This window comes from Stenotrophomonas sp. GD03819 (assembly GCF_029841665.1).
In the GTDB taxonomy this organism is placed as follows: Bacteria; Pseudomonadota; Gammaproteobacteria; order Xanthomonadales; family Xanthomonadaceae; genus Stenotrophomonas; species Stenotrophomonas geniculata.
Genome location: NZ_JAOCEW010000018.1, coordinates 1 through 53857 on the forward strand (window position 1 = coordinate 1; position 53857 = coordinate 53857).

The following is a 53857-nucleotide window of genomic DNA, read 5'->3' on the forward strand; positions in this document are numbered from 1 at the left end:
TTCGGCCACCAGCGCCAGCCAGCGCTCGATGGCGCGGCGGTCGCGTGCGGCCAGCAGCTTCGGTGCGCGCGCACGCAGCGTGGCCAGGTCGGCCTCGCGGATCGCGCGGCGCACCTCCAGCAGTGTGCCGGGGTGCAGGCTGAACTCGCTCAGGCCCAGCGCCAGCAGCAGTGGCGTCATCCGAGCATCACCGGCCATCTCACCGCAGACCGCCACCGGGATGCGATGCCGCGCACCGGTCTCGATCACCATCTGCAGCAGCCGCAGCACGGCCGGATGCAGTGGCGAATACAGCTCGCCCAGTGCCTCGTTGTTGCGGTCGGCGGCCAGCAGGTACTGCACCAGGTCGTTGGTGCCGATCGACAGGAAGTCGACCAGGTCGATGAAGCTCTCCAGTGCCAACGCCGCAGCGGGCACCTCGATCATCGCCCCCAGTGGCACATGGTCGGACACCATGTGACCTTCGCCACGCAGCTGTTCGGTCAGCTTGAGCATGCGCCGGCGCACCGCCAGCAGTTCCTCGCGGGTGCTGACCATCGGCACCAGCACGCGCAGCTTGCCGTAGGCCGAGGCCCGCAGGATCGCGCGCAGCTGGGTGTCGGCCACCTTCGGCCGTGCCAGCGACAGGCGCACGCCGCGCAGTCCCAAGGCCGGGTTCTCTTCATTGCTCAGGGTCAGGCCGGTACGGTCGGCCTTGTCCGCGCCCAGATCGAGCGTGCGGATGGTGACCGGTCGCCCGCTCATGCCCAATGCGGCATCGCGGTAGGTCTGGAACTGTTCTTCTTCGTCCGGCAGCTCGTTCCGCTGCAGGAACAGGAATTCGGTGCGGTACAGGCCCAGTCCCTGCGCGCCCAGCGCATGTGCCTGGGTGACGTCCTCCAGCGATTCGGCATTGGCCAGCAGCGCGATGTCGACCTGGTCGCGGGTACGGCTGGGCTTGCTGCGCAGGCGGCCGAGCTCGCGCTGCTCGCGCGCATGCTCTTTCAGGCGCGCGCGGTAGTCGCGCAGGTTGTCGGCCTGCGGGTTGGCGGTGATGCTGCCGTCGGCGCCATCGATGATCAGCACGTCGCCATCGGCGATGCGGCTGAGCAGCTGCGGCACGTTGACGATCAGGGGCAGGTGCAGGCTGCGCGCCAGGATGGCGCTGTGCGACAGCGCGCTGCCGGCGGCGGTGACGATGCCGACCACGCCCTGCGCCTGCAGTTGCGCCAGCTCGGACGGGGCGATGTTGTCGCAGACCAGGATCTCCCCGGCCAGGCCCTTCATCACCGGCGGCCGTTCGGGCTGCAGGAAGGCGTGGATGCGGCCGATCACATGGTCCAGGTCGTCCATGCGGCTCTTCAGATAGGCATCGTCCATGCCATCGAAGACCTTGGCCAGGCGGTCACGCTGCAGGCGCAGTGCATAGCCGGCGCTGTAGGGGCCGCTGCGGATCAGTTCGTCCAGCCCGAACAACAGCTCGGGATCGTCCAGCAGCAGGGCATGCAGGTCGAGGAACTCGCCCACTTCCTGGTTCAAGGCGCCATGCAGGCGCTGGCGCAGCTCGTGCATTTCCGTGCGCGCGGCATCCACCGCCCGGTGCAGGCGGGCCAGTTCGGCCTCGATCTGATGGGCGGCGATGCGCTGCTCGGCCACTTCCAGCGCATGCGGCAGGCGCACCCGTGCCCGGCCCATCGCCGCGCCACGGGCAGCACCGTGCCCGGCCAGCAGCTGTACCGGCCGCTGGCTGGAAGGGACCTGGGCGGCACGCGCGCGTGGCACGCTCAGCTGTCCTCGTCGAAGCGGCGTTCGAACAGGCCGACCACCGCTTCCATCGCGGCGGCTTCGTCCTCGCCGTTGATGCGCACCGTGACCGGGGTGCCCTGGCCGGCGGCCAGCAGCATCACGCCCATGATGCTCTTGGCGTTGATCTCACGGCCCTTGGCGGCCATGGTCACGTTGCAGCGGAACGGCGCCAGGGTCTGCACCAGCTTGGCGGTGGCCCGGGCATGCAGGCCCAAGCGGTTGCTCACGGTGAGTTCTCGTTCAAGCATCGTCGACTATCGCTCCATTACGGGTACCCGCCGCGGCTGTGGCGGGCAGTTGATCCAGTCCCTGTTCCGGATAATTCATCACCCGCAGCAACATCGGCAGGCTCAGCGCCGACACCCGGCGAACCGGGGTCCCCAGACGGGCCAGCTGCCCGGCAAGGTTGGCGGGGCTGGCGCCGTACAGGTCGGTCAGGATCAGCACACCTTCACCGCCATCGACCCGCCGCAGAGCGGCCGAGGCAAGCGGGAGAAGAGCATCCAGGTCTGCGTCGAACGGTACTTCGAAAGCTTCGGTTTTCAGCGGCAACTGCCGCAGGAGCCGGGTCGCCACGTCAAGCAGGGCGGTCCCGACCCCGGGATGTGTTACGAGGAGAATGCCACAGGTCATTACTGCACGTTAACAGGTCAAGGTGAATTGGCGATAGCAGCAGGAGAGGGGCACTGTGTCCCGTATTCAGTGTTGCCAGGGTCAGAGCCCTTTTCCCCTGGAAAAGGGATCCGACCCCATGCGTTTTTCGATGCCTGACCGGGACTCATCCACGCATGGCGTGGATCGTGTCGACCAAGGTCGACACCCACCAACAGCACACGGAATCTGTCAGAGGCGGGGCGGTGTGGGTAGGCAGGACCGTTGGCGCCATGGATGGCGCCATCGAGCCCCCAGGGAGGGGTTCACGGCGTGTCCTGCCTGCCCACATCGCCCCGCCATCCCACGGAATGCCGCTTTTGCTTTTGCTGTTGCTGTTGCCGGCCAGCGGCCGGCACTACCGGCGGGTGCCGGGCGCAGCCCGGCCGACCCCCTCAATCCTGTTCGCGGTGGTACGTCGCCACGTCTTCCCAGCCCATCTCGCGGGCATGCCGGGCCAGGCGCTCGGCCAGGAACACCGACCGGTGCTTGCCGCCGGTGCAGCCGAACGCCACGGTCACGTAGCTGCGGGTGCCATCCCCCAGCTTCGGCAGCCAGGTATCGAGGAAATCCATCAGCTGGGCCAGGTAGCGCTGCACGTCCGGCTGCGCTTCCAGGTAGTCACGCACGCCAGGCTCACGGCCGCTGAGCGCGCGCAGGTCCGGGTCCCAGTGTGGATTGGGCAGCACCCGCGCGTCGAACACGAAGTCCGCCTCGGCCGGCACGCCGCGCTTGTAGGCAAACGATTCGAACAGCAGCGACAGGCCGGTGGCATGGTCCATCGTGAACTCGGTGATGATCCGCCGCCGCAGCTGATGCACGTTGAGGTTGCTGGTATCGATCACCGCATCGGCCTCGCGGCGCAGCGGTGCGGTCAGCTCGCGCTCGCGGGCGATCGCTTCGGGCAGCGACAGGCCCAGCTGGCTCAGCGGATGGCGACGGCGGGTGTCGGCATAGCGCTTGAGCACCGTTTCATCGCTGGCCTCGAAGAACAGCACCTTCACTTCCACGCCGGCGTCGGTGGCCAGCTGCCGCCAGTCGCCCAGCTGGCTCAGGTCGGCCTGGCCGCGCACGTCGATGCCCACCGCCAGCCGACGCGGCGCGCTGCCGTCGTGGTTGGCCAGCAGGCTGCGCACGAAGTCAGGCAGCAGGTGGATCGGCAGGTTGTCCGAGCAGTAGTAGTCCTGGTCCTCGAAGGTCTTCAGGGCGACGGATTTACCCGAGCCGGACAGGCCGCTGACGATGATCAGGGTCGGGGCGGAGGGGGTTGCGGTGCTCATGGACAGGCTCTTCGAAGGGCAGGGGAATCAGGGCGTTCGCCGTTCCAGCAGGTTGCTGTGGCGGGCGATGAACATCGCCGCCGGGTCGATGCCCTTGGTACGCAGGATATGCAGGCGGGTGGCGGCTTCGGTCAGCACGGCCAGGTTACGGCCAGGCATCACCGGCAGGGTGATCAGCGGAACATCCAGGTCCAGCACATGGCGGGTGCCCGAGTCGCCGGTCAGGCGCTCGTAGCCATGCGGGGTGGGTTCGGTCATCGGCTTGGTCAGGTGGACGATCAGCCGAAGGTACTTGTTCTTCTTTACAGCTGTGTCGCCGAACATCTCGCGCACGTTCAGTACGCCCAGGCCGCGCACTTCCAGCAGGTCCTGCAGCAGCTCGGGGCAGGTGCCGTCGAGTACGTCGGGCGCGATCTGGGTGAATTCGGGGGCATCGTCGGCGACCAGGCGATGGCCACGGCTGAGCAGTTCCAGCGCCAGCTCGCTCTTGCCCGATCCGGCCTCGCCGGTGATCAGCACGCCGATCGAGTAGATCTCCATGAACACACCATGCAGGATCACCCGCGGCGCCAGCGTACGCGCCAGGTGGTAGGACAGGTGGTTGAGCAGTTCGTGGCCGCGCTTGGGCGACAGCCACAGCGGCGTGCCGGATTCATCCGCGGCGGCACGCAGGTCTTCCGGGCACGCCTGGTTGCGGGTCAGCACCAGCGCCAGCGGGTGCGACTGCATGATCTTTTCGATGGTCTCCCAACGCTGGCGCGGTTCCAGCGCATCCAGCCAGGACAGTTCCTCGGTGCCCAGGATCTGCACCTTGTTGGGATAGATGGCGTTGAGGTAGCCGGCCAGCGAGGGGCGCCGCGAGACCGTGTTGCCGGCCTCCAGCTCGCGCTTCTCGCCGGACTTGCCGGCAGCCCAGCGCAGCCCCAGCCGCTCGCGCTGCTGTTCGAACAGTTCACGGGCGGTGATGCTGGTATTCATGCGGCGCTCGCAGGTGGGGTCATGTCCAGCGCCTCGCGCAGGGCCCGGGCATCGCCCGCTTCGCGCAGGGCCTGGCGGATGTCCGGCGCGGAGAACAGCTCGGCCAGCTCGGACAGCAGCATCAGGTGCTGGTGGGTGTAGTGGGCGGGGACGGCCATGGCGAACACCAGGTCCACCGGCTCGTCGCCACCGAAGTCGACCGGGGTGGCCAACCGCAGCAGGGCGCCGCGGGGGCGGTCCAGGGTTGGCGCGCGGCCGTGGGGAATGGCGATGCCGTGACCGATCACGGTGCTGCCCAGCGCTTCGCGCTGGCACAGGTTCAGATAGATCTGTTCGGCGTTGGCCTGGCGGCAGGCCAGCAACCCGGCGGCGGCCTGCAGGACGCTGTCGCGGTCGGTGGCCGTGCAGAGCTGGGTCTGCACGGCCGCCAGGAGGTCAGTCAGGGGCATGTCTGCGGGGAACGGTGGCGATCAGCCACCATTGTCGCCCACCGGCAGCGGCGCGTGCTGCTGTTTTTTCTCCTTGTGCTTGATCACCAGGCGGTCAAGCTTGTCCGCAAGCAGGTCGATCGCGGCATACATGGTCTGGGCATTGGCCTCGGCGTGCAGGGTCTGGCCGGGAATGTTGAGGCTGGCGTCGACGTGGTGTTCGGTCTTCTGCAGCTTGAGGGTCACCCGCGCTTCGCAGTGCTGGTCGAAGTGTTTGCCGATCCGGGCCAGCTTCTCCTCTACATAGGACTGCAGGGCCGGGGTGACTTCGACATCTTTGCCAAACGTTTCGATGCGCATCGGGTTTCTCCTGTGTTCGGATGTGCCAATGAACCTCTCCGCCGGGCGCGGCGGCGCGTCAAGCGATTCTGACCCTTTCGTGCGAGGCGGAAATGTTCATGGCTTCACGATACTTCGCCACGGTGCGCCGCGCTACTGGAATTCCCGATGATTTGAGCAGGTCAGCCAGCTTGGCGTCAGAAAGCGGCTTGCGCGGGTTCTCGTCGTCGATCAGGCGCCGGATCATCGCCTGGATGGCGGTGCTGGACGCCTCGCCACCGCCCTCGGTATCGATGCCGGAGGCAAAGAAGGCGCGCAGCGGCAGGGTGCCTCGCGGGGTACGCACGTGCTTGCGGGCGATCGCGCGCGAGACCGTGGATTCGTGCAGGCCGAGCTCGGCGGCGATCTCGCGCAGGGTCAGTGGACGCAGCGCCTGCTCACCGAATTCAAGGAAGCCGGCCTGCTGCAGGATCAGGCTGCGCACGACGCGCAGCAGGGTTTCGCCACGCTGCTGCAGCCCTTTCAGCAGCCAGCGCGCTTCCTGCAGCTGGGCACGCAGGTAGCCGGCATCGGCGTCGCCACAGCGTCGGATCAGCTGTTCGTAGCCGCGGTGGATCACCACCTTCGGCCCGGCATGCGCGGCCAGCGCCGCGCGCCACACGCCGTTCTGCCGCCACACCACCACGTCCGGCACCACATAGGTGTCCTGCGACAGCGGTGCGATCTGCGTGCCCGGGCGCGGGTCCAGCGAGCGCAGCAGCGCCACGGCAGTCTCGACCTCGTCCAGCGGCTGCTTCAACTCATGGGCAAGCCCGGCGACGCCGCTGCGCGGCAACCGTTCCAAGGGGCCTGCGGCAATCTGCCGCGCCAGGATCAGGCCGGGCGTGTCGCCGGCTAGCACATCCAGCTGCAGCAGCAGGCATTCGCCCAGCGTGCGTGCAGCCACACCCACCGGATCGAAGCGCTGGATGCGATGCAGCACGGCGAGGATCTCGTCCTCGTCGGCGTGGATCGCCGGCAACAGGGTTTCAGCGATGGTCGCCAGCGGCTCGCGCAGGTACCCGTCGTCGTCCAATGCATCGATCAGTGCCGCGCCGATGCTGCGATCACGCGAGGACAGATGCGACAGATGCAGCTGCCACAGCAGATGGTCGGCCAGTGTTTCGGTTTCGGCTACGCGCTCGGCAGCGCTGCCGTTGTCGTCGTCATCGTCGAAGCTGCCACCGCTGCCGGTCGCGCTCCAGTCCAGTTCGGCCGGTGCCCAATCGTCACCGGCATCGGTGCGTTCTGCGGGGGCATCACTGTCGTTGCCATCGCCGGCTTCGTTGGCGGTACTGCTGCTGTCACTGCTGTCGGCCCAGTCCAGCAGTGGATTGCTTTCCACCGCCTGCGCGATTTCCAGCTCCAGCTCGGTGGTGGACATCTGCAGCAGCTTGATCGCCTGCTGCAACTGGGGCGTGAGCACCAGTTGCTGTCCCAACGATGTCTGCAGCCGAGTCTTCATGCCTGTGCCGAAAGGAAGGAAAGGGACCCGGCGACCGCAGTCACAGCTTGAAGGAATCCCCAAGGTAGACCCGACGCACGTCGGCATTGTCCAGGATCGCCTCCGGCGAACCCTGGGCCAGCACGCTGCCCTCGGCGAGGATATACGCGCGGTCGCAGATACCCAAGGTCTCGCGCACATTGTGGTCGGTGATCAACACGCCGATGCCACGCTGCTTGAGATGGGTGACGATGCGCTGGATCTCGCCGACCGAAATCGGGTCGACACCGGCGAACGGTTCGTCGAGCAGGATCAGGCGCGGCTGCGCGGCCAGGGCGCGGGCGATCTCGCAGCGGCGACGTTCGCCACCGGACAGGCTGGCACCGAGCTGGTCAGCGACGTGGCCCAGCTGCAGTTCGTCGAGCAGGCTGTTCAATTCGCGTTCGCGGCCCTTCGAATCGAGGTCCTCGCGCAGTTCCAGCACCAGGCGGATGTTGTCGGCCACGGTCAGCTTGCGGAACACCGACGGTTCCTGCGGCAGATAGCCCACGCCCTGCTTGGCGCGGGTGTACATCGGGTCACCGGTGATGTCCTTGCCATCGAGCACGATGCTGCCAGCGTCAGCCGCAACCAGGCCGACGATCATGTAGAAACAGGTGGTCTTGCCGGCGCCGTTGGGGCCGAGCAGGCCGACCACTTCACCGGCGTCGAGGGTCAGCCCGAAGTCCTTGACCACTTCGCGCTGCTTGTACTTCTTGCGCAGGCCCTTGGCGACGAGCATTACTTCCTGCTCCCGGCCGGCTGCGCCGGCGTGGTGGCCTTGGGCTGTGCCGCAGGCGCGGCCGGGGTCTTGTTCTTCGGCGGGATGACGGTGCGCACGCGGCTGCCGTCACCACCGGAGTTCATCTCGCCGGTGCGGGTGTTGTAGACCATGCGCTGGCCGGCATTGGTGCCGCGGGCGCTGGTGACCTTGTAGTTGCCGGTCAGGGTGATGATCTCGGTCTTGATGTCGTAATCGATGCGATCAGCCAGCGCGTCCATCCAGGTGCCGTCATCGAGCTGCTGCTTCATCTTGGCCTGCTTGCCGGTGAACACCACGCGCACGGCCTCGCCGTCCTTGAGGTAGATCTCGGCCTCGGACGAGCGCAGGTCCAGCGTGCCCTGGGTGATGATCACGCCCTGCGACAGCACGGTCTTGCCGTCGCCGGTGAGCATGCCCGACTGGGCGCCGGAATCGATGTGCATGTCTTCGTTGCGGTCGGTGGACTTGGCGAAGGCGGCGCTGGGGACAAGAAGACCGAGCGCGAGTACGGCGGCAAAGGGAATCTTCATCGGGGTCCGTTCTACCGGTGAGGGCCTCCCGGGCGGGCCGGGGGCGGGCGGATGGGGCTGCCGGCCCTGCGCCTGTCCGGAGACGTCGCAGGCTGGCGGCGGAATCAGTGCTTGGGCGTGTAGCGGCCCTTGGACTGGCTGAGGAAATGATACGTGTTGTTCTTCGAATCCACTTCGAAGCCGACGCCGGACTGTTCCATGCCCGGGCGGGTCATGGTCACCAGGGCGTCGGTGCGGGCGCGGTTTTCCTTCGGGAACACGTCCAGATGATCGGTGCGGAAGGTGGTCGGCACCGTGCCCGGGCCGGCCGGGCTGTCGCCGGCGACATTGCCGCGCAGCTTCATCTCGTCGCCCTTGGCACTGAGCCAGCCGGTCTCGGCACGCAGGGTCCAGTGCTTGCCATCCTTGTCCGGCATCTCGAACAGCGGCGTGGCGATGTTGATGGTCTGGTCACCGCGCTGGCGCTCCAGCAGCGGCGCACGCAGGGTGGTCGATTCCTTGCCGTGCTCATCCAGGGCGACGATCTGGAAGTCATGCAGGATGTAATCCACGCCGACTTCCTGGCCACCCTTGGCTGGCCCCTTGTCGCGGTTGCGCAGCGCCGCCCAACTGCTCAGCAGGGCGGCCAGCAGCAGGCCGATGCCGAGCACGGTGCGCCAGTTCAGGGTGGGCAGGTTCATGCGCCGAACCTCGCCAGCACGGCGTCCACGTGGCCCTGGGCGGCCAGCAGGATGTCGCACAGCTCACGTGCGGCGCCCAGCCCGCCCTCGGCACGGGTCTGCCAGTGCACGCGCTCGGCGATCCACGGATGGGCGTTGGCCGGGGCCACCGCCAGGCCGACCGCACCCAGTGGCGCCAGGTCGGGCAGGTCATCGCCCATGAACGCCACCTGTTCCAGGCCGATGCCGTGCTGCGCGCACAGCGCCTGCACGCTGGCCAGCTTGTCGCCCACGGCGATCTGGGTGTCGATGCCGAGGTCGGCGCCGCGCTTGAGCGCGGACTGGCTGTTGCGCGCGGTGATCAGCACGGGGTGGATACCGTGCTGCTGCAGCAGTTTCAGGCCCAGGCCATCCTGCACGAAGTACGCCTTGCTCTCGTTGCCGTCCTTGTCGTAGTACAGCCGACCGTCGGTGAGGGTGCCGTCCACGTCGAAGCAGGCCAGGCGGATACGGGCCGCGGCGGCATGCAGGTGGGCGGGGAAGGCGGGCAGGGGGGACCAGGGCATCAGGGCGGCAGGCTCGTTGGGGGCAGGTGCGGCGTTACAGACTGAATGGGGTTGATGGACTGTCGGTTAAACCACCCGGGCCCGCAACAGGTCATGAATGTTCAGGGCGCCGACCGCGCGGCCCTGGCCATCGACCACGATCAGGCCATTGATTTTCTGGGTTTCCATCTGCTGGGCCGCCTCGACCGCGAGCTGGTCAGCACCGATGGTGCGCGGGTTACGGGTCATCACATCGGCGATCTTTGCGGTGCGCACGTCCAGCGCGCTGTCCAGCGCACGGCGCAGGTCACCGTCGGTGAACAGGCCGATCAGCACGCCGTCGGCATCGACCACGGCGGTCATGCCCAACCGTTTGCGGCTCATTTCCATCAGCGCTTCGCTGAGGCTGGCGTCGGCGCCCACGCTGGGCAGGTCCTCGCCGGTGTGCATCACGTCGGTGATGTGCAGCAACAGGCGGCGGCCGAGGCTGCCGGCGGGATGCGAGCGGGCGAAGTCATCGGCGGTGAAGCCGCGTGCGTCGAGCAGGGCCACAGCCAGCGCATCGCCCATCGCCAGCGAGGCGGTGGTGCTGGAGGTGGGCGCCAACGCCAGCGGGCAGGCCTCGGCCGGCACGCTCACATCCAGATGGATGTCGGCAGCGGTGGCCAGGCTGGACTGTGGGCGCCCGGTCATGGAAATCAGCATGTTGCCCTGGCGCTTGAGCACCGGCAGCAGCATCAACACCTCGTCGGACTCGCCCGAATAGGACAGGGCCAGCACCACGTCGTCCTCGGTGATCATGCCCAGGTCGCCGTGGCCGGCTTCACCGGGATGCACGTAGAACGCCGGCGTACCGGTGGACGCCAGGGTGGCGGCGATCTTGCGGGCGATATGCCCGGACTTGCCCATGCCGGTGGCGACCACCCGCCCGCGGCTGGCCAGGATCGCCTGGCAGGCCTGCTGGAAGGCCTCGCCAAGGCGGTCGGCCACGGCATCCAGCGCCTGCCGCTCGATCTCGAAGACGCGGCGGCCGCTGGCGACCAGGCCGGCAGGGTCGACGGAACGGGGGGGCAACAGGGATTCGGCCATGCGGACGCCACGCAGCGGAAGTAGAATGGACGCACATTTTATTAGGAAAGCCCGTTGGACGCCGACACCATCCGCAATCTGATCGAAACCGGCCTGCCTGGCGCCCGCGCCGACGTGCAGGGCGACGATGGCGTGCATTTCGAAGCGACCGTGGTCTGCGAGGCCTTCGCCGGCAAGATGCCGCTGGCCCGCCACCGCATGGTGTATGCCACGCTGGGCGACCTGATGGGCGGCGCGATCCACGCGCTGGCGCTGAAAACCGTGACCCCGGCCGAAGCCGGCTGAACCGCAGAAGATCCCGAATACATGGCCAAGATCGTTGTGACCGGCGGCGCTGCGCTGCACGGTGAAGTGAGCATCTCCGGCGCCAAGAACGCCGTCCTCCCCATTCTCTGCGCGACCCTGCTGGCCGATGCGCCGGTGGAGATCACCAACGTGCCGCACCTGCACGACGTGGTCACCACGGTGAAGCTGCTGGGCGAGCTGGGCGCCAAGGTCACCATCGACCAGGGCACGCTGTCGCGCGGCAGCGCGATCGTGGTCGACCCGCGCTCGGTCAACCAGCACGTGGCACCGTACGAGCTGGTCAAGACCATGCGCGCTTCGATCCTGGTGCTGGGCCCGCTGCTGGCCCGCTTCGGCGCGGCCGAAGTGTCGCTGCCCGGCGGCTGCGCGATCGGTTCGCGTCCGGTCGACCAGCACATCAAGGGCCTGCAGGCGCTGGGTGCCGAGATCGTGGTCGAGAACGGCTTCATCAAGGCCACCGCCAAGCGCCTGAAGGGCGGCCATTTCACCTTCGACATGGTCAGCGTCACCGGCACCGAGAACGTGCTGATGGGTGCGGTGCTGGCTGAAGGCACCACCATCCTCGACAACTGCGCGATGGAACCGGAAGTGACCGATCTGGCGCACTGCCTGATCGCGCTGGGCGCGAAGATCGAAGGCCTGGGCACCGCCCGCCTGGTGATCGAAGGCGTCGAGCGCCTGTCCGGTGGCCGCCATGAAGTGCTGCCCGACCGCATCGAGACCGGCACCTTCCTGGTCGCCGCAGCGATGACCGGTGGCAAGGTCACGGTCAACCGTGCGCGCCCGAACACCATGGACGCGGTGCTGTCCAAGCTGGTCGAGGCCGGTGCGAAGATCGAGACCACCGACGACACCATCACCCTGGACATGCAGGGCAAGCGGCCGAAGGCGGTGAACCTGACCACCGCGCCGTACCCGGCATTCCCGACCGACATGCAGGCGCAGTTCATGGCGCTCAACTGCGTGGCCGACGGCGTGGGCGTGATCAACGAAACGATCTTCGAGAACCGTTTCATGCACGTCAACGAACTGCTGCGCCTGGGCGCGGACATCCAGGTCGAAGGCCACACCGCCATCGTGCGTGGCAGCGAGCACCTGAGCGGTGCACCGGTGATGGCCACCGACCTGCGTGCGTCGGCGTCGCTGATCCTGGCCGGCCTGATGGCCAGCGGCGACACCACCATCGACCGCATCTACCACCTTGACCGTGGCTACGAGAACATCGAAGAGAAGCTGTCTTCGCTCGGTGCCACCATCCGGCGCGTGCCATGATCCTGCGCGGGAAATTCAGCCCGCGTCGCAAGGCGCTGCTTGCGCTGGTGCTGATCGTGCTGGCGTGGCTGGGCTATGCCTGGTACGCCAACATCGCCATCACCCGGGGCATCGAGCAGAAGGACATGGACTGGAACGGCGACGGTACGGTCACGCGTGACGAGATCATCGAGTCGTTCTATGCGGTTGCGGTGAACGACAGCCAGGACGGCAACCGCCATTGCCGCACCTTCGTCTGGCGCAGCACCGGCGAGCAGATCCGCGTGGACTGCCGCACCGAGTTCAAGGCGGCCGAAGACAAACCGGCCGAAGCGAAGAAATAAGAAAACGCCCGCGAAAGCGGGCGTTTCTTTTTGGGATACACCCATCCGCGCCATGCGTGGATGACGTGGATCTCCGGTCAGTTCATCGCCTTGATGGTCAGGTCCAGCGCATCGCGGCCGCTCTCACGCTGCAGCATGCGCGCCGGCACCGGAAACTCCGGCACGATCCACGCGATCAGTTCCTTGTTGCCGTCGGCACGCGAGACCTTGGTGGCCTCGTAGCTCTTGCCGCCCACGGTGATCGACTCCTTGCCGATCACGCGGTACGTCATGTTCTTGATGCGGCCTTCGTCGACCATGCGATAGGTCAGCGGCTTGCCGGCGGCCAGGTCACGGGCGATCGCCAGGTTGATCAGCAGCGCGTCCATGTCGCCCGCCTTCAGCGCGATGGGGCCCGCACGGTCCGGCTTGATGTCGCCGGTCCAGGTGGCCTGGTTGCTGGTCCAGTTGTAGTTGGCCTGCACGTTGCGCTTCTTCACCAGCAGCGCCGAACGGTCCTGGCTGCTGAGCGGGCGCAGCTGGCCACGGACTTCCTCGAACACCGTGCTCTGGCTGAGGTCGGCCAGCTGGTTCTTCACCTGCAGGCTGTAGCGCCACTTGTTGCTGCCTTCGCTGGCCAGGGTCATGGTGCCGTTGGCCTGCATGCCCATGTAGCTGGCCAGGTAATCCGCCTTGAACGGTTCCAGGGCCATGGCCGGCAGGCTGGCCACGGTCAGGGCAGCGGCTGCGATCCAGGTGAGGGGGCGGGTCAGGGTGTTCATGCTCAGACTCCTTGGTATTCGATCAGGCGCAGATCGACGCGATCTTCGCCGTCTTCGCGTTGCAGGATGCGCACCGGGGTGGGGACACCGTTGGCGATCCAGAGAATGGTTTCGTTTCTGCCGCCGTTGGTCCGGTAGACCCGCAGCGCGTTGTAGGACAGGTCGCCGACCTCGACGTTCTCGGTCTGCGGCGCGGCCTGGTAGTCGTGTTCGCGGACCTTGCCCATGTCCACGTAGCGATAGTGCATGGCGGCGCCCGGGCGGGCATCGCGCATGATCGCCAGATTGATCAGCAGCGCGCTCTGGTCGCCCGCCTGCAGCGGGATCGGCTGCGCGCGTTCCTTCTTGACGTCACCGGTCCATTGCGCGGTGCCGGCCTGCCAGTTGTAGGTACCGACCGCCTTCTTGCCCAGGAACAGGCCCTTGCGCACCGTGCTCTGGCTGAGCGGCGCATACACGCCGCTGCGCTCCTCGAACACTGTGCTCTGTTCGATGTTCAGGCCCAGCACGCTGGCAAAGCCGCGGCGGCCGACCACCTGCATGTCCACCCGCCACTGGCTGCCGCCGGTGTGGGTGACCTGCATGCTGGCATCGCCCGCTTCCTTGCCCTTGTAGAAGGCCTGGTAGGTGGCACTGAACGGCTGCAGCGGCGGTGGTTCCCAGGCCAGTGCCGGTGGCATCGGTACGGCCGGCGCCTCGGCAGGTGGCTGCGCTGCGGGCACCGGTGCCGGCGGGGTGGCAGGCGCCGGTGCCTGTCCCCAGCCCACGCCGGGGAACACGGCAAGCGACAGCAGCAATGAAGTGGACAGCAGGGTCGTGGTCTTCATGGAGGACAGGGACCGCAGGAGGGGGCAGGATGCCAGTCCCGCAGTCAGCGGGGCGTGTGCAAGGGCGTTACCGGTTCAGGTTTCCGGCGGAATCTAGGGCCAAGGGGCTAAACAGGGGGTGACCGTCCAGCCAGGGCTGACCCTCCCGTTCAGCCAGGCGGCCCTCGCACAACAGCTGCAGGGTGGCGATCAGCAGCGGATGCTCCACCGCCAGCACGCGCTCGGCCAGGCTGTGCGCGTCATCACCTGGCTGCACCGGTACACGTACCTGCGCCAGCACGGCTCCGGCATCCAGCTCCGGCACCACCAGGTGCACGCTGGCGCCGTGCTCGGCATCGCCGGCCTGCAGCGCCCGGGCATGGGTGTCCAGGCCCTTGTGCAGCGGTAGCAGCGACGGATGGATATTGACCAGCCGGCCATCGAAGCGCTGCACGAAGGCCGGACCAAGGATGCGCATGTAGCCTGCACAGACGATCCAGTCCGGCTGTACTGCGGCAAGCGCATCGCCGAGCGCCTGCTCGTAGCTGGCGCGGTCACTGAAGGACTTCGGTGCGTGTGCCCAGCGCAGGGTCGGTGCGACGCGCTGCAGGGCCTCCGCGGCGGGGCGGTCGGAAAACACGCCGACCACCTCGGCCGGCAGGCGGCCGCTGCCGATCGCGTCGAGGATGGCCTGCAGGTTGCTGCCGCGGCCCGAGGCGAGCACGGCGATGCGGGTTGGGGCGGTCATTGCAGGGAACTCCGGCGGATCAGTGGCCACGTCAGCAGGCTGCCGACGGTCGCCATCAGCATGTCGGCATGCGCATCCCACATGTCACCCTGCTGGCCGTTGTAGGCCTCGGCGGCATCCGGCGACAGCGCCAGCGCGATGGCCCACTCGAACCATTCGTAGACCAGGCTGGCACACATCACCGTCATCACCGCCAGGGTGAAGGCCTGGCCCAGGCGCAGCGCGGGCCACGCATGGCGCGCCAGCTGCAGCAGCGCGGGAGTGAAGCAGACGCCGAACAGGAAGTGGATGAGGCGGTCGAAGTGATTGCGCTGCCAGCCGAAGGCCGCATTCGGCGACCAGCCGGTCAGCGCCTGCGCCCAAGCATCGTAGGGCACGTTGGAATACAGCCAGCGCGCCGCCACGCAGTGCAGCGCGATGAAGCCACAGATGGCGATGAAGGCGCCGTTGCCCAGCCAGCCGCCGCGACGGTCGACCCACAGCAGCGCGGCCAGCCCGATCACGGTCAGGGTGCTGTGCAGGGCCTGTTCGGTAGGCCACAGCGGGTGGACCCAGCTGATGACGAACACCGCCAGTACGGTGGCAAAGGCCAGCTTCTTGGGGCCCGAGAAGCGGTGGGTGGTGGGCGAAGTGGACGTCGGGAGGGCAGGCGCGGACATGGGAAATCGATCAGGACAGGACGGGGCGTCTGCCGGCAGGTTCAGACACTGAGGTGGTCGCCGCGGTCGAACAGCGCGGCCATTTCAGGCTTGGACAGGAACACCCAGGCATAGGCGGCCAAGGCCATGCCCAGCGGGCCTGCCAGTACGCCCAGCCAGGCTGCGCGCTGGCACCAGGCCAGCCCCGTGCGATGTGACAGCTGGCGCGCGGTGTGCAGCTGCACGAACCCCAGCACGGCGGCCAGCCCGGCGATCGACGCATAGATCGTGGTCAGCATCCAGGCATCGTCCAGCCCGCGTGACTGGGCCACCCAGCCGCTGAGGCCGAGGAACGCCACTGTGGCGACCCAATGGAAGCCGGCCAACGCGTAGAACAGCACTTTCAGCGTCTGCAGATGGCTGGTCAGCTGCAGCTGCGCCAGGGTCTGATGTGGCAGCGGCGGCGGATTGCCGGAGGCAGTCATGCGGTCGTGGCGGGAAGGTCGAAGGCGGCCTTGACCTGCGGGCGCAGCAGGGTGATCAGGCTGAACACCCCCAGTGCGGTGCCGATCGGCGTGAACAGGCAGGCCAAGCCGGCCACGATCAGGCACAGCAGGTAGCGGCGGCGACGGGTCAGGCAGCGGCCGGCGTAGGCCACGAACGCGCCCAGGGTCACGCCACCGAACACGATGACGCAGCCGACGATGGTGAACATCCAGCCGAACAGGCGTTCCTCGGCCGGCGATGACGGCTGGCCGCCGGAATTCATCGGCAGGTTGCCGGTGAGCGCGGTGATGCCCAGCACGATGTGGATGATGAAGATCAGCGAGAACAGCGCGATCAGGGCGCCGACCACGTAGTGCGCGATGGCCAGCATGCGCAGGTGATCGGCATCCTGCGCGCTGAACACCGGTACCGTCGCCAGCGGCGGCGGCACGGGGGCGGGCGACAAGGGGGGCGTTGCGTCCATGCGGGCTCCTGGGTTGCCGGGATCAGCCGATGTGGACGCGCTCGGCGCCTTCGGCGGTGACCACCTGGCCGATGGTCCAGTGCTCCAGGCCCTGCGCCTTGACCGCGTCGGACACTGCAGCCACCTGGTCCGGCGCCACGATCAGCACGAAGCCGATGCCGCAGTTGAAGGTGCGCCACATTTCACTGTCGGCCACGGCGCCTTCCTTCTGCAGCCACTGGAACACCGGCGGCAGGGTCCACGACGAGGCCCGGATGTCCAGGCCCAGGCCTTCGGGCACCACACGGATGATGTTCTCGGTCAGGCCGCCACCGGTGATGTGGGCCATGCCGTGGATGGCTTCGCCGTGCGACTTCAGCAGCGACAGGATCGGCTTGACGTACAGGCGGGTCGGCGCCATCAGCGCATCGACCAGCTTCACGCCGCCTTCCAGCTCCAGATCGGCCGGGCGACCGGCGCGGTCGTAGATGCGGCGCACCAGTGAGTAACCGTTGGAGTGCGGGCCGGACGAGGCGATGCCGATCAGCACGTCGCCGGCGGCCACGCTGGCGCCGTCCTTCAGCTCGCTCTTCTCGACCGCAGCGACCGTGAAGCCGGCCAGGTCGTACTCGCCCGGGGCATACATGTCGGGCATTTCAGCGGTTTCGCCGCCGATCAGCGCACAGCCGGCCTCGGTGCAGCCGTTGGCGATGCCGCCCACGACCGCCGCGGCGGTGTCGATGTCCAGCTTGCCGGTAGCGAAGTAGTCCAGGAAGAACAGCGGTTCGGCACCCTGCACCAGCACGTCGTTCACGCACATGGCGACCAGGTCGATGCCGATCGTATCGTGGCGGTTCAGCTGGTGGGCCAGCTTCAGCTTGGTGCCCACGCCGTCGGTACCGGACACCAGCACCGGCTCGCGGTACTTGTTGGACAGGTCGAACAGGGCGCCGAAGCCACCCAGGCCACCCATCACTTCCGGGCGGAAGCTGCGCTTGACCAGGGGCTTGATCCGCTCGACCAGCGCGTTGCCGGCGTCGATGTCGACACCCGCGTCACGATAGGTGAGGGGGGAGGGGGCGGAAGACGGGGTGTTGGTCACGGGCGTCGGCGCTGGCAGGGGTTGAACGGGCGATTTTAACAGGCCGCATTGGCGCAAAGGCCGTATTCGGGCAACAATTCCCCCGGATACGTCGAGCCAATGGATGTCCTGATGCGCCGCAGCCTGATTCTGACCCTGCTCCTTGCGCTGAGCCTGCCGGTGGCCACGATGGCCCAGAGCGGCCTGCGCACCGAGGGTGATGTTGCCACCGCCACTGGCGCGTACGAGGCCGAAGTGCCCGTCAACAGCCAAGCCGAAGCCGACCGCAACGGCGCCCTGGCCCGCGCCTTGAGCGTTGTACTGGGCAAATTGTCCGGCGATCGCAGCGTGATGTCGCGCCCTGGCGTGGCGCAGGCGCTGCGCAATGCCAAGGATTACGTGGCCAGCTACGACTACAAGCAGGACCAGAGCGTGAGCGCCAGTGGCGCCCCCAGCTTCCGTACCCTGCTGGTAGCCCGCTTCCGCGAGGACGATGTCGATTCGCTGGTGTCGGCGCTGGGCCTGCCGCTGTGGCCGCAGCCGCGCCCGAAGCCGGTGCTGTGGCTGGCCGTCGACGACGGCAGTGGTCCGCGCCTGGTCAGCGTGCAGCAGGCCAACGCCGCCCGGCCGTTGCTGAACCGCGCCATCGAGCGCGGCTACAAGCTGGGCCTGCCCAGCGGTGGTGCTGCCGAACAGGCACTGGCCGGTGCCATCTGGCGCCAGGACAGTGCCGCCGTGGCCCGCGCCTCTTCGCGCTACTCGCCGCCGATGCAGCTGATCGGCAAGCTGTACCGCGCCAACGGTGGCTGGCAGGCGGACTGGGTGTTCGTCGACAACGGCCGTGAGCTGAACAAGTGGACCAGCAAGGACGCCAACGCCATGCGTGCGATGGCCGCCGGTGCCGATGGTGCCGCCGATGCGCTGGTCAAGCGTTATGCCAAGGCCGGCGCCGCCGTCGGCCAGGCCGGCAGCTACCGGGTGGTGGTCACCGGCATCAACAGCGCCGACGACTACCTGCGCCTGGCTGCCGGCCTGCGCGAGGTACCGGTGGTGCGCAACGTCACCCCGCTGCACGCTTCGGCCGGCCAGCTGGAGCTGAGCCTGGAGATGACCACCGGCCTGGCCGGCTTCAACCGCATGCTGGGCGACAACGGCGTGCTGGTGCCGAGCGCACCGCTGCCGGCCCTGCCGACGCCGATCGATGACACCACCGGTACTCCGGTGGCCGCCCCGGTCAGCAACGAGTACCGCCTGCGATGACTCTGACCCCGGAAGCGGAAATCGCGCAGTTCCTGCGCCGCCTGAAGTACATCCTGTTCGCCGGCCTGGTCGGCTGGGTGGTGTGGCTGCTGGCGCCGATCCTGACTCCCTTCGTGCTGGCGCTGGCGCTGGCCTGGCTGGGCGATCCACTGGTGGACCGCATCGAGGCCACCGGCCGCTCGCGCATGACCGGCGTGGTGCTGGTGTTCGCCGCGATGGTGCTGGTGATCGTGGCGCTGCTGCTGGTGCTGGTGCCGATGATCGAGCGCCAGATCACCACCCTGATCGCGGTCGCGCCGCAGGCACAGGCGTGGTTGATGGAAAAGGGCATTCCCTGGTTCGAGCAGAAGACCGGCCTGGAAGTGATGCAGTGGCTGGATCCGGACCGCCTGATCGAATGGGTGCGCAGCCACTGGCAGCAGGCCGGCGGCTTCGCCACCACGTTCATGGGCTACGTCTCGCGCTCGGGCTTCGCGATGGTGACCTGGGTGGTCAACATCCTGCTGCTGCCGATCCTGGCGTTCTACTTCCTGCGTGACTGGGACAAGCTGGTCGAGCGGGTCGCGTCGGTGATTCCGCGCAACCAGATCGGCACCATCAGCGCGCTGGCGCGCGAATCCAACGAGGTGCTGGGCGCGTTCATCCGCGGCCAGTTCCTGGTGATGCTGGCGCTGGGCGTGATCTATGCCGGTGGCCTGTCGCTGGTTGGCCTGAAGCTGGGCCTGCTGATCGGCCTGATTGCCGGCCTCATCAGCTTCATCCCTTACCTGGGCGCGACCACCGGCATCCTGATGGCGATCATCGCCGCACTGGTGCAGGCGCAGGGCTTCGACCTGAAGCTGCTGATCCTGGTCGGCGTGGTGTTCACCGTGGGCCAGCTGCTGGAAAGCTACGTGCTGACCCCGCGCATCGTCGGCGACAAGATCGGCCTGCACCCGGTGGCGGTGATCTTCGCGGTGATGGCCGGCGGCCAGCTGTTCGGCTTCCTCGGCATGCTGCTGGCGCTGCCGGTGGCGGCGGTGACCAACGTGCTGCTGCGCTACGCGCACCAGCGCTACCGCCAGAGCGAGCTGTACGTGGGCGAGAAGCCGGCGATCGTGCTTGATGGCGTGGTCGATGCCCCCCATATCATCATTCCGAACGACAAGGGCCCCGACCTGAAGTGATGGGTGTGCCGCAACTGCCGCTGGCCCTGCATTACCCGCGGGACCAGCGCCTGGAGACCTTCATCGGCGCGCCGGATGGCGCGCTGGCGCAGCTGCGCGCGATCGCGGTGGGCGCCAGCCACGATTGGGTCTACCTGGAAGGGGCGGCGGGCACCGGCAAGACCCATCAGGCGCTGGCGATGTGTTCCAGCGCCGAGCAGGCCGGCCGCCTGCCGACCTACGTGCCGCTGGCCAGTGCGGCCGGCCGCGTGCGTGCGGCGCTGGATGGGCTGGAGGTGCGCGAGCTGGTGGCGCTGGACGGCCTGGACGAGGTCGCCGGCAACCGCGAAGACGAGATCGCGCTGTTCGATTTCCACAACCGCGCGCGCGCTGCGGGCGTGACCGTGTTGTACACGGCGCAGAAGGCGCCGGAAGAACTGGGGCTGGTACTGCCCGACCTGCGTTCGCGCCTGGGCCAGTGCGTGCGCGTGCTGCTGCAGCCGTTGGATGAGGAAGGTCGCGCGGCGGTGCTGCGTGAGCGTGCACTGCGGCGTGGGCTGGCGATCGACGAGGCGGCCATCGAGTGGCTGCTGTCGCACACCGGGCGCGAGCTGGGTGGATTGATCACGCTGCTGGACTGGCTGGACCGCGAGTCACTGGCGGCGAAGCGGCGGATCACCGTGCCGTTCCTGCGCCAGGTGCTGGAAGAAGGCCGGCCTCGTTACTGAGGGTGGGGTTTGTTTGCAGGGCTGCGCCCTGCACCCGCCGAAGCCGAAGCAACATCAACGTCAACGTCAAAAGCGGGCTATCCGTGGGATGGCGGGGCGCTGTGGGTTTGCGGGGACGCCGTGAACCCATCCATGGGGGCTTGGTCGCCGCTTGCTCGTGTGCGCAATCCTGCGCACACGGCAAGACCGGGGTTGGGCGTCCTGCCCAACCCGCCCGAGGCATGCCTCGGGCCCATGCGGCTCACACCCCGCAAACCCACAGCGCCCCGCCTTCGACAGGTTCCCGCGATCTGCCGGGACTGCGTACTGCACTGCTGACTGCTGTTGGTGGGTGACGACCGTTGGCCGTCACCAGAGCGAGCGCAGCGAAGCGATCCGCTTTTGATTTTCTTTTTCTTTTCCGTGGCTGGACGCGCACGGAAACTGTCAGAGGCCGGTCGGGGTGGGCTGCGCAGGGGCGTGAGCCGCATGGATGCGGCGACCGAGCTTACATGGACGTACTTGCAGCGTCCCCTGCGCAGCCCACCCCGCCCGGCCAAGCAAGGCTTCTGCTCTCAAAACGTCCAGCCACGAGGGGCTCAGCCGTTCGCCGCCAACTCAACATCCAGCGCGCGCAGGCGATCCACGGTACCCACATCGGTCCAACGCCCGCGATGGTGCTGCCCCGTCATCAACCCCTGCGCCATGAAATGCTTCTGCAGCGGCACCACCGAGAACTTCGGCGGAACACGCTCGCTACCCGGCGCATCGCCGATCACCGTGCGCCAGTCGGCCACGATGGAGGGGCGATACACGCCGATGCCCGCGTAGGTCAGGCACGGCCCTTGGCGGTCGTGGTGCAGCAGGCCCTGCGCGTCCAGCCGGTAGTCGCCGTCCGGGTGCTGCGCGGGATTGTCGACCAGCACCAGGTGCGCCTGGCCCTGTGGTTCGCGCGGCAGCGTGGCGAAATCGAAATCAGTCCAGATGTCGCCGTTCACCACCAGGAACGGGGCGTCGCCCAGCACCGGCAGCCCGTTGAGGATGCCGCCGCCGGTTTCCAGCGGGGTCTGCCCTTCGTAAAGGAAATGCAGGCGCAGGCCCCATTGGCTGCCATCACCCAGCGTCGCTGGGAACTGCTCGGCCAGCCACGCGGTGTTGACCACTACCTCGCGCACACCGAGCGCCGCCAGGCGCTCCAGGTGCCAGACGATCAGTGGCTTGCCGGCTACTTCCAGCAGCGGCTTGGGCGTGTGCAGGGTCAGCGGGCGCATGCGCTCGCCGAGGCCGGCGGCAAAGACCAGCGCCTTCATCGGGCCACGCGCATCGGTGCGGCCAGTTCGGCAAGCGCCGGTTTGATGCGGTCGTCCAGCAGCTGCTGCAGCGGTGCCAGTTCGCGGTAACGCGGCAGCACTTCATCCAGGTAGTTGATGAAGCGCGGTGCGTCGTCCAGGTAATGGCCCTTGTTGTCGCGGTAGCGCAGGCGGCAGAACAGGCCGAGGATCTTCACGTGGCGCTGGATGCCCATCCAGTCGGCATCGCGCAGGAAGGTGGCGCGGTCGGGCACCGGCAGGCCGGCGTCGTGCGCGCGCTCGTGGTACTGCGCCAGCCACTCGTCCACGCGCTGCAGCGGCCAGCTCAGGAAGGCGTCCTTGAACAGGCTCACCGCGTCGTAGGCGATCGGGCCGCGCACCAGGTCCTGGAAATCCAGCACGGCGGGGCCGTCGTCGACCGGCATCAGGTTGCGCGGCATGTAGTCGCGATGGGTCATCAGCTGGGCCTGGCCCAGCGCGTTGTCCATCAGGCGGCGATGCACCAGCTGCAGGCCTTCGATCTCGCCGCAGTCCAGCTCCAGGTTCAGGTGGCGCTGCAGGAACCATTCGTCGAACAGGCCGGCATCACGCTGCAGCAGCGCTTCGCCGAACTGGCCGAAGTCGGCCGGCACCGGAATCGCCTGCAGGCGCAGCAGCTGTTCGATCGAACGGCCGAACCATTCATCGGCGTTGCGCTCGTCGAGGATCTTCGCCAGGGTCGGGCCGCCGAGATCTTCCAGCAGCAGGAAGCCGGCCTCCAGATCCTGTGCCAGCAGCGCGGGCACACGCAGGCCGTTGTCGTGCAGCAGGCCGCGCATGCGCAGCCACGGCCGCGGATCTTCCAGCCCCGGCGGGGCATCCATCACGATGTGGCTGCCACCGGTGCTGGTGGTGCGCCAGTAGCTGCGCATGCCGGCATCAACCGAGGCGCGTTCGACCACCGCGCTGGCATCATCGAGCTGGGTACGGGCCCACCGCAGGCGCTGCGCGCTGCGCTGGGGATCGGAGGCGGGTTCGGTCATGCAGGCATATCCGGGCGCGCCGGGCGCGCCAACGTCGGGAACAGGAAGGGAAGGGGATGCGGGCTCAGCGGCGGCCGCTGAACAGGCGCAGGACGGCCAGCACGGCCACCGCGCCCACCACCGCACCGAGGAAACCGGCCGGCTCACCGGGGGCGTACCAGCCCATGTACTGGCCAAACCAGCCGGCCAGCAGCGCACCGAGGATGCCCAGCACGATGGTCAGCAGGCAGCCCATGCGGTTGTTGCCGGGCATGAAGAAACGCCCGAGCAGGCCGACGAAGAAGCCGACCAGGATGATGTAGAGCCAGCTGCTGCTGCCGAACAGACCATTCATGCGCGCGATTTCCAGCAAGGGTGGACGCAGCCTAGCAAGGCCAGACTGCGTCCGTCACGGTGTGACGTAATCAGCAGCAGCCGTGGTCGCCGTGGCGGGTGCCACTGTCGGCAGCCACCGGCGAACCGCTGGTCTCGCCGCGCAGGCTGGCCGCGTAGTGCTCGCTGATCACCTTGGACACGCAGGCGGTGACCTTCTTGCCCATCGGGATGTGCAGGAACTCGTTCGGGCCGTGCGCGTTGGAGTGCGGGCCAAGCACGCCGGTGATCATGAACTGGGCGCCCGGGAACTTCTCACCCAGCATGCCCATGAACGGGATCGAGCCGCCTTCGCCCATGTACATCGCCGGCTTGCCGAAGAAGGCCTGGCTGGCGTCGTCGATGGCCTGGGTCAGCCACGGCGCCATGGCCGGGGCGTTCCAGCCGGTGGAGGCCTTTTCCAGATCCAGGGTGACCTGCGCGCCGTTCGGCGGATCGCGCAGCAGCGCTTCCTTCAGCAGCTCACCGCAGGTCTTGCCATCGGCGGTCGGCGGCAGGCGCAGCGACAGCTTCACCGAGGTCTGCGGGCGCAGCACGTTGCCGGCCGATTCCAATGCCGGCATGCCACCGACGCCGGTGACCGACAGCGCCGGGCGCCAGGTGCGGTTGAGCACCAGCTCGGTCAGGTCCTCGTTCATCGGACGCAGGCCGTCGACCATCGGGAACTTCTCGAAGATTTCGGTATCGACCACTTCGGCGGCGCGCTTGGCCTGTTCCTGGCGCTCGGCCGGAATTTCAACGTTCATGCCGTCGATCAGGATGCGGCCGGTGTCCTGGTCCTCGATGCGCGACAGCAGCTGGCGCAGCAGGCGGAAGCTGGACGGCACCACGCCGGAGGCATCGCCGGAATGCACGCCTTCGTTGAGCACCTTCACGGTGAAGTTGCCGCCGGTCAGGCCGCGCAGCGAGGTGGTGCACCACAGCTGGTCGTAGTTGGCGCAGCCCGAATCCAGGCAGACCACCAGCGACGGCTTGCCGATGCGGTCGGCCAGGTGGTCTACGTAGGCTGGCAGGTCGTAGCTGCCCGATTCTTCACAGGCTTCGATCAGCACCACGCAGCGGGCGTGCGGCAGGCCCTGGGCCTGCAGCGCCAGTACGGCGGCCAGCGAGCCGAAGATGGCGTAACCGTCGTCGGCGCCGCCGCGGCCATACAGCTTGTCGCCGCGCAGGACCGGGGTCCACGGGCCGAGGTCGTCGTCCCAGCCGGTCATTTCCGGCTGCTTGTCCAGGTGGCCGTAGAGCAGGATGGTGTCGTCGCCGGTTTCGGCGCCGGTAGCCGGAATTTCCAGGAAGATCAGCGGGGTACGGCCTTCCAGGCGCACCACTTCAACCTTCAGGCCGGGCAGCTGCTGGGCCTTGGCCCAGTTCTCCATCAGCGTGACCGCCTGTTCCATGTAGCCGTTCTGCACCCAATTGGCGTCGAACATCGGCGACTTGTTGGGAATGCGGATGTAGTCGACCAACTGCGGGACGATCTCGCTGTCCCACTTGTCATTGACGAATTGGCCGAGCTTGGCGCTGTCCATCTGAAACTCCGATTGCATGGGCTGTGATCGCGACATTCTACGCCTGTGCCGTGGGTAGGGTTTTTCCTACATCACGTCGGGTATTTGGCTGGCTTTTAGAAATCCAGGAAACCGATAGGCTGTGTGCATGTGGTGACGGACACTGTTCCTACCGACGGGATTGCCGGTCGGGACGGTCAGAACCACAAGGAGATACACGTCGTGCCTTGGAGTGTCGTGTTGAGGGCACTGGTGCTGGTCGTGTGGATCGCAGGGGCGCATGCCGCCGAACCGATCGACATCAACCGCGCCGATGCCCAGGCGCTGCAGCAGGGATTGACGATGGTCGGAGCCGCCAAGGCCGAGGCGATCGTCGAGCACCGGCGCAGACACGGCCCGTTTCATCGCGTCGAGGACCTGGCGCAGGTGAAGGGGATAGGGAAAGCAATCGTCGAACGGAATCGACAGCGGATCACCGTACGCAACAGGTTGTTGCCGGCGGATCCGGTACCCGGATCGGTACCGGTGCGAACCGTACCGAGGCGCTGACAGCAGGAATCGTCGGAACCGGCAGGAGGCTGGTTCACCGGTCACGGACAGGAAGGCCGTGACCACCGACCGCCGCAGGACGCGGCACCACTCACCAGGATGGTGGCATCACAGACCTGTGGAAGGGGCTGAGATACAAACAGGACAGACGCGGCCGCGTGCAGGATGCAACGCTACCCCCACAGCGCAGGATGCGAGGGGGCGGCAGCAGGCCGACAAGGACGTAACGATTGCCCGGTACGACACATGGCTGTGTCGCCGGGCAGTTTCATTTCCGGCGCCTGGTTTTGCCGCGGCCACCACGGGCCGATGGTGTACGGTGGCCGCTCTGCATGGAAAGGACCCCCGCTGGATGCTTCCGCACCGCCCCACGACCCTGATGCTCGCCCTTGCACTGGCCCTGCCGCTGCTGGCCCATGCCGCTGCGCCGACGCCGGCCGCCAAGCCTGCAGCTGCCGCTGTGGCCACCGCCGAGGTACGCGGACCGACCGACCTCAAGCCGGGCGAATACCTGTGGCATCCGGAAATCTCGCCGACCGGCCCGATCGTGCTGGTGGTCAGCCTTGATGAGCAGCGCGCCTATGTCTACCGCAACGGTATCGCCATCGGCCTGACCACGATCAGCTCGGGCAAGGCCGGGCACGAGACGCCGACCGGTGTGTTCACCATCCTGCAGAAGGACAAGGACCACAAGTCCAACCTCTACAACAGCGCGCCGATGCCGTACATGCAGCGGCTGACCTGGGACGGCATCGCCCTGCATGGCGGCAGCCTGCCCGGGCATCCGGCCTCGCACGGCTGCGTGCGCCTGCCGCAGGCCTTCGCGCAGAAGCTGTTCAGTGAAACCCAGCGCGGCGATACCGTGGTCGTGGCCGATGCCAAGAGCTCGCCGATGACCCTGGCCTATCCGTCGGTGCTGGCGCCGGTGAACGCGCGCGGCCAGGCCCTGCCGGAGACCGAGGGCGGAGCCCCGGCACAGGCCTGGTGGGACGACGCCGCGGCGCCGGCCGGGCAGGTCGGCATCCTGGTCAGCCTGCACGACCAGCGCCTGTACGTGCTGCGCGACGGCGTGATGATTGGCGAGTCGCCGCTGAAGGCCGACGCCTTGCCGGCCTTCCAGGGCACCACGCTGTTCGTGATGGGGCAGGGTTACAGCGACACCCCCAGCCCGCTGGACGTGAACCAGCGGCTGCACCAGTGGACGGCCTATCCGTTGCTGGGCCAGGACCGTGCCCAGGCCACGCCGGACCTGCTGGCCACGCCCTCGCTGCCGATGGCGCTGCCGACCGATTTCGCTCGCCAGCTGTACCAGGTGCTGGTGCCGGGCACGACCCTGCTGGTCACCTCGCTGCCGGCGGTCCGCCCAAGCCCGGCTGAATCCGGAATGCAGCCGGTCTTGGAATCCGAGCCGCCAGGGTCCACCCTCAAGGGCAACTGAGTCCCCTCGTTGTGCCCATGACTGCATCCCGCCTGTGCCGGCTGGCCGCGTTCGGCCTGCTGGCGACCTCGGCCAGCGCCCCGGCGCTGGCACAGACGCCCGCCCTCGCCACCTCTGCCGATGATCTGGCTGCCCTGCTGTCGCGCAGTGCGCCCAAGGCCGACCGCCACGTGCTGCAGCTGGCGGCGCACGCCATGCGCTGTGCGTTGCAGCGGCCGGAACTGGGCATCAAGGGTGATCGCCTCAGCGTGATCGATTACTCGCGCCCGTCCACCGAGCCGCGGCTGTGGGTGTTCGACCTGGCCCATCAGCGCCTGTTGTTCGAGGAATGGGTGGCGCATGGCCGCAACAGCGGCGAGAACCGCACCGAGCACTTCTCCAACCGCGACGGCAGTTTCATGTCCAGTCTCGGCGCGTTCACCGCGCAGGAGACCTACATGGGCGGCAATGGATATTCGCTGCGCCTGGCCGGCCTGGAACCGGGCTTCAATGACCGCGCGCGTGACCGAGCGATCGTCATCCATGGTGCGCCGTACGTGAACCCGGCTACCGCGCAGCTGCAGGGGCGGCTGGGACGCAGCCTGGGTTGCCCGGCGGTGCGGCTGTCGGTGGCCAAGCCGCTGATCGATGCGTTGCGTGGTGGCACGATGGTGTTTGCTTACTACCCCGACCAGGATTGGCTGAAGCACTCGCAGCTGCTGGCCGGCGGGTGCGGTGGCCAGGGCACGCTCGCCACGCGGTGATGCACGACGGCGCGCGGCATGATGCAATGCGCGGATGAACATCGACTCCCTGCTGCACACTCCGAGCCAGGTGATCTCCCGCCTGGACTACCGCCGCGAACGCTGGCGGAATGGACTTGGCTGGACCCGCGAGATCCTGCGCCTGCCTGCGCAGGGGGATGACTGGGCGCTGCGCCTGTCGGTGGCCGAGATCGAACAGGACGCCGCGTTCTCCGCCTTCCCCGGCGTGGAGCGCGAACTGGTACTGCTGCAGGGCAATGGCGTGCGCCTGCGCTTCGACGGTGGCCGCGTTGCCGAAGTCCTGCCGCCGCATGGACGGGTGCGCTTTGCCGGCGAGGAAACCCTGCACGGTGAACTGGTCGATGGCACCACCCACGACTTCAACCTGATGTGGAAGCGCGAGCTGCTGCAGGCCGAACTGCTGCACCGGCCGCTGGTGGGCGCGATGTTCTTCTTCTGCGAACCGGGCGTGGCCTGGGCGCTGCATCTGCTGTCCGGTCAGGCAGAGTTCGGTGCCGACAGCGGCCTGCCCGCGCTACGGGCCGGCGATACCGCGTGGTTGGCGGCCGGCGAACGTCAGCGGCACGCGTTGCAGGGCGGTGGCGAGTTGTTGGCGATACGGGTCAGTGCAGCAGCGGGATGATTCCTGGGCGCCGGTGGCTCAATCCACGCATGGCGTGGATCTACTGGGGTGTAGTTGCCATGCCTGGACACGCCGCGCAGTAGATCCACGCCATGCGTGGATGCGGCAACCTCAATACACATCGCGCCGGTAGCGACCGGCCAGCAACAGCGCTTCCTTGCCCGCAACACCCAGCACCTGCTCGATCACCGCATCCACCGCCGGGGCCATGCCCTGCAGGCTGCCGCAGACCAGGATCGTGGCGCCTTCATCCACCCACTGCCGCAGCGTTGCCGCTTCGGCCAGCAGCCGGTCCTGCACATAGCGATGCGCGCCGCCGTCGCGGCTGAACACGGCATCCAACCGCGCCAGTGAGCCGTCGGCCAGCATGGCCTGCAGTTCTTCACCGAAGTGGAAGTCGTGCGCGGCGGTGCGCTCACCGAACAGCAGCCAGGTCCGTCGTGCGCCACTGCGGATACGTTCGTGCAGATGCGCGCGCAGGCCGGCGATGCCGGTGCCGTTGCCGATCAGCAGCAGCGGTACATCGGCGGGCACGCCATGGAAATTGTCGTTGCGGCGCAGGCGCAGCTGCACCGGTTCGCCGATGGCCGCGTGGTCGCACAGCCAGCCGCTGCCGATGCCAGGCGTGCCGTCCGCGCGCAGCTGTCGGCGCAGCAGCAGCTCGACCGCACCGTCGGCCATCACCGAGGCAATCGAGTACTCGCGATGGGGCAGCGGTTGCAGGGTCGCCAGCAATGCGGGCAGATCACCCGGGGGAACCAATGAGGGCAGGTGCGAGCGCGCGACGCGTGCCAGCAACGTCTGCCCGTCATCCAGCACGGTATCCGCATCGAAGCGTTGTGCGTCCAGCCAGGCACGCACGGTGTGCGGTGCGTGCTGCGGGCCGATCTCGGCGATGTCACCGGCCTGCCACTGCGCATCTGCATCGGCCGGGGGCTGCAGGCGCAGCCAATACACGGGGCCGCCGGGGCTGCCCGGGTTCAGATGCTCACGTTGCAGCAGCGTCCACGGCTGGTACTCGGCCGGGCTCCAGTCGGGCAGTTCGCTGGCGCCGCCGCCGAGCTGGCCCAGCAACTGCTGCCAATGGCGCAGCGCGGCCGGATCGGCGTTGTCGACGTCGATCGCATCGAACAGCGGATGCGCACCGTGCTGGCGCAGCCACTGATCGAGCTGGTGGCCGAATCCGCAGAAGTGGCCGTAACTGCGGTCGCCCAGTGCGAGCACGCCGTACTGCAGGTGCTGCAGCGCAGGCGGTGAGGTCATCACGCCGCGCAGGAACGGCAGCGCATGATCGGGTGGGTCGCCTTCGCCAGTGGTGCTGGCGATGAACAATGCACGCTGGCTGTCGGCCAGTAGCGTGGCGTCGACCTCATGCAGGCCGCGCACACGCACCGGCACGCCGGCACCGCGCAATGCCTTGGCACTGCGTTCGGCCAGTTCGCGGGCAAAACCGGTCTGGCTGGACCAGACCATCAGGATCGGTGCGACGTCGCCACAGGCAGCATCGTCGCGCGGTCGCCCACGCCACCACAGTGCGGCGCAGGCCAGCGCATACAGCGCGGTGGCGATGATCGCAATCTGCGTTCGCCGTGCCGGCGGCGCGCCCTGCCACCAGGCTTCGCCGAGATGCAGTCGCAGCAACGCCCAGGCGATCAGCGCCAGCAGGAGCAGGGCCAGTGCGTTGCCGAGCCACGCGCGCGATGGACGTGCGCTCATGCGTCCTGCTCGTCGAGCAGGCGCTGGAAGGCGCTGCTGAGAAATTCCCGGGGGCCGTCTGCTGCACGCTGCAGGTAGCGTGCAGCCAGGCCTTCGCGTTCGGCCAGCGCCATGCCCTGTTCGTGGCCGAGCACGGTCAGTGCGGTGGCCCAGGCATCGGCGTGCATGGCGTCGTCCGCCACCACGGTGACCGCTGCGGCGACCTGCCGCACCGGTCTGCCAGAGCGCGGGTCCAGGCTGTGACTGTAAGCCTCGCCATCGGCCTGGTACTGGTGCCAGCGATCACCGGAGGTGGCCACCGCCTTGTCCTCCAGTGCCAGCACCCGCGGTGGTGTTTCGGTGTGCGCGTCTTCTTCCGGTGCGGACTCCACCAGCACGCGCCACGGCTGGCCGTCCGGTTTTCGGCCGTAGCCGGCCAGTTCGCCACCGACCTCGATCAGTGCAGCAGCGATGCCCTGATCGCGCAGCCAGGCGGCCACGTGATCGACGCCGAACCCCTTGGCGATCGCCGACAGATCCAGTTCCAGTCCGCCCGGTTGCAGCAGCGCATCGCTGCGCCATTGCAGGCGCTGCCAACCGCAGCGCTCGCGCGTGGCCCGCACGGTGGCGGCATCGGGTTGGCGGCGTTCGCCGGCATGTGCACCGAAACCCCACAGTGCCACCAACGGGCCGACGGTGGGATCGAATGCACCATCGCTGGCGGCGGCGATGGCCTGTGCGCAGGCCAGCACCTGGCGGGTCTCAGCCGGCAGCGCGCACCATTGGCCAGCGTTGGCGCGGTTGTAGCGGCTCAGGTCCGAGCCGGGCTCCCAGGTGCTCATCTGCGCGACCACCTCGTCCAGCCGCGCCTGGATGCCGACATGCAGCGGGTGCAGGTCGCGCTGGCGCGGCGCGACCAGCGACACGCTCCAGGTGGTGCCCATGGTGATGCCACCGAGGCGGGCGATGTCGAGCTGGGGATCGGTCATGGTGGTGTGCTGCAGATGCGATACCGGGGCTGCCCGGCATCGCGGTCCACGTCATTACTGCGGCAGCACTTCCAGCGTGGCCACGTAGCTCAGGCGGCGCTTGGCGGCCTGCTTCACCGAGGTCTTGTTGTCCTCGGTGCCGGTTTCCAGCCAGTACATGCCAGCTTCCGGCCAGCTCACCTTGATCTCGCCCTTGGCATCGCTGGTGACCTTCAGTTCGTCCTGCGCGTTGCGGTAGCGGGTGGCGCCACGCACGATCTCGAACTCCAGGCCGGCGGTCGGCTTGCCGTCGACCAGCACGCGGAAGGTGGCTTCCTCGCCGGCGAACAGGTCGTTCGGGTGGCCGACGGCGACCAGCTCGATGCCACGGTTGGTGGGCTTGAGCGCGGTGTCGTTCGGCGCACCGTTGGTGACGAAGGTCTCCACGCGGCCGACCGACTGGCTCACTTCCAGCTTCTTTGCGTCCTTGGGCAGTTCGCCGAAGGTGGCGACGCTGCCGCGCCAGCGCTTGCGCTCGCCGTTCTGCTCGTAGGTGGCGAACAGGCCGTCATTGACCGACGCGATGCGGTAGGTGCCCGGCTGCTTCAGTTCGATGTCGAACACGCTGCGGTACTTGCCGGTGGAGGCGTTCTGCGGCTGCACGGTGCTGCCGTCCGGCGCGGTGATCACCAGCGATTCCAGGCGCAGCGGCACGTGGTTGAAATAGAACAGGTCGTTGGAGACCGCACCGTCGACGGTGATCCACGGCGCGTTGCCGGCGATCACGGTCTGCGAGGGCAGCAGCCAGGCCTTGTGGGCCAGGGCGGAGAAGGGAAGGGCAGCGGCCAGGGCGGCGGCGAGGACGAGCGTGCGCTTCATGCGGAGGACTCCAGTGGATGCGGGTGATGCGGCAAGGAAGAGGGGGCTACGACTTGATCCCCTCCGTCCCCTCTCAGGGTTTGACGGCGAGGGTGACCTGGCCCAGTTCGGTGGCGCCCTGCGCCTTGCCGTTCTGTGCGGCGGTGGCCGGCCAGGTGAAGGGAATCTTCAGCAGTTCACGGCCGCCGACTTCGCGCACCGCTTCCACCACCAGGGTGTAGTTGCCCGGGGCCAGCTGCTTCAGTGCCGGCTGCTTGTCGTTGAACGACAGCGCGTGCTTGCCGGCCGGGCGGGTCGGGCCGGTCACGCCGTCCACCGGCACCTGCAGGGTGCGGCCGCTCTTGCGCCACCACTGGCGCAGGTCGGGCAGCCACTTGGTGCCATGGCCTTCGCTGTTGCTGGTCTGCTGGTACCAGACCGACAGGTTGGCCGCGACCTTCTGGTCGGCGCCTTCCAGCCACACCGCCACGTACGGGCGGTGGTACTCGGCCACGTTGAGCTTGGGCACTTCGACGTTGATGTCGAGCGTGGTGGCATAGGCCGGCGAAGTGGCCAGCAGGCCGCTGAGGGCGATGGTCAGGGTGACGCGCATGGGGCGGCTCCAGGAACGAAGGAAAGTCAGTGGATCAGCAGCAGGGCGATCAGCAGCGGGATCATCAGGCCGAGGCCGACCAGCGGCCAGGTCATGCGCCGCTGCCGCGCATGCAGGTGCAGCAGGAACAGGCCGGTGATGCAGAACACCAGGCAGGCCACGGCGAACAGGTCCAGGAACCAGCCCCACGCCGGGCCGGCATTGCGGCCCTTGTGCAGGTCGTTGAGGTAGGACACCGCGCCGCGCGAGGTTGATTCGTATTCCACCGCGCCGGTCTGGCGATCGATGCTCAGCCAGGCATCGCCACCGGGGCGCGGCAGCGACAGGTAGATCTCTTCGGCCGACCATTCGGCCGGGCGGCCGCCAATGGCGATGCCCAGCTGCGTATCCAGCCATTGCCGCGCCGGGCGCGGGATCGGCGCGTTGCCGTCTTCGCGGGTGCCCAGTTGGCCCAGCAGTTCGGCCGGCAGCTCCAGATGCTGGTTCTGCACCTCGGGCTTGGCCTCGATCTTCGCGGCATGGTTGAGGGTCAGGCCGGTCACCGCGAACAGCAGCATGCCGATCAGGCACACCGCCGAGCTGATCCAGTGCCACTGGTGCAGCGTCCGCAGCCAGAAGCCACGGTTCTGTTGCTGCTGCACGGTGGAAGAGGCAGGACGGCTCACGGCACGGTTCGGGGCGGACGGGGACTGCCCATTACATCATTGATGAGAATAGCTCGCAATTGCGTGTCGTTCTGTATCCCGGAGGGGGCTTTAGCGGTTGCCGGCCAGCGGCCGGCACTACCGCAGGATTGGTAGATCCACGCCATGCGTGGATGAAGCGGTGCCGACCAAGGTTGGCACCCACCAAGGCGGTGCGCGGCGATCAGAACTTCGCGTTCAACGAAATCCAGTAGCTGCGGCGCTGGTCCTTGGTCGCGTAGTCGTCCACGCAGCTGAACTCGCTGGGATTGAGCAGCAGGCACGACTGCGAGACGAAGTCCTTGTCGAACAGGTTGTTGACCCGTGCGTTGACCGTCAGCCACGGCGTGGCCTTCCAGCTGCCGCCCAGGTGGAAGATCGTGTAGTCCTCGTAATAGCGCACGTGGCGGGTGCCGGCACTGTCGATGAGGGTGTCGCGATAGCGGTCGTAGCGGCCTTCGCCGATCAGCGACAGGCTGACCGCTTCGTTGATCTGCCAGTTGAGGCTGGCGTTGGCCATGTGTTTTGCCGGCGTGGTACCCGAGATCGGGCGTCCCTTGTCGGGGCCGCTGGTCTGCTCGCTCTTGGTCCAGGTGTAGTTGCCGCGCAGCTGCAGGGTGTCGAGCAGGTCGACATGCGCGGCCAGTTCGGCGCCGCGGGTCTCGGCCTTGTCGATGTTCACGCTCTGGGTGAAGGTGCTGTAGCCCAGTGCTGCCCAGCCTGGGCCGATGTCCACGCAGTAGCCGCTGCCGGCGCGGGCCACTTCGCAGTTGGGGAAGGTGCCGCCGCTGGCGATCTTGTCCTCGAATTTGTTGAAGAAGCCGGTCACGTTGAAGCCCCAGCGCTGGCCCTCGTAGTAGGCGGCCAACTCGTAGTTGGTGCTGGTTTCAGGCTTCAGGTTCGGCGAACCCACCAGCGGCAGCACGCCCTGGCCACCGAAGCCGGTGATGCCCGGGAACAGCTGGTCCGGACGCGGGGTCTTGTAGCCGGTGCTGACGCCGCCCTTGAAGGTCCACGCGTCGCTGGCGTTCCACACCAGGTAGCCGCGCGGGCTGACGTGGCTGCCGAACACGTTGTGGTCGTCGTAGCGCAGGCCGAAGGTGGCGGTGAGGCTATCGGTCAACGCCCAGTTGTCCTCGGCGAACAGCGCCCACATGCGGTGCTTCTGCTTGGTGTTGCTGCGATAACCGGCGCCATCCATGCCGAACACGCCATCGATCATGTCGGTGTCGTTGTACTGGCCGCCGACGGTCAGCTTGTGCGCGCCGAAGTCGAGGTCGAGCATCGTGTCGAGCACGTAGCCTTCCAATTCCATGGTGCGCAGCGGGCGCGGCAGGAACGCCTGCAGGCGCGCCATCTCGCTGGGATTGAGTGCGGTCAGCGCATTGCCGCGGCCGGCCGCACAGTTGTTGGCGGCACCGGTGCGGCGGCAGACGTCATTCCACAGCGTCTGCAGGTTGGCGCGCTCGTCCAGGGTCAGCGGCAGCGAGCGGCCGAGGTTGCTGCTCTTGCTGTAGGTCAGCGAGGTCTGCCAGGTGCCGAAGCTGTAACGGCCCTGGTGGGTCAACGACAGCTGGTCGCGCTCGTAGCGCTGGTAGGCGGTGTAGCCCACGCGCGGCTGCACCACGCGGCGGGTGACGGTGCCGCTGCCGTTCGGGTTGGGGATGACCGCGTTGCCGACGCGCCAGAGGCTGGCCAGGCTGTCCAGCGTGCCGGTCTGTCCTTCGCTGTTGTCGTACTTCTGCCGCGACACGTCGTAGTCCAGCCACAGTTCGTGATCGTCGTTGACGCGGAAATCCAGGCGTACGCCAGTGTTCCAGTTGGTGTTGGCCACCGACTTGCCACCGCCGCCGAAGCCGATGCTGCGCTCCCACAGGCTGCCGTCGGGCAGGGTCAGTGCATCCCACTCCGGATTGGAGGCCTTGGCGTCGTAGTAGCTGCCGCGCACCGCCAGGCTGAGGCGGTCCTTCAGCAGCGGGCCGCTGAGGTACAGGTCGGTGGTGCGTGCATCACCGAACTGGTCATCCTGCTGCACGGTGAAGCCCTGGGTCACGGCGCCGTGCCAGCTGTCCTGGTTGCGTCGGGTGATGATGTTGATGACGCCACCCATCGCGTCCGAGCCATACAGCGTGGACATCGGGCCGCGCACCACTTCGATGCGTTCGATCGCGTCCAGCGGCGGCAGGTAGGCGAACTGGCCGCCACCGAAGTTGTTCGGATACAGCTGGCCGACATTGCTCTGGCGGCGGCCGTCGATCAGCACCAGGGTGTACTCGGACGGCAGGCCGCGCATGGAGATGGTGGCGCGGCCGTTCTTGTCGCTGGCCTCCAGGCCGACATCGATGCCTTCGACGTCGCGCAGCGCGTCGACCAGGTTGGTGTAGGGGCGCTTGCTCAGTTCTTCGCGACTGACCACGCTGATGCTGGCCGGTGCATCGACCACCTTCTGCTCGAAGCCGGAGGCGGTGACCACCACTTTGTCCAGCGTCTGCGGCGCGCCGGAAGCGTCACCGTGGGCGAAGGCAGGGGCGGCCATGGCCGCCAGCACGGCGCTGGTCAGCAGGGTACGGGGCAGGGACGAACGGACACGATGGCGCTGGGCCATGGCAGTAACCTCGAAGGATGCAGGGTGGTGCAATGCCAGGCGCGAGTGGCGCGGCATGCACGGGGAGGCCCGGTCAGGGGCGGCAGGGATGAAGCAGGCAGCGGTGCGCTGACGCGACCGCGCGGGCGGTCACGCAGGGCCGTGGATCAGGCGAGCGGCGGCGCCTGGCCGCGTTGCTGGCGGCGCCCGGGTGCGTCGGCCCAGGGCGTGTCCGGAGCGGCCAGTGGCCAATCCGGGCGCACACCGGGCATGGCCGGCGTAGCGGGTACGAGTTCACGTTCGGTACGCAGCCACTGGCTGGCCAGCAGCAGCGGCGGGTGTGCCTTCTCGGCTGATTTCACCGGAGCGGCAGCACAGCGACGCAGCTTGGCCGGGGCTTCTTCCTGCAGGGGCGCTTCGCCGCCGCGCTCTTCCAGCGGCGGCTGCACTGCCTGCGCGGCGTTGCCGGCGTGGGCCTGTGGAAGCAGCGGCAGAGTACCCATCAGCAGTACCAGCATCGCCACCCACGCCAGCAGGCTGGCCAGCGCAGGACGCTGGCCGCGCATGGCGGTGCCCATCTTGCGATGGATGAGTGGGCGAGGGCGAAGCGGGCGCAGCAAGCAGGGGTCCCCAAGGGTCTGCCGGCAGCGGCCGGCATCAACGGGGCGTGATTGTAATGAGAGCCGTTAGCTGTTGCAAATGAGAATGATTGCCAAAATGTCGCAGGCTGGCCAGATGGGGCTCAGACTTCGCTCCAGCGCCGCAAAAGGTTGTGGTACACGCCGGTCAGCTGCAGGGTCGCCTCGGCGTCGCCGCCGGTCTGCCGCAGGCGCTCGATCGAGCCGTCCATTTCCCACAGCAGGCGGCGCTGCACATCGTCGCGGACCATGCTCTGCACCCAGAAGAACGAGGCCACGCGCGCGCCGGCGGTGACGGGGCGCACCTGGTGCAGGCTGCTGGACGGGTAGACGATCAGGTCGCCGGCGGGCAGCTTCACTTCGTGCTCGCCGTAGGTGTCGCTGATGATCAGTTCGCCGCCCTCGTACTCGTCCGGCGCCGAGAGGAACAGGGTGCAGGAGATGTCCGAACGCAGCTGTTCGCCGTTGGCCAGGTTCATCACCGCGCCGTCGACGTGGAAACCATAGGTGCCGCCGCCGCTGTAGCGGTTGAAGCGCGGTGGCAGGTACTTCAGTGGCAGCGCGGCGCTGAAGAACAGCGGATGCCGGGCCAGCGCGACGAGGATGATCTCGCCCAGTTCGCGGCGCAGCGGTGAGGCCTCGGGCAGCTGCTGGTTGTGCTTGGCCTGCGCGCCCAGATGGCCGACGGTCTCGCGGCCATCGGTCCAGTCGGCGGCATCCAGCCGGCGGCGGAAGTCGGCCACCTGGTCGGCGCTGAGAATGTCGGGGATGTGCAGCAGCATGCGGGACTCCTCAGAGGGACGGCGGTGCGACCAGGGCGCGCACCTGTGGATGCGGCGATGCGGCCAGTTCCGGCACGAGGTGCGCCATGAACGCCGGGCTGCCGTGGGCCAGTGCAAGCCGCAGCCAGCGCACGGCCTGATCGACGTGGCCGGCCTGCAGCAGGATCGAGGCGTAGTTGGCCTGGCCGCGGAAATCACCGGCCTCGGCCGCGCGCTGGTACCAGTCCAGCGCCGCCTGCGGATCGCGCTCGATCTCCAGTCCGTCTTCGAGGTGGCGGGCCAGCAGGTTCATCGATTTGGCGTGGCCCAGGTGCGCGGCGCGCGTGTACAGCGCCAGCGCCTGCGCGCGGTCCTGGGCCACGCCGCGGCCGGTGGCCAGCAGGTTGGCCAGGTTGTAGAGACCCCAGTCCAGGCCGGTATCGGCGGCGCGCCGGTACCAGACGGCTGCCAGCATCGGGTCGGCGACGGTGCCCTGGCCCAGTTCGTGGCAGCGGCCAAGCATGTTCATCGCCATCGGCGCGCCGTTGTTGGCGGCGGTTTCGTACCAGAGCAGTGCCGCCGAGGCGTCCTGTGCGGTGCCTTTGCCTTCCATGTGCATCTGCGCGAGCAGCAGTTGTGCCTCGACCTGCCCGGCCTGCGCAGCGTCGCGCACGCGTGCGAACGCGGCTGCCGGGTCGTGCTGCAGCAGTTCGGCCAGGGCGTCGCTGTCGATGGGGGTAAGGGTCGCCATGGGGTGAGTATCGCCGGAAACAAAAACGGCGGCAGGAGAGCCTGCCGCCGTGGTGGAGCGAAGTTACATCAGAACTTCACGTTCAGTGCCAGGGTGGCCGAGCGACCCGGGGCGATGCTCGCGTAGTGCGAGGCATAGGCCTTGGTGAAGTAGGTCTTGTCGGTCAGGTTCTGCACGTTGAGCTGCAGGCTGATGTTGTCCTGGATCGCGTAGCTGGCCATCGCGTCGAAGCGGGTGTAGCTGGCAATCCACTTGGTGTTGGCCACATCACCGTACTGCTTGTCCGAGTAGAACGCACCAGCGCCGATGGTCAGGCCGATCGGGAAGCGGTAGGTGGTCCACAGGTTGGCGCTGTGCTTGGCGGTGTTCGGGAACACGTTGCCGTTGTTCGGCGACGGCACGTAGACGTTGGACGGGCAGGTGCGGCCCACCGGTGCGCCACAGACAAAGCCATTGTCCTTCAGCTCGGAATCGAGGTAGGTGTAGCCGCCGTACAGGCTCCAGGCGTCGGTCAACTGGCCGTTGAAGCCCAGCTCGAAACCGTTGATCTCTTTCTTGCCGGCGTTCTGGCTGGTGCCGTTGTCGATGGTCACACGTGCGTTGTTCATCACGGTGTGGAAGATCGCGGCGGTCAGGTTCAGGCGGTTGTCGAGCAGGTCCCACTTGGTGCCGAGTTCGAGGTTCCTGGTGTCCTGCGGCTTGAGGTCGGCCACCAGCCCGGTCAGGCCGTCGGAGCCATCGCCACCGTCCATGCCCGGCGGGGTCGAGGAGGTGCCCCAGGACAGGTAGATGCTGCCGTTGGCCACCGGCTTGAACACTACGCCGGCCTGGTAGTTCACGAAGTCGTTGTCGTTGCGCAGGCGGGTCGGCGCCGCGTTGAGCACCGGCGTGGTCAGCGTGGTGCTGTAGTCGTCATAACGCAGGCCAACGTTGAAGCTCCACTGTGCATTGAGCTCGATGGTGTCGAACAGATAGGCGGACTTGGTCTTGGTGCGCTGTTCAACGTCCAGCGCCTTGTTGCTGCGGTAGACGATCTGACCGGCCGCCCACGGATCGTTCGGGTTCGGATTGTTGAAGTCGGTGCAGTTGTAATTGGTGGCAGCGCCGGACGCCGTGCATCGCGAACTGTTGGCAGCGAGGGGTTCCAGCGGGTTGGCGGTGCCCGGCGTCATCTGGTAGCTGCCACGGGTCATCTTCTCGTCGCTGTATTCCACACCGGCGCTGTAGCTGTGCTTGAGCGCGCCGGTCTGGAAGGCGCCGGTCAGGCCCAGCTGGTCCGCGAAGCTCTTGACGTCGACGGCGCGGCTGTTGGTGCGGCGCCACAGGGTGCCGTAGTTGTTCGGGTTGCCCTTGCTGTCGTCCGGCTGGGTCCACAGGTAGTCGTTGCTGGTGTTGCCCAGGCGCGCGATGTTGCGCAGCTTGTGGCCGCCGAAATCGTAGCTGGCGTCCAGGGTGCTGATATCGGCGCGGGTACGCTGGAAATCACGGTCGACCAGGCCGTAGTAGTTGTTGCGGTCCGGCACCATCGGGCGGCCATCACCGTTCTTGGCCACGTTCGGGCCGCTGGTGAACGGGTTGTTGTACGGGAAACCACCCGCGTCCGGCAGGTCATCGCTCTGCATGTGGTAGTGGCTGGCGATCAGCTGCGCCGGGCCGTTCAGGCCGAACGCGATCGACGGCGCGATGCCCCAACGGCTGACGTTGGCGGCGTCGCGGCCGGCGATGTCCGATTCGTGCTTCATCAGGTTCAGGCGGGCGGCGATGCCATCGCCCAGCACGTAGTTGGCGTCCACGGTGCCGCGTGCGTAGCTGTCGGTGCCGATGCCCATGCTGGCGCTGGTCTCGTTCTTCAGCTTCGGCGTCTTGCTCACCAGGTTCAGGCTGCCACCACCGGAGTCACGGCCGCCGTAGGCCGAGCTCGGGCCCTTGACGACTTCCACCTGCTCCAGGTCGAAGATCTCGCGGGTCTGCGAGCCGACGTCGCGCAGGCCGTCGACGAACACGTTGCTCTGCGAATCGAAGCCACGGATGAAGGGGCGGTCACCGGTCGGGTTGCCGCCTTCGCCGGCACCGAAGGTGATACCCGGGACCATGCGCAGCGCATCCTGCAGGTTGGTCGCACCGGTTTCGGCGATCAGCTTTTCCGACACGATCGACACCGACTTCGGGGTGTCCAGCAGCTCGGCGGTGAACTTCGGCGAGGACGGATTGAACCAGCTGCCGCGCACCTGCACCTTGTCCAGGTCGGTGGCGTTGCGGGAGCTGGCATCGGCGCTGTCGGCGGCCTGTGCGGCCAGCGGTGCGAAGCCGGCGGCCAGGGTGGCGGTAGCGAGCAGGGAAACGCGCGGGGCGTGCTTGCGGGACGTGATGTGGGTCATGGTCTGGGTGGCGGTGGCTTGGATCAGAAAAGGGCGCGGGCCGAAGCGCAGGCAGCGCGACGACATGTAGAAGGCGGTATCTGTAGAGCCGAGCCGACGCTCGGCTGGCAGGAAACGTAAACAGGCGCACGGCAAAAGCCGCAGGGCGCCTCAGCTGGCGTGCGGTGCGGGCGGTGCGTGGCCGGGGTTCAACCGCAGTGCGGGATCGTGCAGCTGCCAGCGCAGGGCGTTGGAGCGCCACAGCGGAACATGCGCGACCAGGGCGGCGCGCGGGGGAGCCAGTCCGGTACAGGGCGTGGTGCCCTCGCCATCCAGCGGCGGCTCCGGTGCTGGCGCGGCAGGGTGCGGGCACTCGTCCGCCGGCGGGGCCGGCATCGGCATGACCTGCTGCAGATCATCAGCGTGTGCCTGCCAGCCGTGGGCAGCCGGGTTGTTGCCGCGCCCTTCGTGCAATGCCGACCAGCCCAGCAGCAGCGTCAGCAGCACGACCACAAGCAGCGGCCACCCTTGACGGGCAAGCTGGCACAGCGTGGCGGTGGGCGCGGGCGAAGCCATGGCGCGGGGGCAGAGTCGTTACGAAGATGTTACGTAGAATAACATCAACGATAATGATTCGCATGTGCGGTGCGTGGCGGCCCCCCGAGGCGGCCACGGGGCGCCCTGGAAGGGGCCTCATGGCCTTCCGGTAGATCCACCCCATGGGTGTGAATGCTCTCTGCCGGGGCGCCCCGTGGATGACCTCTCCGGGCGGAGTGCCGCCTCAATCCCGGTCGTCGCGGGTCCAGATGGCGTCGTGCTCGCGCTTCACCGGAAACTTGGGCACAGGGCTGTAGGCCGGCGCGCACAGCGCGCGCCCGTCACGCACGTCGAAGCGCGCGCCGTGCAGCACGCACTCCACGCTGCCTTCGGTCGTGTTGAACTCGCCGGAGGACAGTTCGAACTCTTCATGCGTGCACTGGTCTTCCAGTGCGTACAGCTCGCCGTCGAGGTTGAACACCACGATCGGCGTGCCGGTCACCTCGTCGAACACACTCTTCATTTCGCCCGGCAACAGCTCGGCGCCGGCACAGACAAAGGTCCAGGCCTCGCTCACGCGACGGCTCCGGTCAGCGGCTTTTCCAGGATCTCGAAGCGCAGGTCGTCGCGCTTTGGAATGCCGAAACGCTCGTCGCCATACGGGAACGGCTTCTTGATGCCGGTGCGGCTGTAGCCGCGACGCTCGTAGAAGGCGATCAGTTCGTCGCGCACGTCGATCACCGTCATCTGCATCACCGGCACGTTCCATTCGCGTGCGGCGTGCGCTTCGGCGGCGTCCATCAGCTGCTTGCCGACGCCGCCGCCCTGCTGGGCCGGATCGACCGAGAACATGCCGAAGTAGCCCTTGCCGTCGACATCGGCGACATGGGCGCAGGCCACCAGCTGATCCCCGCGCTCGGCCAGCAGAATGGTGGAGCGCGGGCGGTCCAGGTCGGCCTGGATGCCTTCGGCGTCGATGCGGGCGCCGTCCAGCAGGTCGGCTTCGGTGGTCCAGCCGACGCGGCTGGCGTCACCCCGGTAGGCCGAGGTGACCAGGGCGATCAGGGCGGGGATGTCGGCCGGCGTGGCGGCGCGGAAGGTCAGGGTGCTCATGGGCCCATTTTAGTTGGGCCGTGGGTGGGCGCAAATGGGGGAGGAGGCAGATCCCTTTCGCAACGCGGAGGAGCTCTGCCCCCGGTATCTACCGACTCAACGGAAGGCCATGGACCGACTGGCACAGGCGCGGAATCGGCAGATGCTCGGGGTCAGATTCCTTTGCGCAGCGAAGGGCTCTGACCCCCTGCTACCAGGTGCAGCCCATGCCGAGGCCACGACGGGTCGATGCGCCCGGATATCCGCAACATGTCGTCCAGCGCGGCAACAATCGTCAGCCCGTATTCTTTACGGATGGCGACCGCGTCGCCTACCTGCGCCTGCTGTGTCATCACGCGGACCAGCAGTATTGCCGGGTTCACGCCTATGTGTTGATGAGCAATCACATTCACCTGCTGGTGACGCCTGATGCATCCGGCGGGTTGTCCCGGATGATGCAGGCAGTAAATCGCGCCTACGTTCGGCGGGTGAATGAACGACAGCAACGTTCGGGAACCCTGTGGGAAGGGCGTTTCCATTGAACGCTGGTCGACACCGATCAGTACGTGCTTGCCTGCCAGCGCTACATTGAACTCAACCCGGTCCGTGCGGGAATAGTGGCGCGCCCAGGGGACTATCGCTGGTCGAGCTATCGGGCCAATGCGTGTGGCAAACCCAATGCGCTGCTCGAGCCGCACTCGGCATTTGAGCTGATGGCTTCTGATGCTGATGAACGGCGTAGGCGCTATGTGGAGTTCATCAAGACGGGTATTCCGGCGGGCGATCTGCTGGCGATCCGGCGGGCATTGCAGTCGCAACGGCGGCTTTCGGGAATGCTGATGGGGTCAGAGCCCTTTCGCGATGCGAAAGGGCTCTGACCCCGATGTGCTGTGTTACCCCAGCAGCTTCCGCACCTTGGTCAGTGCGGTCATGAACCGCTCGATCTCGGCATGCGTGTTGTAGAACGCCAGCGAGGCACGGCAGGTAGCCGCGACGCCGAAGTACTGCAGCAGCGGGTGTGCGCAGTGCTGACCCGAGCGCACGGCCACGCCTTCCAGATCCAGAAGGGTGGCCAGATCGTGCGCGTGCGCGCCATCGATCAGGAACGAGACCACCGCAGCCTTCTCCGGCGCTTCGCCGATGATGCGCAGGCCGTCGACGCGGCGCAGCTCTTCGGTGAAGTGCGCCAGCAGTTCGGCTTCGCGTGCTTCCACGTTCTCCTGCCCAAGCTGCTGCAGGTAGTCGGCAGCCACACCCAGGCCGATGAAACCGGCGATGTTCGGGGTGCCGGCTTCGAACTTGTGCGGGGCATCGTTGAACACGGTGCCGTCGAAGCTGACTTCCTTGATCATCTCGCCGCCACCGAGGAACGGCGGCATCGCATCCAGATGCTCGCGGCGCGCCCACAAGGCGCCGGTGCCGGTCGGGCCGCACATCTTGTGGCCGGTGATGGCGTAGAAGTCGCAGCCGATCGCGGCGACGTCGACCTTGCGGTGCGGCACCGCCTGCGAGCCATCGACCACGGTGATGATGCCGCGCTTGCGCGCTTCGCGGCAGATCTCGCGCACCGGGTTGACCGTGCCCAGCACGTTGGAGACGTGGGTGACGGCCAGCAGCTTGACCTCCGGGGTCATCGCCGCGCGCAGCGCATCCAGATCGAGTGCGCCGTCAGGCGTGATCTCGGCCACGCGGATGGTGGCGCCGGTACGCTGCGCGACCAGCTGCCACGGCACAATGTTGGCGTGGTGCTCCATGCGCGTGATCAGGATCACGTCACCGGCCTTCAGCCGCGGCAGCGCCCACGAGTAGGCCACCAGGTTGATGGCGAAGGTGGTGCCGCTGCACAGCACCAGGTCGCTGGGGCGCACGTTGAGGAAGCGTGCCAGCGTGTTGCGTGCGCCTTCGTAGGCGTCGGTGGCTTCGCTGCCCAGTGCATGCACCGCGCGGCTGACGTTGGCGTTGTAGCGGCGGTAGAACTCGTCCACCGCGCCGATCACCTGCACCGGCTTCTGGCCGGTATTGGCATTGTCGAAATAGACCAGCGGCTTGCCGTGTACTTCACGCATCAGCAGCGGGAAGTCGAGGCGGACGCGGTCCCAGTCGGGGGCGCCGGCGCGTTCTTCGATCGGGCGCGGCGTGGACAGGTTCATGCCACACCTGCCTCGGCCAGCGCCTTGTCCAGGCGGCGTGCCAGCTGCGCACGCAGTGCGTCCGGCAGGATCTTCAGCGGCTCGTGGCAGAACGCGGCGCTCAGCAGTGCCTGCGCCTGTGCCTGCGGCAGGCCGCGCGAGCGCAGGTAGAACAGCGCATTGGCGTCGAGCTGGCCGACGGTCGCGCCATGCGCGGCCTTCACTTCATCGGCGTCGATCACCAGCGTTGGCTGGGTGTCGATCTCGGCATCGGCCGACAACAGCAGGTTCTTGTTGGACAGGTTCGCGTCGGTGCCATCGGCGCCTTCGCGGATCTGGATGCCACCATGGAACACCACGCGGCTGCGGTTGGCGGCGACGCCGCGCCACAGCAGTTCGCAGGCGGTATCGCGTGCGATGTGGTCGATACCCAGGCGGGTTTCGACGTGGCGGCGGCCATTGCCAAGCAGCACGCCGTTGGCGGTCAGCTGGGCATTGTCGCCTTCCAGGCGCACGTTCAGTTCATGGCGGCTGAGCGCGGCGCCCAGTTCCAGGTCCACGCGGTGGTACTGCGCGTCGCGGGCCAGCACGGCGTCGGTGCGCAGGAAGCTGGTCTGGCGCGCGCTGCCGGCCTGCACGCGGGCGTGCTTGAGCACGGCATCGCGAGCGACGTGGGCATGCAGCACGGTGTTGTCCAGGTGGGCGGAGTCACCCACGCTGAAGCGGTGCTCGACCACGCCCAGGCTGGCGCCGGCACGCAGTTCGATCAGGTGGCGGTGATGCCAGGCCAGGTCGGTGTCGCCGGCGACGCTGGCGAATACCAGCTGCAGCGGCGTTTCGACCTGCACGCCTTCATCCACGCGCAGCACCACGCCTTCATCGGCCAGCGCGGCATTCAGGCGGGCGAAGATCTCCTCGCTGCGCTCGTAGCGGCGGCCGAGGAAACGCACGGCATCTTCGCCAGCGGCCAGTGCGACCGACAGCGGCTGCAGCTGCACGCCGGCCGGCAAGGCCTGCACGTCGCTCAGCGCGGCATCCAGACGGCCGTTGACGAACACCAGGCGCGGCGCCGGGATGTCTTCCAGCAGGGCGGCGTCCAGCGCCGGGCCCTGCAGCGGTGCCGCAGCGAACGCACGGCGTTCCAGCTGGCGCAGCGAGGTGTACTTCCAGGCTTCGTTGCGGGCGGCCGGCAGGCCGTCACGCAGGGCCGCATCCAGCACTTCGCGGCGCGCATCGCTGCCGCAGAAGGCCTGGGCCATCGAATCAAGCAGGGCGCTCATCAGACCGCCGCCTCGGGCACGACCCGGTCCTTCAGGAAATCATAGCCGTGCGCTTCCAGCTCCAGTGCCAGCTCCGGGCCGCCACTTTTGACGATGCGGCCATCTGCCAGCACGTGCACCACGTCCGGCTTGATGTAGTCCAGCAGGCGCTGGTAGTGGGTGATGACCAGGAACGAGCGATCAGCAGCGCGCAGTGCGTTGACACCATCGGCCACGCTCTTCAGTGCATCGATGTCCAGGCCCGAGTCGGTTTCGTCCAGGATCGCCAGCTTCGGTTCCAGCACGGCCAGCTGGAAGATCTCGTTGCGCTTCTTCTCGCCACCGGAGAAGCCTTCGTTGACGCCACGGTGCAGCAGTTCGTCCTTCAGGTGCAGCACGGCCAGCTTCTGGCGCACCAGCTTGAGGAACTGCATGGAATCGAGTTCTTCCTCGCCGCGTGCCTTGCGCTGGGCGTTCAGTGCCGCGCGCAGGAAGTAGGTGTTGTTCACGCCCGGGATTTCCACCGGGTACTGGAACGCCAGGAACAGGCCGGCGGCGGCGCGCGCTTCCGGGTCCTGGTCGAGCAGGTCGACGCCGTCGAACTGCACGCTGCCTTCGGTCACTTCGTAGCCGTCGCGGCCGGCCAGGACATTGCCCAGGGTGGACTTGCCGGCGCCGTTCGGGCCCATGATGGCGTGCACCTGGCCCGGCTGGACGTCCAGCGACAGGCCCTTGAGGATTTCCTTGTCGCCGATGCGGGCGTGGAGGTTTTCGATCTTCAGCATGGTGGGGATTTCCGTGGGGCGGGCCGCGGCCCGCCGGTAAAGAGAATGCGTTTGCGAGGGGCAGGGGCGGGCGGTCAGCCCACCGAACCTTCCAGCGAGACTTCCAGCAGCTTCTTGGCTTCCACCGCGAACTCCATCGGCAGTTCGCGGAACACCTGCTTGCAGAAGCCGTCGACGATCATCGACACCGCGTCTTCCTGGCTGATGCCACGGGCGCGGCAGTAGAACAGCTGGTCGTCGGAGATCTTGGAGGTGGTGGCCTCGTGCTCGACGGTGGCGCCCGGGTTCTTCACCTCGATGTAGGGGAAGGTGTGCGCGCCGCACTGCTTGCCGATCAGCAGCGAATCGCACTGGGTGTAGTTGCGCGCGCCATCGGCATTGCGGTCCACACGCACCAGGCCGCGGTAGGTGTTCTGGCCGCGGCCGGCGCTGATGCCCTTGCTGACGATCTTGCTCTTGGTGCGCTTGCCAACGTGGATCATCTTGGTGCCGGTGTCGGCCTGCTGGCGGTGATGGGTCAGCGCCACCGAGTGGAACTCACCGACCGAGTCGTCGCCCAGCAGCACGCAGGACGGGTACTTCCAGGTGATCGCCGAGCCGGTTTCGACCTGGGTCCAGGTGACCTTGCTGCGCGCGCCACGGCATTCGGCACGCTTGGTGACGAAGTTGTAGATGCCGCCGACGCCGTTCTCGTCGCCCGGGTACCAGTTCTGCACGGTGGAATACTTGATCTCCGCATCTTCCAGCGCGACCAGCTCGACCACGGCGGCGTGCAGCTGGTTCTCGTCGCGCATCGGCGCGGTGCAGCCTTCCAGGTAGGACACGTAGGCCTTGTCCTCGCACACGATCAGGGTGCGCTCGAACTGGCCGGTATGGCCGGCATTGATGCGGAAGTACGTGCTCAGTTCCATCGGGCAGCGCACGCCCTTGGGAATGAACACGAAGCTGCCATCGGAGAACACTGCCGAGTTGAGCGCGGCGAAGTAGTTGTCGCCCACCGGCACCACGGTGCCCAGGTACTGGCGGACCAGCTCCGGGTGCTCCTTGATGGCCTCGGACATCGAGCAGAAGATGATGCCCTTCTCGGCCAGTTCCTTGCGGAAGGTGGTACCGACCGACACCGAGTCGAACACCGCATCCACCGCCACGCCGGCCAGCTTGGCGCGCTCGTGCAGCGGCACGCCCAGCTTGTCGTAGGTGTCCAGAAGCTCCTTGGGCACGTCATCCAGCGAGGCGTACTTCGGGCCCTTCGGCGCGGAGTAGTAGCTGAGCGCCTGCAGGTCGATCGGGGCGATCTCCAGCTTGGCCCAGTCCGGCATCGGCATGGTCAGGAAGTGGCGGTAGGCGTCCAGGCGCCACTGCGTCATCCACTCCGGCTCGTCCTTCTTGGCCGACAGGGCACGGATGGTGTCCTCGTCCAGGCCCGGCGGCAGGGAGTCCGACTCGATCTCGGTGATGAAGCCGGCCGAATACTTGCGGCCGAGCTGCTCGTGGATCTCGCGGTTGGGGGTGTCGTCGTGGGCGACGTTTTCGATGGTTTCGGTGGCCATGGGGGGCTGCCTACGGATCAGGAGACGACGTCGACAGCGATGGTGCGGCGCTGTTCGTCATCGGCAAGGGGGAGAGGGGGCAGGATCTGGGCGAGGGTGACATCGCGCAGGGCCTCGGAGACCACGTCGTTGATCAGCCGCCAGCTGCTGCGCGCGCCGCACTTGGGCGCCATGCCGCACTGGTGGTGGTCGTGGCTGCATTCGGTCAGGGCCAGCGGCCCTTCCATCGCTTCGACCACTTCGAACAGCGAGATCTCGATGGCCGGGCGGGTCAGGCGGTAGCCGCCACGCACGCCGCGCAGGCCTTCAACCAGGCCGGCCTGGGCCAGCGGCTTGAGTACCTTGCTGACGGTGGGCGGCTCCAGACCGGTGAATTCGGCCAGCTCGGTGGCACTGAGCACCTCGCCCGGACGGGCGGCGAGCACGGTCAGTACGACGGTGGCGTAATCGGTGAGTTTGGTGACGCGCAACATGGGGATGCGAGTGGTTCTTAAAGCGGACTGAAATTGTACGCTTTTCTTCGCCGCCATCCAACCCGGGCATTCAGCCGGCGCTGGGGCCGGGACGGGAGAACACACCGGGGCCGTTGCCAGGGCGCAATGCTGCGCCAACGGGGTGATTTTCGCAATCACCCGGAATGGGCGAGAATCAACGTTCCTTTCGCTGCAGACTTCCCTTGCCGATGCCCAAGAAGATCCAAGCCCGCAAGTCCGCCATCCACGGCAACGGTGTGTTTTCCGTGGCCCCGATCAAGCAGGGCGAGCGCGTGATCCAGTACAAGGGCCTGCTGCGCAGCCACGGCGACGTTGATGCCGATGACAGCGGCGACGTTGAAAGTGGCCATACCTTCCTGTTCACCCTCAATGACGACTGGGTGATCGATGCCAACTACAAGGGCAACGACGCGCGCTGGATCAACCACAGCTGCGACCCGAACTGCGAGGCAGTGATCGAGGAAGACGAGGACGGCGACAGCCGTGGCGACAAGGTGTTCATCGAGGCGCTGCGCGATATCAAGGCCGGTGAGGAACTGACCTACAACTACGGCATCACCCTGGCCGAGCGTCATACCGCCAAGCTGAAGAAGATCTGGGAGTGCCGCTGCGGCTCGCCCAAGTGCACCGGCACCATGCTGCAGCCCAAGCGCTGACCGGTACCGGGGACTGCCGGCCACTGGCCGGCACTACCCGGAGGCTCTCCACCTGCCGTGCACGGCAGGGTCACCGCCGTGCAAGGGCCGTTCTTCCATTCTGTCGGCTCCCCCAACCGGAGTGCACCCATGGCAGAGCGATTGAAGGGCAAGCAGATTGCCATCCTGGCCACCCACGGCTTCGAACAGTCCGAATTGACCGAACCCAAGCGGCTGCTGGAAGCCGAGGGCGCGCGCGTCAGCGTGGTGTCGCCCGCAAAGGAGGCGACGATCAAGGGCTGGAAGGAGAAGAACTGGGGCGACGCCGTCGCGGTGGACATTCCGCTGGATGAAGCGGATCCGGCACGCTTCGATGCCTTGGTCCTGCCCGGAGGCGTCATCAATCCGGACACGTTGCGTACCGACGAGGTTGTACTCGGCTTCATCCGGGCAGTGGATGAAGCCGGCAAGCCTGTGGCGGCCATCTGCCACGGCCCGTGGTTGCTGATCAACAGCGGCCTTGCTGAGGGGCGCGACGTGACGTCCTGGCCGTCCCTGCAGCAGGATCTGGTCAACGCAGGTGCGAAATGGCGCGATACCGCGGTTGTGATCGATGGAAACCTGATCACCAGCCGCAAGCCGGACGACATTCCCGCCTTCAGTGAGGCGGTGGTCAAGGCACTTGCCGCCTGATGCGCTACGGGTAGTGCCGGCCAGCGGCCGGCACTACCTCATTTACCCAGCACGCCTGCCGGCACCAGGTTGCCCAGGTTCTGGTTGAAGGTGACCACCAGCTTGCCGTTCTTCACCTGTGCCGACTGCACCTGCAGTGCGCCGAGCAGGCCGGCCATGGCCGGGTCCAGCTTGTAGATCGGTTCGCGCTGGGCGTAGTCGCTCAGCCAGGCATTGAGCAGGCCGCGGGTGCGCGAATCGAGGCGACCGCCCTGGTTGGCCGGGGTGAAGTCATCCACGCTCGGCTGCTGCAGGTGGAAGCCCTGGGTCTGCGCGTCGTAGCGCAGGCCGCTGCTGAGCTTCACCGTTCCCAGCTTGGACGGGTTGCCACCGGCGGTGGCCAGTGCGACGTCCATGCCCAGGTTCAACCGTTCGCCGGCCGGAAGGCTCAGCTGCGGATGGCTCATGGTCAGGGCGATCAGGCCCCCCAGGGCGTCCTGGGTGCGCGGGAAGCTGCCATCGAGGTACTGCTGCACGTCGCTGGCACCGACCGACAGTTCGCGGCCGGAAATGGAAGGGGCGGCCTGGGCGCCGATCGCAGCAGCGATCAGCACGGTGGAGGCCGCGAGGCGGGTCATCAGGGAACGCAGGCGCATGGCGGTGACCGGTGAATGCGGAATGGATGGACCAAAGAGTAGCCTTGCCGGCTGAATCGCGCGTGCATGCCGCTGCAACGGTTCAGTCCAGCGATGGCCGCAGTTGCGCCGACTGGATCTGCCAGGCGCGGCCATCGCTGCTGGGCTGCACGCGGTACCAGCCGCCGAAGCGGAAAGTGCCCTCAGCGGTCACCGCGCGGATCTGCACCGGAACCTCCAGCAGCTGCGGTGGCTGGTGACCGTCGCGCGCGACCGGCAGTTCGCTGGTCAGGCGCAGGCTGCGCACGTCCGTGAGCTGGCGCAATGCGGCATCGTCGGCGCGTCGTGCATCGCTGGGCGGGAAGGTCCATGCGGCGTCGATGGCCTTGCGATCGCGATTGAGCAGGGCCATGACATAGGCATTGAGCATTCCCGCCGGCAGCTCGGCCTCGGCCGCGACGGCGGCAAACAGGGGATCGACATCGATGGCCTGCACGGCCGCTGCATCGCCTTCTGCGGCGGCCTGTGGCTTCGCGCGGGCAGCCGCCTCGGTCGTGGCCGGCGGAGCGGCATCCGCAGGATGAGGTTGCGATGGCGGCCGGGAACAGGCCAGCAGCACCAGCGGTGCGATCAGTATCAGGAACCTGCGCATGTCTGCCTCCTCCCCGAGGCGAACGGAAGGAGGCAGTGTATCGGCTGTGCCGCGATCAGCGGGAGGAGGGCAGCTGTTCCAGTGCATCCAGCGCCGGCAGCACCTGCGCGGCGATGGCGGCCAGGGCATGGCCTTCGGTTTCGGCGTGGCGCTGCACGATGTCGCGCAGCAGCTGGGTGGCGATCACCAGGGTCGCGCGCTCGTCGCCGCTGATGCCTGCGGTGCGCGGCGCCGCTTCCAGCAGGCGCATCAGGTCGCGGCTGGCGCGATGTTCCAGTTCGATGGTGCAGCGCCCGGTGCACTGCAACCCGTCCTTTTCGATGGGGGTCACCGAGATCCGGTAGCGGGTGGAGGGGCTGGCCATGAGGGGACGCTCGCCGTAGCTGTGGAGGATGTGCCCACCTTAGGCAAGGCCGTGCCCGGCGGCGATGGCCGGGGCTGCACGCAGTGTTCCACCCGGTACGTTCCGGGGCCGCAACGGACCACGGCCAGCCAATGGCGACGGGCCTGTACGCGCATTCCCGGGGATGCGGCAACGCTGTGTTGCGGCCTGTGGTTGGTACAAAAAAAACGGGACGGCCAGAGCCGTCCCGTCGGAATCCGCGTTGGGGCGCGCGCTTACAGCGCGGCGTCCTTCAGCTTCTTCAGCGGACGCACCTTCAGCTTGGTGGTGGCCGGCTTGGCAGCGAACCACTGCTCTTCCTTGGTGAACGGGTTGATGCCCTTGCGCTTCGGCTTGGCCGGCACATTGACGGTGGTGATCTTCAGCAGGCCCGGCAGGGTGAACGAGCCAGCGCCCTTCTTGTGCACCGAGGAGGCGACGGCGCTTTCCAGCGAGGCCAGCACAGCGCGGACGTCCTTGGCGATGACGCCGGAGGCTTCAGCGATGTGTGCAACCAGGCCGGACTTGGTCAGCACTTCCTTGATCGGCTTCGGAGCGGCCGGCTTGGCGGCTGCCTTCGTCGCGACTTTCTTCACTGCCTTCTTCGGGGCAGCCTTCTTAGCGGTCTTTGCCATGGTTTCCTGTTCCGTGAACGGTTGGTTGTTTGGTCGGCGCCGAACCCCGTCGGCAAGCGCAATGTAGGGCAACTCTCGGGCGCCGCCAATAGCCCGAAGCGCGGAAAGTGCATGTTTTTTCATATCCAGGCCGATTCAGTACATGGCCGGCAGTGGGGGATGGGGGTGTGGCAGCGCACGCGATGGCCGGCGCCCGCCCATCGTCGGAATGCGCGAAACCACTGAAAACAAGAGGGAAATGCGTTTCCGGTTGGCGAGGAAGTGTCCACGCGCCGGGTTCGGAAGACGACCTCCAGCGTGCGGCGGAGCGACGCAGGGCTAACGCCTCCCGTGCGAGGGTGACCGTTCATCACCGTCACGCAGGAGCTGCACATGGGAATCTCGCGACACGCCACCGCGCACTGGGAAGGCGATCTGAAGTCGGGCAAGGGGCAGTTGAGCACGCCGCAGAGTGGCCTGCTGGACAAGACCCGCTACGGCTTCAACAGCCGTTTCGGCGACGAAAAGGGCACCAATCCGGAAGAGCTGATCGCTGCCGCGCACGCCGGTTGTTTCACCATGGCGCTGTCGGCCAAGCTCGGCGAAGCCGGCTTTACCCCGACCTCGCTGGATACCGAGGCCAAGGTCGATCTGTCGCTGGAAGGCGGCCCGCAGCTGTCGCAGATCCGGCTGAAGGTGAAGGCGGTGGTGCCGGGCATCGACGCGACGCAGTTCCGTGCGATTGCCGATGACGCCAAGCAGAACTGCCCGGTGTCCAAGGCACTGAGCGCCGTTCCGATCAGCCTGGAAGCCGAGCTGGGCTGAGCCGGCGCATCTGTAGAGCCGAGCCCATGCTCGGCTTCTGCAGCTCCCGTGATCTGGCCGAAGAGCAGCCGAGCATGGGCTCGGCTCTACAGTGTCCCTTTACCAATCGAGGGTGCCGGTGATGACGGTCTGCACCTGGCCGCCCGACCAGACCTCGCCGTCCTCGTCGACCAGCAGCGTCAGGCGCGCATCGTGGCCGACTTCGCGGCCCTGGCTGACTTCGAACGGGGCACGGCCACGGGGCAGCGCATCGCGCAGGTCCAGCCACGCGGCCAGCACGGCGTTGGCCGCGCCGGAGGCGGCGTCCTCGAAGCGGCGTCCATTGCCGACGAAGGCACGTACCGCCAGGTCGAAGCCCTCGCTGCCATCGCTGAAGGCATAGGCGAACACGCCCATGCTGTCGGTGGTCTCCGCCAGTGCGGCCACCGCATCCCAGTCCGGCTGCAGCGCGCGCAATGCCGCCTCGTCGGCCACCTGCACCACCCACCAGCTCCGCCCGCCCTGCATGCGTGCCGGCGGCAGCGTACCCAGCGGCCAGCCCTTCAGTGCGGCCTGCAGGCGAGGATCGGTGGCCTCGGTCGTTTCGGCCAGCTGCGCGCGCGGGGTGCGGATGGCGATGCGCTGCTGCGCGCCTTCACCGTTGACGCGCAGCGGCAGGGCGCCGGCAATGCCGTCCTGCACCAGCACGCCATCGATCGGTGTGGCCAGGCCTGCCTGCAGCACCGCATGCGCCGTGCCGACGCTGGGGTGGCCGGCGAACGGCACTTCCTTCTGCGGGCTGAACATGCGCAGCCGGTAGCTGGCGCCGTCGACATGCGGCGGAAACACGAAGGTGGTTTCGGGCAGCCGCGTCCAGCGGGCGATGGCCTGCATGCTGGTGTCATCCAGGCCCTCGGCATCGAGTACCACGGCCAGCGGGTTACCGGCGCCGGCGCGCGGGGAGAACACATCCAGCTGCAGGAAACGGCGGGTGGTCATAGGGGGCAAACTCCGTAGAACGAGAGGGGTACGGTAGCGCCGGGCCATGCCCGGCGTCCGTGTGCGGCGTTCGCCGGGCGTGGCCCGACGCTACCAATGGATGCTGCCGTCGATCACGCACTGCACCTGGCCGCCGATCCATACCGTGCCCTGCGCGTCGACCTGCACCTGCACGCGGCCATCGCGGCCCACTTCGCGGCCCTGGCTGGCCACGTAGCGGCCTTCGCGGCCGGGCAGGGCATCGCGCTGCCGCAGCCAGGCGCCGATCAGCGCATTGGCGCTGCCGGTCACCGGGTCTTCGGGTACGGCGGCCGCGTCAGCGGGGCAGAAGGCGCGCACCACGCGGGCGTGGTCGTCGCCGGGCTCGTCGGCAAACACGGCCAGGCCAGTAGCGTCGGTGGCCAGGCTCCAGTCGCGCAGGGCCGCCATGTCTGGCGCCAGTCCGCGCACGGCGGCGGCGTCGCGCAGCGGCAGCAGCCACCAGCGTGCACCGTTGTCCCACAGTTCGGGCACGTGCCCGTTGGCCGCCAGCGCCAGCAGCGTCTCCGGCGCGGCGTCCACCC

Annotated in this window: 63 protein-coding genes (1 of these 63 cut by a window edge); 15 read left to right on the top strand and 48 right to left on the bottom strand. The window is 67.5% G+C overall.

What is annotated here, in order from left to right; translation table 11 throughout:
* The 13 genes from ptsP to N5D45_RS12185 all read right to left on the bottom strand — a co-directional run.
* On the bottom strand, positions 1–1761 hold a 1761-nt coding region (ptsP, locus tag N5D45_RS12125; RefSeq protein WP_279939026.1), incomplete at its 3' end, for a phosphoenolpyruvate--protein phosphotransferase.
* Positions 1762–1763: 2 nt separating this feature from the next.
* A complete protein-coding gene (locus N5D45_RS12130; RefSeq protein ID WP_005408385.1) occupies positions 1764–2033 on the bottom strand; it encodes an HPr family phosphocarrier protein in 270 nt (89 codons plus the stop codon).
* On the bottom strand, positions 2026–2418 hold the full coding sequence (locus tag N5D45_RS12135) for a PTS fructose subfamily transporter subunit IIA (protein WP_010483657.1): 393 nt from the start codon (positions 2416–2418) through the stop codon (positions 2026–2028). The genes N5D45_RS12130 and N5D45_RS12135 overlap by 8 nt, the downstream gene beginning before the upstream one ends.
* Before the next feature lie 413 nt (positions 2419–2831).
* Complete coding sequence (gene rapZ / locus N5D45_RS12140) at positions 2832–3716, bottom strand: RNase adapter RapZ (protein ID WP_010483655.1); 885 nt, start codon at positions 3714–3716, stop codon at positions 2832–2834.
* A gap of 27 nt (positions 3717–3743) precedes the next feature.
* The gene (gene hprK / locus N5D45_RS12145; RefSeq protein WP_005408388.1) at positions 3744–4694 is read right to left on the bottom strand and encodes an HPr(Ser) kinase/phosphatase; all 951 of its coding nucleotides are present in this window, start codon (positions 4692–4694) and stop codon (positions 3744–3746) included.
* A complete protein-coding gene (locus N5D45_RS12150; protein WP_010483653.1) occupies positions 4691–5143 on the bottom strand; it encodes a PTS sugar transporter subunit IIA in 453 nt (150 codons plus the stop codon). Before N5D45_RS12150 ends, hprK begins: the two co-directional genes overlap by 4 nt.
* A gap of 21 nt (positions 5144–5164) precedes the next feature.
* A complete protein-coding gene (gene raiA, locus N5D45_RS12155) occupies positions 5165–5482 on the bottom strand; it encodes a ribosome-associated translation inhibitor RaiA (protein WP_004147311.1) in 318 nt (105 codons plus the stop codon).
* Between the two features lie 58 nt (positions 5483–5540).
* Positions 5541–6965 carry an RNA polymerase factor sigma-54 gene (locus tag N5D45_RS12160; protein WP_109814071.1) on the bottom strand — a complete coding sequence of 475 codons (1425 nt, stop codon included), beginning with the start codon at positions 6963–6965 and terminating at the stop codon, positions 5541–5543.
* A 40-nt stretch (positions 6966–7005) separates the two neighbouring features.
* A complete protein-coding gene (lptB, locus tag N5D45_RS12165; protein WP_010483646.1) occupies positions 7006–7725 on the bottom strand; it encodes an LPS export ABC transporter ATP-binding protein in 720 nt (239 codons plus the stop codon).
* A complete protein-coding gene (gene lptA, locus N5D45_RS12170) occupies positions 7725–8276 on the bottom strand; it encodes a lipopolysaccharide transport periplasmic protein LptA (protein ID WP_005408392.1) in 552 nt (183 codons plus the stop codon). Before lptA ends, lptB begins: the two co-directional genes overlap by 1 nt.
* Before the next feature lie 104 nt (positions 8277–8380).
* Positions 8381–8956 carry an LPS export ABC transporter periplasmic protein LptC gene (lptC, locus tag N5D45_RS12175; protein ID WP_049410270.1) on the bottom strand — a complete coding sequence of 192 codons (576 nt, stop codon included), beginning with the start codon at positions 8954–8956 and terminating at the stop codon, positions 8381–8383.
* Positions 8953–9501, bottom strand: a complete 549-nt coding sequence (locus N5D45_RS12180; RefSeq protein ID WP_010483642.1) for an HAD hydrolase family protein — start codon at positions 9499–9501, stop codon at positions 8953–8955. Before N5D45_RS12180 ends, lptC begins: the two co-directional genes overlap by 4 nt.
* Before the next feature lie 66 nt (positions 9502–9567).
* The gene (locus tag N5D45_RS12185; RefSeq protein WP_279939027.1) at positions 9568–10569 is read right to left on the bottom strand and encodes a KpsF/GutQ family sugar-phosphate isomerase; all 1002 of its coding nucleotides are present in this window, start codon (positions 10567–10569) and stop codon (positions 9568–9570) included.
* Between the two features lie 54 nt (positions 10570–10623).
* On the opposite strand from N5D45_RS12185, the gene N5D45_RS12190 reads away from it, so the two are divergent.
* The 3 genes from N5D45_RS12190 to N5D45_RS12200 are packed head-to-tail and all read left to right on the top strand — an operon-like array spanning position 10624 to position 12470.
* Complete coding sequence (locus N5D45_RS12190) at positions 10624–10854, top strand: BolA family protein (RefSeq protein WP_005408396.1); 231 nt, start codon at positions 10624–10626, stop codon at positions 10852–10854.
* Between the two features lie 21 nt (positions 10855–10875).
* Entirely contained in the window at positions 10876–12147 is a 1272-nt protein-coding gene (murA, locus tag N5D45_RS12195) for a UDP-N-acetylglucosamine 1-carboxyvinyltransferase (RefSeq protein ID WP_010483637.1), read from the top strand.
* Positions 12144–12470, top strand: a complete 327-nt coding sequence (locus N5D45_RS12200) for a hypothetical protein (RefSeq protein ID WP_049455550.1) — start codon at positions 12144–12146, stop codon at positions 12468–12470. Before murA ends, N5D45_RS12200 begins: the two co-directional genes overlap by 4 nt.
* Positions 12471–12547: 77 nt before the next feature.
* Here N5D45_RS12200 and N5D45_RS12205 read toward each other — a convergent pair whose 3' ends face one another.
* From N5D45_RS12205 to purM, 7 genes are all read right to left on the bottom strand, one after another.
* Positions 12548–13231 carry a DUF3108 domain-containing protein gene (locus tag N5D45_RS12205; RefSeq protein ID WP_010483632.1) on the bottom strand — a complete coding sequence of 228 codons (684 nt, stop codon included), beginning with the start codon at positions 13229–13231 and terminating at the stop codon, positions 12548–12550.
* Positions 13232–13233: 2 nt separating this feature from the next.
* Positions 13234–14058, bottom strand: coding sequence for a DUF3108 domain-containing protein (locus N5D45_RS12210; protein WP_100447916.1), 825 nt, complete (start codon positions 14056–14058; stop codon positions 13234–13236).
* Positions 14059–14125: 67 nt separating this feature from the next.
* On the bottom strand, positions 14126–14785 hold the full coding sequence (gene purN / locus N5D45_RS12215) for a phosphoribosylglycinamide formyltransferase (protein WP_057503567.1): 660 nt from the start codon (positions 14783–14785) through the stop codon (positions 14126–14128).
* The gene (locus N5D45_RS12220; protein WP_279939028.1) at positions 14782–15444 is read right to left on the bottom strand and encodes a DUF2238 domain-containing protein; all 663 of its coding nucleotides are present in this window, start codon (positions 15442–15444) and stop codon (positions 14782–14784) included. Before N5D45_RS12220 ends, purN begins: the two co-directional genes overlap by 4 nt.
* 41 nt (positions 15445–15485) lie before the next feature.
* Entirely contained in the window at positions 15486–15908 is a 423-nt protein-coding gene (locus N5D45_RS12225; RefSeq protein WP_279939029.1) for a hypothetical protein, read from the bottom strand.
* Positions 15905–16393: a hypothetical protein gene (locus tag N5D45_RS12230; RefSeq protein ID WP_019336866.1), complete on the bottom strand. Its 489-nt coding sequence runs from the start codon at positions 16391–16393 to the stop codon at positions 15905–15907. Before N5D45_RS12230 ends, N5D45_RS12225 begins: the two co-directional genes overlap by 4 nt.
* A gap of 22 nt (positions 16394–16415) precedes the next feature.
* Positions 16416–17474 (bottom strand): phosphoribosylformylglycinamidine cyclo-ligase, encoded by a 1059-nt coding sequence (purM, locus tag N5D45_RS12235; protein WP_257471139.1) that lies wholly within the window; start codon positions 17472–17474, stop codon positions 16416–16418.
* Between the two features lie 99 nt (positions 17475–17573).
* Between purM and N5D45_RS12240 the strand changes: the two genes are divergently transcribed.
* From N5D45_RS12240 to hda, 3 genes are read left to right on the top strand one after another with little or no spacing between them, the layout of a single operon-like run.
* On the top strand, positions 17574–18713 hold the full coding sequence (locus N5D45_RS12240; RefSeq protein WP_134958579.1) for a DUF2066 domain-containing protein: 1140 nt from the start codon (positions 17574–17576) through the stop codon (positions 18711–18713).
* Positions 18710–19879 carry an AI-2E family transporter gene (locus N5D45_RS12245; RefSeq protein WP_010483616.1) on the top strand — a complete coding sequence of 390 codons (1170 nt, stop codon included), beginning with the start codon at positions 18710–18712 and terminating at the stop codon, positions 19877–19879. The genes N5D45_RS12240 and N5D45_RS12245 overlap by 4 nt, the downstream gene beginning before the upstream one ends.
* Entirely contained in the window at positions 19879–20586 is a 708-nt protein-coding gene (gene hda / locus N5D45_RS12250) for a DnaA regulatory inactivator Hda (RefSeq protein ID WP_010483615.1), read from the top strand. The genes N5D45_RS12245 and hda overlap by 1 nt, the downstream gene beginning before the upstream one ends.
* Positions 20587–21164: 578 nt before the next feature.
* Here hda and murU read toward each other — a convergent pair.
* The 4 genes from murU to N5D45_RS12270 form a co-directional block, all read right to left on the bottom strand.
* On the bottom strand, positions 21165–21875 hold the full coding sequence (gene murU, locus N5D45_RS12255) for an N-acetylmuramate alpha-1-phosphate uridylyltransferase MurU (protein WP_057502950.1): 711 nt from the start codon (positions 21873–21875) through the stop codon (positions 21165–21167).
* Positions 21872–22897, bottom strand: a complete 1026-nt coding sequence (locus N5D45_RS12260) for a phosphotransferase (RefSeq protein ID WP_057502951.1) — start codon at positions 22895–22897, stop codon at positions 21872–21874. Before N5D45_RS12260 ends, murU begins: the two co-directional genes overlap by 4 nt.
* 64 nt (positions 22898–22961) lie before the next feature.
* The gene (locus N5D45_RS12265) at positions 22962–23231 is read right to left on the bottom strand and encodes a GlsB/YeaQ/YmgE family stress response membrane protein (protein WP_010483608.1); all 270 of its coding nucleotides are present in this window, start codon (positions 23229–23231) and stop codon (positions 22962–22964) included.
* A 70-nt stretch (positions 23232–23301) separates the two neighbouring features.
* On the bottom strand, positions 23302–24795 hold the full coding sequence (locus N5D45_RS12270) for a M20 family metallopeptidase (RefSeq protein WP_010483606.1): 1494 nt from the start codon (positions 24793–24795) through the stop codon (positions 23302–23304).
* A gap of 201 nt (positions 24796–24996) precedes the next feature.
* On the opposite strand from N5D45_RS12270, the gene N5D45_RS12275 reads away from it, so the two are divergent.
* The 4 genes from N5D45_RS12275 (at position 24997) to N5D45_RS12290 (ending at position 28147) form a co-directional block, all read left to right on the top strand.
* Positions 24997–25323 (top strand): helix-hairpin-helix domain-containing protein, encoded by a 327-nt coding sequence (locus N5D45_RS12275; RefSeq protein WP_064968329.1) that lies wholly within the window; start codon positions 24997–24999, stop codon positions 25321–25323.
* Positions 25324–25675: 352 nt separating this feature from the next.
* Positions 25676–26761, top strand: coding sequence for a L,D-transpeptidase (locus tag N5D45_RS12280; RefSeq protein ID WP_057502953.1), 1086 nt, complete (start codon positions 25676–25678; stop codon positions 26759–26761).
* 17 nt (positions 26762–26778) lie between these two features.
* Positions 26779–27504 (top strand): murein L,D-transpeptidase catalytic domain family protein, encoded by a 726-nt coding sequence (locus tag N5D45_RS12285; RefSeq protein WP_057502954.1) that lies wholly within the window; start codon positions 26779–26781, stop codon positions 27502–27504.
* A gap of 34 nt (positions 27505–27538) precedes the next feature.
* Positions 27539–28147 carry a HutD family protein gene (locus N5D45_RS12290; protein ID WP_049413417.1) on the top strand — a complete coding sequence of 203 codons (609 nt, stop codon included), beginning with the start codon at positions 27539–27541 and terminating at the stop codon, positions 28145–28147.
* Positions 28148–28258: 111 nt separating this feature from the next.
* Here N5D45_RS12290 and N5D45_RS12295 read toward each other — a convergent pair whose 3' ends face one another.
* The 13 genes from N5D45_RS12295 to N5D45_RS12355 all read right to left on the bottom strand — a co-directional run bounded on the left by N5D45_RS12295 (position 28259) and on the right by N5D45_RS12355 (position 41705).
* A complete protein-coding gene (locus tag N5D45_RS12295; RefSeq protein ID WP_057502955.1) occupies positions 28259–29863 on the bottom strand; it encodes a sulfite reductase subunit alpha in 1605 nt (534 codons plus the stop codon).
* The gene (locus N5D45_RS12300; protein WP_057502956.1) at positions 29860–30831 is read right to left on the bottom strand and encodes an FAD:protein FMN transferase; all 972 of its coding nucleotides are present in this window, start codon (positions 30829–30831) and stop codon (positions 29860–29862) included. Before N5D45_RS12300 ends, N5D45_RS12295 begins: the two co-directional genes overlap by 4 nt.
* A 54-nt stretch (positions 30832–30885) precedes the next feature.
* On the bottom strand, positions 30886–31689 hold the full coding sequence (locus N5D45_RS12305; RefSeq protein WP_279939030.1) for a DUF4198 domain-containing protein: 804 nt from the start codon (positions 31687–31689) through the stop codon (positions 30886–30888).
* Positions 31690–31762: 73 nt separating this feature from the next.
* Positions 31763–32281: a DUF2271 domain-containing protein gene (locus N5D45_RS12310; RefSeq protein WP_004147429.1), complete on the bottom strand. Its 519-nt coding sequence runs from the start codon at positions 32279–32281 to the stop codon at positions 31763–31765.
* Positions 32282–32307: 26 nt separating this feature from the next.
* Positions 32308–32946, bottom strand: a complete 639-nt coding sequence (locus tag N5D45_RS12315) for a PepSY-associated TM helix domain-containing protein (protein WP_010483588.1) — start codon at positions 32944–32946, stop codon at positions 32308–32310.
* A 202-nt stretch (positions 32947–33148) separates the two neighbouring features.
* Positions 33149–35569 carry a TonB-dependent receptor gene (locus tag N5D45_RS12320; RefSeq protein WP_057502958.1) on the bottom strand — a complete coding sequence of 807 codons (2421 nt, stop codon included), beginning with the start codon at positions 35567–35569 and terminating at the stop codon, positions 33149–33151.
* 146 nt (positions 35570–35715) lie between these two features.
* On the bottom strand, positions 35716–36126 hold the full coding sequence (locus N5D45_RS12325) for a hypothetical protein (protein WP_057502959.1): 411 nt from the start codon (positions 36124–36126) through the stop codon (positions 35716–35718).
* 164 nt (positions 36127–36290) lie between these two features.
* A complete protein-coding gene (locus N5D45_RS12330) occupies positions 36291–36968 on the bottom strand; it encodes a Fe2+-dependent dioxygenase (protein WP_057502960.1) in 678 nt (225 codons plus the stop codon).
* Positions 36969–36978: 10 nt separating this feature from the next.
* The gene (locus tag N5D45_RS12335; RefSeq protein WP_057502961.1) at positions 36979–37698 is read right to left on the bottom strand and encodes a tetratricopeptide repeat protein; all 720 of its coding nucleotides are present in this window, start codon (positions 37696–37698) and stop codon (positions 36979–36981) included.
* A gap of 68 nt (positions 37699–37766) precedes the next feature.
* Entirely contained in the window at positions 37767–40076 is a 2310-nt protein-coding gene (locus tag N5D45_RS12340) for a TonB-dependent receptor (protein ID WP_057502975.1), read from the bottom strand.
* Positions 40077–40226: 150 nt separating this feature from the next.
* Positions 40227–40631, bottom strand: coding sequence for a hypothetical protein (locus tag N5D45_RS12345; RefSeq protein ID WP_057502962.1), 405 nt, complete (start codon positions 40629–40631; stop codon positions 40227–40229).
* A gap of 205 nt (positions 40632–40836) precedes the next feature.
* A complete protein-coding gene (locus N5D45_RS12350) occupies positions 40837–41169 on the bottom strand; it encodes a non-heme iron oxygenase ferredoxin subunit (protein WP_010483575.1) in 333 nt (110 codons plus the stop codon).
* Positions 41166–41705: a GNAT family N-acetyltransferase gene (locus N5D45_RS12355; protein ID WP_021202565.1), complete on the bottom strand. Its 540-nt coding sequence runs from the start codon at positions 41703–41705 to the stop codon at positions 41166–41168. The genes N5D45_RS12350 and N5D45_RS12355 overlap by 4 nt, the downstream gene beginning before the upstream one ends.
* Positions 41706–41911: 206 nt before the next feature.
* On the opposite strand from N5D45_RS12355, the gene N5D45_RS12360 reads away from it, so the two are divergent.
* Positions 41912–42226 carry a transposase gene (locus N5D45_RS12360; protein ID WP_227199487.1) on the top strand — a complete coding sequence of 105 codons (315 nt, stop codon included), beginning with the start codon at positions 41912–41914 and terminating at the stop codon, positions 42224–42226.
* A 24-nt stretch (positions 42227–42250) separates the two neighbouring features.
* Complete coding sequence (locus N5D45_RS12365; protein WP_227199488.1) at positions 42251–42562, top strand: hypothetical protein; 312 nt, start codon at positions 42251–42253, stop codon at positions 42560–42562.
* 15 nt (positions 42563–42577) lie between these two features.
* On the opposite strand, the gene N5D45_RS12370 is transcribed toward N5D45_RS12365, so the two are convergent.
* The 5 genes from N5D45_RS12370 to N5D45_RS12390 all read right to left on the bottom strand — a co-directional run bounded on the left by N5D45_RS12370 (position 42578) and on the right by N5D45_RS12390 (position 47880).
* Positions 42578–43834, bottom strand: a complete 1257-nt coding sequence (locus N5D45_RS12370) for a cysteine desulfurase (protein WP_057502963.1) — start codon at positions 43832–43834, stop codon at positions 42578–42580.
* Entirely contained in the window at positions 43831–45093 is a 1263-nt protein-coding gene (gene sufD, locus N5D45_RS12375; RefSeq protein ID WP_057502964.1) for a Fe-S cluster assembly protein SufD, read from the bottom strand. Before sufD ends, N5D45_RS12370 begins: the two co-directional genes overlap by 4 nt.
* Entirely contained in the window at positions 45093–45857 is a 765-nt protein-coding gene (sufC, locus tag N5D45_RS12380) for a Fe-S cluster assembly ATPase SufC (RefSeq protein WP_019659403.1), read from the bottom strand. The genes sufD and sufC overlap by 1 nt, the downstream gene beginning before the upstream one ends.
* 74 nt (positions 45858–45931) lie before the next feature.
* A complete protein-coding gene (gene sufB / locus N5D45_RS12385; RefSeq protein ID WP_005408435.1) occupies positions 45932–47407 on the bottom strand; it encodes a Fe-S cluster assembly protein SufB in 1476 nt (491 codons plus the stop codon).
* A 17-nt stretch (positions 47408–47424) separates the two neighbouring features.
* Positions 47425–47880: an SUF system Fe-S cluster assembly regulator gene (locus N5D45_RS12390; protein WP_005408436.1), complete on the bottom strand. Its 456-nt coding sequence runs from the start codon at positions 47878–47880 to the stop codon at positions 47425–47427.
* A gap of 209 nt (positions 47881–48089) precedes the next feature.
* On the opposite strand from N5D45_RS12390, the gene N5D45_RS12395 reads away from it, so the two are divergent.
* Positions 48090–48557 (top strand): SET domain-containing protein-lysine N-methyltransferase, encoded by a 468-nt coding sequence (locus tag N5D45_RS12395; protein ID WP_010483549.1) that lies wholly within the window; start codon positions 48090–48092, stop codon positions 48555–48557.
* A 129-nt stretch (positions 48558–48686) separates the two neighbouring features.
* Positions 48687–49229, top strand: a complete 543-nt coding sequence (locus N5D45_RS12400; RefSeq protein WP_010483547.1) for a type 1 glutamine amidotransferase domain-containing protein — start codon at positions 48687–48689, stop codon at positions 49227–49229.
* 38 nt (positions 49230–49267) lie between these two features.
* On the opposite strand, the gene N5D45_RS12405 is transcribed toward N5D45_RS12400, so the two are convergent.
* From N5D45_RS12405 to N5D45_RS12420, 4 genes are all read right to left on the bottom strand, one after another.
* A complete protein-coding gene (locus N5D45_RS12405) occupies positions 49268–49864 on the bottom strand; it encodes a DUF1439 domain-containing protein (protein ID WP_134959062.1) in 597 nt (198 codons plus the stop codon).
* Positions 49865–49946: 82 nt separating this feature from the next.
* Positions 49947–50495 (bottom strand): hypothetical protein, encoded by a 549-nt coding sequence (locus tag N5D45_RS12410; RefSeq protein WP_049434503.1) that lies wholly within the window; start codon positions 50493–50495, stop codon positions 49947–49949.
* 55 nt (positions 50496–50550) lie between these two features.
* Positions 50551–50859 (bottom strand): DUF3861 family protein, encoded by a 309-nt coding sequence (locus tag N5D45_RS12415; protein ID WP_010483541.1) that lies wholly within the window; start codon positions 50857–50859, stop codon positions 50551–50553.
* Positions 50860–51113: 254 nt separating this feature from the next.
* Positions 51114–51512, bottom strand: a complete 399-nt coding sequence (locus N5D45_RS12420; protein WP_010483539.1) for an HU family DNA-binding protein — start codon at positions 51510–51512, stop codon at positions 51114–51116.
* Between the two features lie 372 nt (positions 51513–51884).
* Between N5D45_RS12420 and N5D45_RS12425 the strand changes: the two genes are divergently transcribed.
* Positions 51885–52316, top strand: a complete 432-nt coding sequence (locus N5D45_RS12425; RefSeq protein ID WP_005408443.1) for an OsmC family protein — start codon at positions 51885–51887, stop codon at positions 52314–52316.
* 99 nt (positions 52317–52415) lie between these two features.
* Here the strand turns inward: N5D45_RS12425 and N5D45_RS12430 are convergent, their stop codons facing one another.
* Together N5D45_RS12430 and N5D45_RS12435 are read right to left on the bottom strand one after the other, a co-directional pair.
* Positions 52416–53294, bottom strand: a complete 879-nt coding sequence (locus N5D45_RS12430) for a PhzF family phenazine biosynthesis protein (RefSeq protein WP_057502966.1) — start codon at positions 53292–53294, stop codon at positions 52416–52418.
* A gap of 90 nt (positions 53295–53384) precedes the next feature.
* Positions 53385–53857, bottom strand: partial view of a PhzF family phenazine biosynthesis protein gene (locus N5D45_RS12435; RefSeq protein WP_043396944.1) — the 3' portion only. Its footprint extends 400 nt past the window's final position; only the last 473 of its 873 coding nucleotides appear in the window; its start codon lies beyond the right edge, outside the window — the gene reads right to left on this strand; it ends in the stop codon at positions 53385–53387.

Bases quoted from the DNA above. Each gene is read 5' to 3' on its own strand.
- N5D45_RS12355 (WP_021202565.1), bottom strand. From the start codon at position 41,705: ATGAGCACCCTGACCTTCCGCGCCGCCACGCCGGCCGACATCCCCGCC.
- N5D45_RS12410 (WP_049434503.1), bottom strand. From the start codon at position 50,495: ATGCGCAGGTTCCTGATACTGATCGCACCGCTGGTGCTGCTGGCCTGT.
- N5D45_RS12415 (WP_010483541.1), bottom strand. From the start codon at position 50,859: ATGGCCAGCCCCTCCACCCGCTACCGGATCTCGGTGACCCCCATCGAA.
- sufC (WP_019659403.1), bottom strand. From the start codon at position 45,857: ATGCTGAAGATCGAAAACCTCCACGCCCGCATCGGCGACAAGGAAATC.
- N5D45_RS12400 (WP_010483547.1), top strand. From the start codon at position 48,687: ATGGCAGAGCGATTGAAGGGCAAGCAGATTGCCATCCTGGCCACCCAC.
- N5D45_RS12305 (WP_279939030.1), bottom strand. From the start codon at position 31,689: ATGAAGCGCACGCTCGTCCTCGCCGCCGCCCTGGCCGCTGCCCTTCCC.
- N5D45_RS12210 (WP_100447916.1), bottom strand. From the start codon at position 14,058: ATGAAGACCACGACCCTGCTGTCCACTTCATTGCTGCTGTCGCTTGCC.
- N5D45_RS12130 (WP_005408385.1), bottom strand. From the start codon at position 2,033: ATGCTTGAACGAGAACTCACCGTGAGCAACCGCTTGGGCCTGCATGCC.
- N5D45_RS12135 (WP_010483657.1), bottom strand. From the start codon at position 2,418: ATGACCTGTGGCATTCTCCTCGTAACACATCCCGGGGTCGGGACCGCC.
- N5D45_RS12360 (WP_227199487.1), top strand. From the start codon at position 41,912: ATGCCGAGGCCACGACGGGTCGATGCGCCCGGATATCCGCAACATGTC.
- N5D45_RS12225 (WP_279939029.1), bottom strand. From the start codon at position 15,908: ATGACTGCCTCCGGCAATCCGCCGCCGCTGCCACATCAGACCCTGGCG.
- N5D45_RS12335 (WP_057502961.1), bottom strand. From the start codon at position 37,698: ATGGCGACCCTTACCCCCATCGACAGCGACGCCCTGGCCGAACTGCTG.
- N5D45_RS12185 (WP_279939027.1), bottom strand. From the start codon at position 10,569: ATGGCCGAATCCCTGTTGCCCCCCCGTTCCGTCGACCCTGCCGGCCTG.
- murU (WP_057502950.1), bottom strand. From the start codon at position 21,875: ATGAAGGCGCTGGTCTTTGCCGCCGGCCTCGGCGAGCGCATGCGCCCG.
- N5D45_RS12285 (WP_057502954.1), top strand. From the start codon at position 26,779: ATGACTGCATCCCGCCTGTGCCGGCTGGCCGCGTTCGGCCTGCTGGCG.
- N5D45_RS12295 (WP_057502955.1), bottom strand. From the start codon at position 29,863: ATGAGCGCACGTCCATCGCGCGCGTGGCTCGGCAACGCACTGGCCCTG.
- N5D45_RS12245 (WP_010483616.1), top strand. From the start codon at position 18,710: ATGACTCTGACCCCGGAAGCGGAAATCGCGCAGTTCCTGCGCCGCCTG.
- sufD (WP_057502964.1), bottom strand. From the start codon at position 45,093: ATGAGCGCCCTGCTTGATTCGATGGCCCAGGCCTTCTGCGGCAGCGAT.
- N5D45_RS12265 (WP_010483608.1), bottom strand. From the start codon at position 23,231: ATGAATGGTCTGTTCGGCAGCAGCAGCTGGCTCTACATCATCCTGGTC.
- raiA (WP_004147311.1), bottom strand. From the start codon at position 5,482: ATGCGCATCGAAACGTTTGGCAAAGATGTCGAAGTCACCCCGGCCCTG.
- N5D45_RS12425 (WP_005408443.1), top strand. From the start codon at position 51,885: ATGGGAATCTCGCGACACGCCACCGCGCACTGGGAAGGCGATCTGAAG.
- lptA (WP_005408392.1), bottom strand. From the start codon at position 8,276: ATGAAGATTCCCTTTGCCGCCGTACTCGCGCTCGGTCTTCTTGTCCCC.
- lptB (WP_010483646.1), bottom strand. From the start codon at position 7,725: ATGCTCGTCGCCAAGGGCCTGCGCAAGAAGTACAAGCAGCGCGAAGTG.
- N5D45_RS12320 (WP_057502958.1), bottom strand. From the start codon at position 35,569: ATGGCCCAGCGCCATCGTGTCCGTTCGTCCCTGCCCCGTACCCTGCTG.
- N5D45_RS12310 (WP_004147429.1), bottom strand. From the start codon at position 32,281: ATGCGCGTCACCCTGACCATCGCCCTCAGCGGCCTGCTGGCCACTTCG.
- hda (WP_010483615.1), top strand. From the start codon at position 19,879: ATGGGTGTGCCGCAACTGCCGCTGGCCCTGCATTACCCGCGGGACCAG.
- hprK (WP_005408388.1), bottom strand. From the start codon at position 4,694: ATGAATACCAGCATCACCGCCCGTGAACTGTTCGAACAGCAGCGCGAG.
- N5D45_RS12205 (WP_010483632.1), bottom strand. From the start codon at position 13,231: ATGAACACCCTGACCCGCCCCCTCACCTGGATCGCAGCCGCTGCCCTG.
- N5D45_RS12300 (WP_057502956.1), bottom strand. From the start codon at position 30,831: ATGACCGATCCCCAGCTCGACATCGCCCGCCTCGGTGGCATCACCATG.
- N5D45_RS12230 (WP_019336866.1), bottom strand. From the start codon at position 16,393: ATGGACGCAACGCCCCCCTTGTCGCCCGCCCCCGTGCCGCCGCCGCTG.
- N5D45_RS12345 (WP_057502962.1), bottom strand. From the start codon at position 40,631: ATGGCTTCGCCCGCGCCCACCGCCACGCTGTGCCAGCTTGCCCGTCAA.
- sufB (WP_005408435.1), bottom strand. From the start codon at position 47,407: ATGGCCACCGAAACCATCGAAAACGTCGCCCACGACGACACCCCCAAC.
- N5D45_RS12330 (WP_057502960.1), bottom strand. From the start codon at position 36,968: ATGCTGCTGCACATCCCCGACATTCTCAGCGCCGACCAGGTGGCCGAC.
- N5D45_RS12270 (WP_010483606.1), bottom strand. From the start codon at position 24,795: ATGGACAGCGCCAAGCTCGGCCAATTCGTCAATGACAAGTGGGACAGC.
- N5D45_RS12325 (WP_057502959.1), bottom strand. From the start codon at position 36,126: ATGGGCACCGCCATGCGCGGCCAGCGTCCTGCGCTGGCCAGCCTGCTG.
- N5D45_RS12370 (WP_057502963.1), bottom strand. From the start codon at position 43,834: ATGAACCTGTCCACGCCGCGCCCGATCGAAGAACGCGCCGGCGCCCCC.
- murA (WP_010483637.1), top strand. From the start codon at position 10,876: ATGGCCAAGATCGTTGTGACCGGCGGCGCTGCGCTGCACGGTGAAGTG.
- N5D45_RS12150 (WP_010483653.1), bottom strand. From the start codon at position 5,143: ATGCCCCTGACTGACCTCCTGGCGGCCGTGCAGACCCAGCTCTGCACG.
- rapZ (WP_010483655.1), bottom strand. From the start codon at position 3,716: ATGAGCACCGCAACCCCCTCCGCCCCGACCCTGATCATCGTCAGCGGC.
- N5D45_RS12390 (WP_005408436.1), bottom strand. From the start codon at position 47,880: ATGTTGCGCGTCACCAAACTCACCGATTACGCCACCGTCGTACTGACC.
- N5D45_RS12430 (WP_057502966.1), bottom strand. From the start codon at position 53,294: ATGACCACCCGCCGTTTCCTGCAGCTGGATGTGTTCTCCCCGCGCGCC.
- N5D45_RS12260 (WP_057502951.1), bottom strand. From the start codon at position 22,897: ATGACCGAACCCGCCTCCGATCCCCAGCGCAGCGCGCAGCGCCTGCGG.
- N5D45_RS12220 (WP_279939028.1), bottom strand. From the start codon at position 15,444: ATGTCCGCGCCTGCCCTCCCGACGTCCACTTCGCCCACCACCCACCGC.
- purN (WP_057503567.1), bottom strand. From the start codon at position 14,785: ATGACCGCCCCAACCCGCATCGCCGTGCTCGCCTCGGGCCGCGGCAGC.
- N5D45_RS12395 (WP_010483549.1), top strand. From the start codon at position 48,090: ATGCCCAAGAAGATCCAAGCCCGCAAGTCCGCCATCCACGGCAACGGT.
- N5D45_RS12160 (WP_109814071.1), bottom strand. From the start codon at position 6,965: ATGAAGACTCGGCTGCAGACATCGTTGGGACAGCAACTGGTGCTCACG.
- N5D45_RS12340 (WP_057502975.1), bottom strand. From the start codon at position 40,076: ATGACCCACATCACGTCCCGCAAGCACGCCCCGCGCGTTTCCCTGCTC.
- N5D45_RS12200 (WP_049455550.1), top strand. From the start codon at position 12,144: ATGATCCTGCGCGGGAAATTCAGCCCGCGTCGCAAGGCGCTGCTTGCG.
- N5D45_RS12280 (WP_057502953.1), top strand. From the start codon at position 25,676: ATGCTTCCGCACCGCCCCACGACCCTGATGCTCGCCCTTGCACTGGCC.
- N5D45_RS12180 (WP_010483642.1), bottom strand. From the start codon at position 9,501: ATGCCCTGGTCCCCCCTGCCCGCCTTCCCCGCCCACCTGCATGCCGCC.
- N5D45_RS12240 (WP_134958579.1), top strand. From the start codon at position 17,574: ATGGATGTCCTGATGCGCCGCAGCCTGATTCTGACCCTGCTCCTTGCG.
- N5D45_RS12420 (WP_010483539.1), bottom strand. From the start codon at position 51,512: ATGGCAAAGACCGCTAAGAAGGCTGCCCCGAAGAAGGCAGTGAAGAAA.
- N5D45_RS12405 (WP_134959062.1), bottom strand. From the start codon at position 49,864: ATGCGCCTGCGTTCCCTGATGACCCGCCTCGCGGCCTCCACCGTGCTG.
- lptC (WP_049410270.1), bottom strand. From the start codon at position 8,956: ATGAACCTGCCCACCCTGAACTGGCGCACCGTGCTCGGCATCGGCCTG.
- N5D45_RS12290 (WP_049413417.1), top strand. From the start codon at position 27,539: ATGAACATCGACTCCCTGCTGCACACTCCGAGCCAGGTGATCTCCCGC.